53 protein-coding genes, 1 tRNA gene and 2 pseudogenes (1 of these 56 cut by a window edge) are annotated in these 55,617 nt (G+C 67.6%); 16 read left to right on the top strand and 40 right to left on the bottom strand.

The features are described from left to right. Positions 1-537, bottom strand: the beginning of a protein-coding gene (locus BLT27_RS08960) for a UDP-N-acetyl glucosamine 2-epimerase (RefSeq protein WP_089733032.1). The gene continues 855 nt to the left of window position 1, outside the view; only the first 537 of its 1,392 coding nucleotides appear in the window; it begins with the start codon at positions 535-537; its stop codon lies beyond the left edge, outside the window. Positions 538-663: 126 nt separating this feature from the next. Here BLT27_RS08960 and acs point away from each other — a divergent pair, with 126 nt between their 5' ends. After that, the gene (gene acs / locus BLT27_RS08955) at positions 664-2,643 is read left to right on the top strand and encodes an acetate--CoA ligase (RefSeq protein WP_089733030.1); all 1,980 of its coding nucleotides are present in this window, start codon (positions 664-666) and stop codon (positions 2,641-2,643) included. Here the strand turns inward: acs and BLT27_RS08950 are convergent. From BLT27_RS08950 to BLT27_RS08935, 4 genes are all read right to left on the bottom strand, one after another. Then, on the bottom strand, positions 2,640-2,927 hold the full coding sequence (locus tag BLT27_RS08950; protein WP_089733027.1) for a DUF7520 family protein: 288 nt from the start codon (positions 2,925-2,927) through the stop codon (positions 2,640-2,642). The two genes, acs and BLT27_RS08950, sit on opposite strands and share 4 nt — an antisense overlap. Before the next feature lie 186 nt (positions 2,928-3,113). Then, positions 3,114-4,946 (bottom strand): cbb3-type cytochrome c oxidase subunit I, encoded by a 1,833-nt coding sequence (locus BLT27_RS08945; RefSeq protein WP_089733025.1) that lies wholly within the window; start codon positions 4,944-4,946, stop codon positions 3,114-3,116. Positions 4,947-5,082: 136 nt separating this feature from the next. Continuing rightward, on the bottom strand, positions 5,083-5,472 hold the full coding sequence (locus BLT27_RS20170) for a DUF6684 family protein (protein ID WP_089733024.1): 390 nt from the start codon (positions 5,470-5,472) through the stop codon (positions 5,083-5,085). A gap of 93 nt (positions 5,473-5,565) precedes the next feature. Beyond that, entirely contained in the window at positions 5,566-5,982 is a 417-nt protein-coding gene (locus tag BLT27_RS08935; RefSeq protein ID WP_089733022.1) for a DUF7541 family protein, read from the bottom strand. Between the two features lie 151 nt (positions 5,983-6,133). Between BLT27_RS08935 and BLT27_RS08930 the strand changes: the two genes are divergently transcribed. Together BLT27_RS08930 and BLT27_RS08925 are read left to right on the top strand one after the other, a co-directional pair. Next, entirely contained in the window at positions 6,134-7,300 is a 1,167-nt protein-coding gene (locus BLT27_RS08930) for a thiolase domain-containing protein (RefSeq protein ID WP_089733020.1), read from the top strand. After that, positions 7,297-7,683 carry a Zn-ribbon domain-containing OB-fold protein gene (locus BLT27_RS08925; protein WP_089733018.1) on the top strand — a complete coding sequence of 129 codons (387 nt, stop codon included), beginning with the start codon at positions 7,297-7,299 and terminating at the stop codon, positions 7,681-7,683. Before BLT27_RS08930 ends, BLT27_RS08925 begins: the two co-directional genes overlap by 4 nt. 6 nt (positions 7,684-7,689) lie before the next feature. Here the strand turns inward: BLT27_RS08925 and BLT27_RS08920 are convergent, their stop codons facing one another. After that, entirely contained in the window at positions 7,690-8,769 is a 1,080-nt protein-coding gene (locus BLT27_RS08920; protein WP_089733016.1) for an alpha/beta fold hydrolase, read from the bottom strand. 107 nt (positions 8,770-8,876) lie between these two features. Here BLT27_RS08920 and BLT27_RS08915 point away from each other — a divergent pair, with 107 nt between their 5' ends. Then, positions 8,877-9,800, top strand: a complete 924-nt coding sequence (locus BLT27_RS08915) for an ABC transporter ATP-binding protein (protein WP_089733013.1) — start codon at positions 8,877-8,879, stop codon at positions 9,798-9,800. A 124-nt stretch (positions 9,801-9,924) separates the two neighbouring features. After that, on the top strand, positions 9,925-10,698 hold the full coding sequence (locus BLT27_RS08910) for an ABC transporter permease (protein WP_089733012.1): 774 nt from the start codon (positions 9,925-9,927) through the stop codon (positions 10,696-10,698). Here BLT27_RS08910 and nucS read toward each other — a convergent pair. From nucS to BLT27_RS08890, 4 genes are all read right to left on the bottom strand, one after another. Continuing rightward, the gene (gene nucS, locus BLT27_RS08905) at positions 10,695-11,453 is read right to left on the bottom strand and encodes an endonuclease NucS (RefSeq protein WP_089733009.1); all 759 of its coding nucleotides are present in this window, start codon (positions 11,451-11,453) and stop codon (positions 10,695-10,697) included. The genes BLT27_RS08910 and nucS overlap by 4 nt on opposite strands. Positions 11,454-11,536: 83 nt before the next feature. Next, a complete protein-coding gene (locus BLT27_RS08900) occupies positions 11,537-12,589 on the bottom strand; it encodes a PAS domain-containing sensor histidine kinase (protein WP_089733007.1) in 1,053 nt (350 codons plus the stop codon). Positions 12,590-12,635: 46 nt separating this feature from the next. After that, positions 12,636-13,436 (bottom strand): ABC transporter permease, encoded by an 801-nt coding sequence (locus BLT27_RS08895; RefSeq protein ID WP_245707690.1) that lies wholly within the window; start codon positions 13,434-13,436, stop codon positions 12,636-12,638. After that, on the bottom strand, positions 13,433-14,458 hold the full coding sequence (locus tag BLT27_RS08890; protein ID WP_089733004.1) for an ABC transporter ATP-binding protein: 1,026 nt from the start codon (positions 14,456-14,458) through the stop codon (positions 13,433-13,435). Before BLT27_RS08890 ends, BLT27_RS08895 begins: the two co-directional genes overlap by 4 nt. Before the next feature lie 110 nt (positions 14,459-14,568). On the opposite strand from BLT27_RS08890, the gene BLT27_RS08885 reads away from it, so the two are divergent. Then, positions 14,569-15,570 carry a DUF7351 domain-containing protein gene (locus BLT27_RS08885; RefSeq protein ID WP_089733001.1) on the top strand — a complete coding sequence of 334 codons (1,002 nt, stop codon included), beginning with the start codon at positions 14,569-14,571 and terminating at the stop codon, positions 15,568-15,570. Positions 15,571-15,576: 6 nt separating this feature from the next. Here BLT27_RS08885 and BLT27_RS08880 read toward each other — a convergent pair whose 3' ends face one another. Continuing rightward, positions 15,577-16,377 carry a CBS pair associated ParBc domain-containing protein gene (locus BLT27_RS08880; protein WP_089732999.1) on the bottom strand — a complete coding sequence of 267 codons (801 nt, stop codon included), beginning with the start codon at positions 16,375-16,377 and terminating at the stop codon, positions 15,577-15,579. 197 nt (positions 16,378-16,574) lie between these two features. Here BLT27_RS08880 and BLT27_RS08875 point away from each other — a divergent pair, with 197 nt between their 5' ends. Next, on the top strand, positions 16,575-16,961 hold the full coding sequence (locus BLT27_RS08875) for a hypothetical protein (RefSeq protein WP_089732997.1): 387 nt from the start codon (positions 16,575-16,577) through the stop codon (positions 16,959-16,961). Here the strand turns inward: BLT27_RS08875 and BLT27_RS08870 are convergent. The 15 genes and pseudogenes from BLT27_RS08870 to BLT27_RS08800 form a co-directional block, all read right to left on the bottom strand. Next, a complete protein-coding gene (locus BLT27_RS08870; RefSeq protein ID WP_089732995.1) occupies positions 16,946-18,406 on the bottom strand; it encodes a DHH family phosphoesterase in 1,461 nt (486 codons plus the stop codon). The genes BLT27_RS08875 and BLT27_RS08870 overlap by 16 nt on opposite strands. Before the next feature lie 58 nt (positions 18,407-18,464). Further along, the gene (locus BLT27_RS08865) at positions 18,465-20,147 is read right to left on the bottom strand and encodes an NADH-quinone oxidoreductase subunit N (protein WP_089732993.1); all 1,683 of its coding nucleotides are present in this window, start codon (positions 20,145-20,147) and stop codon (positions 18,465-18,467) included. Beyond that, positions 20,147-21,709, bottom strand: a complete 1,563-nt coding sequence (locus tag BLT27_RS08860) for a complex I subunit 4 family protein (RefSeq protein ID WP_390255051.1) — start codon at positions 21,707-21,709, stop codon at positions 20,147-20,149. The genes BLT27_RS08865 and BLT27_RS08860 overlap by 1 nt, the downstream gene beginning before the upstream one ends. After that, positions 21,709-23,787, bottom strand: a complete 2,079-nt coding sequence (gene nuoL / locus BLT27_RS08855; RefSeq protein ID WP_089732989.1) for an NADH-quinone oxidoreductase subunit L — start codon at positions 23,785-23,787, stop codon at positions 21,709-21,711. Before nuoL ends, BLT27_RS08860 begins: the two co-directional genes overlap by 1 nt. A gap of 2 nt (positions 23,788-23,789) precedes the next feature. Further along, positions 23,790-24,095, bottom strand: a complete 306-nt coding sequence (nuoK, locus tag BLT27_RS08850) for an NADH-quinone oxidoreductase subunit NuoK (RefSeq protein WP_089732987.1) — start codon at positions 24,093-24,095, stop codon at positions 23,790-23,792. A 480-nt stretch (positions 24,096-24,575) separates the two neighbouring features. Next, a pseudogene (locus tag BLT27_RS20580) lies at positions 24,576-24,707 on the bottom strand (proton-conducting membrane transporter); the annotation flags it as partial. Beyond that, a complete protein-coding gene (locus tag BLT27_RS08840) occupies positions 24,704-24,973 on the bottom strand; it encodes an NADH-quinone oxidoreductase subunit J (RefSeq protein ID WP_089732983.1) in 270 nt (89 codons plus the stop codon). The gene BLT27_RS08840 and the pseudogene BLT27_RS20580, both read right to left, overlap by 4 nt. Before the next feature lie 53 nt (positions 24,974-25,026). Next, positions 25,027-25,488: a NuoI/complex I 23 kDa subunit family protein gene (locus tag BLT27_RS08835; RefSeq protein WP_089732981.1), complete on the bottom strand. Its 462-nt coding sequence runs from the start codon at positions 25,486-25,488 to the stop codon at positions 25,027-25,029. After that, the gene (locus BLT27_RS08830) at positions 25,485-26,555 is read right to left on the bottom strand and encodes a complex I subunit 1/NuoH family protein (RefSeq protein ID WP_089732979.1); all 1,071 of its coding nucleotides are present in this window, start codon (positions 26,553-26,555) and stop codon (positions 25,485-25,487) included. The genes BLT27_RS08835 and BLT27_RS08830 overlap by 4 nt, the downstream gene beginning before the upstream one ends. Further along, a complete protein-coding gene (locus BLT27_RS08825) occupies positions 26,555-28,225 on the bottom strand; it encodes an NADH-quinone oxidoreductase subunit D (protein ID WP_089732977.1) in 1,671 nt (556 codons plus the stop codon). The genes BLT27_RS08830 and BLT27_RS08825 overlap by 1 nt, the downstream gene beginning before the upstream one ends. Beyond that, the gene (locus BLT27_RS08820; RefSeq protein ID WP_089732975.1) at positions 28,222-28,923 is read right to left on the bottom strand and encodes an NADH-quinone oxidoreductase subunit B; all 702 of its coding nucleotides are present in this window, start codon (positions 28,921-28,923) and stop codon (positions 28,222-28,224) included. The genes BLT27_RS08825 and BLT27_RS08820 overlap by 4 nt, the downstream gene beginning before the upstream one ends. Further along, positions 28,920-29,330: an NADH-quinone oxidoreductase subunit A gene (locus BLT27_RS08815; RefSeq protein ID WP_089732973.1), complete on the bottom strand. Its 411-nt coding sequence runs from the start codon at positions 29,328-29,330 to the stop codon at positions 28,920-28,922. The genes BLT27_RS08820 and BLT27_RS08815 overlap by 4 nt, the downstream gene beginning before the upstream one ends. A gap of 198 nt (positions 29,331-29,528) precedes the next feature. Continuing rightward, positions 29,529-30,170: an AIR carboxylase family protein gene (locus tag BLT27_RS08810; RefSeq protein WP_089732970.1), complete on the bottom strand. Its 642-nt coding sequence runs from the start codon at positions 30,168-30,170 to the stop codon at positions 29,529-29,531. A gap of 6 nt (positions 30,171-30,176) precedes the next feature. Then, positions 30,177-31,331, bottom strand: a complete 1,155-nt coding sequence (locus tag BLT27_RS08805; RefSeq protein WP_089732968.1) for a 5-(carboxyamino)imidazole ribonucleotide synthase — start codon at positions 31,329-31,331, stop codon at positions 30,177-30,179. Between the two features lie 27 nt (positions 31,332-31,358). Continuing rightward, the gene (locus BLT27_RS08800) at positions 31,359-33,437 is read right to left on the bottom strand and encodes a flippase activity-associated protein Agl23 (RefSeq protein ID WP_089732966.1); all 2,079 of its coding nucleotides are present in this window, start codon (positions 33,435-33,437) and stop codon (positions 31,359-31,361) included. Positions 33,438-33,679: 242 nt separating this feature from the next. On the opposite strand from BLT27_RS08800, the gene ribH reads away from it, so the two are divergent. After that, complete coding sequence (ribH, locus tag BLT27_RS08795) at positions 33,680-34,081, top strand: 6,7-dimethyl-8-ribityllumazine synthase (protein ID WP_089732964.1); 402 nt, start codon at positions 33,680-33,682, stop codon at positions 34,079-34,081. Further along, positions 34,078-35,226 (top strand): pyridoxal phosphate-dependent aminotransferase, encoded by a 1,149-nt coding sequence (locus tag BLT27_RS08790; RefSeq protein ID WP_089732962.1) that lies wholly within the window; start codon positions 34,078-34,080, stop codon positions 35,224-35,226. Before ribH ends, BLT27_RS08790 begins: the two co-directional genes overlap by 4 nt. A 36-nt stretch (positions 35,227-35,262) precedes the next feature. Here the strand turns inward: BLT27_RS08790 and BLT27_RS08785 are convergent, their stop codons facing one another. After that, positions 35,263-35,703 (bottom strand): FAD synthase family protein, encoded by a 441-nt coding sequence (locus BLT27_RS08785; protein WP_089732960.1) that lies wholly within the window; start codon positions 35,701-35,703, stop codon positions 35,263-35,265. Further along, complete coding sequence (locus tag BLT27_RS08780) at positions 35,700-36,203, bottom strand: Mov34/MPN/PAD-1 family protein (protein WP_089732958.1); 504 nt, start codon at positions 36,201-36,203, stop codon at positions 35,700-35,702. The genes BLT27_RS08785 and BLT27_RS08780 overlap by 4 nt, the downstream gene beginning before the upstream one ends. Before the next feature lie 114 nt (positions 36,204-36,317). Here BLT27_RS08780 and BLT27_RS08775 point away from each other — a divergent pair, with 114 nt between their 5' ends. Further along, entirely contained in the window at positions 36,318-38,222 is a 1,905-nt protein-coding gene (locus BLT27_RS08775; RefSeq protein ID WP_089732956.1) for a Hef-associated nuclease, read from the top strand. 24 nt (positions 38,223-38,246) lie between these two features. On the opposite strand, the gene BLT27_RS08770 is transcribed toward BLT27_RS08775, so the two are convergent. From BLT27_RS08770 to BLT27_RS08760, 3 genes are read right to left on the bottom strand one after another with little or no spacing between them, the layout of a single operon-like run. Then, positions 38,247-39,908: a phospholipase D-like domain-containing protein gene (locus BLT27_RS08770; protein WP_245707688.1), complete on the bottom strand. Its 1,662-nt coding sequence runs from the start codon at positions 39,906-39,908 to the stop codon at positions 38,247-38,249. 38 nt (positions 39,909-39,946) lie between these two features. Continuing rightward, entirely contained in the window at positions 39,947-41,179 is a 1,233-nt protein-coding gene (locus BLT27_RS08765; RefSeq protein WP_089732954.1) for a HEAT repeat domain-containing protein, read from the bottom strand. 54 nt (positions 41,180-41,233) lie between these two features. Further along, positions 41,234-41,953 (bottom strand): protein sorting system archaetidylserine synthase, encoded by a 720-nt coding sequence (locus BLT27_RS08760; RefSeq protein WP_089732952.1) that lies wholly within the window; start codon positions 41,951-41,953, stop codon positions 41,234-41,236. A 111-nt stretch (positions 41,954-42,064) separates the two neighbouring features. Between BLT27_RS08760 and BLT27_RS08755 the strand changes: the two genes are divergently transcribed. After that, positions 42,065-43,384 (top strand): NAD(P)/FAD-dependent oxidoreductase, encoded by a 1,320-nt coding sequence (locus BLT27_RS08755; protein WP_089732950.1) that lies wholly within the window; start codon positions 42,065-42,067, stop codon positions 43,382-43,384. 25 nt (positions 43,385-43,409) lie between these two features. Here the strand turns inward: BLT27_RS08755 and BLT27_RS08750 are convergent, their stop codons facing one another. Beyond that, complete coding sequence (locus tag BLT27_RS08750; RefSeq protein ID WP_089732948.1) at positions 43,410-45,128, bottom strand: Na+/H+ antiporter NhaC family protein; 1,719 nt, start codon at positions 45,126-45,128, stop codon at positions 43,410-43,412. 205 nt (positions 45,129-45,333) lie between these two features. Here BLT27_RS08750 and BLT27_RS08745 point away from each other — a divergent pair, with 205 nt between their 5' ends. The 5 genes from BLT27_RS08745 to BLT27_RS19075 all read left to right on the top strand — a co-directional run bounded on the left by BLT27_RS08745 (position 45,334) and on the right by BLT27_RS19075 (position 49,291). After that, complete coding sequence (locus BLT27_RS08745; RefSeq protein ID WP_089732946.1) at positions 45,334-46,353, top strand: nicotinate-nucleotide--dimethylbenzimidazole phosphoribosyltransferase; 1,020 nt, start codon at positions 45,334-45,336, stop codon at positions 46,351-46,353. Between the two features lie 527 nt (positions 46,354-46,880). Further along, positions 46,881-47,165: a translation initiation factor eIF-1A gene (locus tag BLT27_RS08740; protein ID WP_089732944.1), complete on the top strand. Its 285-nt coding sequence runs from the start codon at positions 46,881-46,883 to the stop codon at positions 47,163-47,165. Positions 47,166-47,291: 126 nt separating this feature from the next. Next, the gene (locus BLT27_RS08735) at positions 47,292-47,963 is read left to right on the top strand and encodes a hypothetical protein (RefSeq protein WP_089732942.1); all 672 of its coding nucleotides are present in this window, start codon (positions 47,292-47,294) and stop codon (positions 47,961-47,963) included. A 317-nt stretch (positions 47,964-48,280) separates the two neighbouring features. Beyond that, the gene (locus BLT27_RS08730) at positions 48,281-48,487 is read left to right on the top strand and encodes a hypothetical protein (RefSeq protein ID WP_089732939.1); all 207 of its coding nucleotides are present in this window, start codon (positions 48,281-48,283) and stop codon (positions 48,485-48,487) included. A 129-nt stretch (positions 48,488-48,616) separates the two neighbouring features. Continuing rightward, a complete protein-coding gene (locus tag BLT27_RS19075) occupies positions 48,617-49,291 on the top strand; it encodes a hypothetical protein (protein WP_139172284.1) in 675 nt (224 codons plus the stop codon). Positions 49,292-49,621: 330 nt separating this feature from the next. Here BLT27_RS19075 and BLT27_RS08725 read toward each other — a convergent pair. From BLT27_RS08725 to BLT27_RS20020, 8 genes and pseudogenes are all read right to left on the bottom strand, one after another. Then, positions 49,622-49,696, bottom strand: a tRNA-Arg gene (locus BLT27_RS08725). A gap of 61 nt (positions 49,697-49,757) precedes the next feature. Further along, entirely contained in the window at positions 49,758-50,504 is a 747-nt protein-coding gene (locus tag BLT27_RS08720) for a DUF7289 family protein (protein WP_089732938.1), read from the bottom strand. After that, positions 50,501-51,037 carry a DUF7266 family protein gene (locus BLT27_RS08715; RefSeq protein WP_089732936.1) on the bottom strand — a complete coding sequence of 179 codons (537 nt, stop codon included), beginning with the start codon at positions 51,035-51,037 and terminating at the stop codon, positions 50,501-50,503. Before BLT27_RS08715 ends, BLT27_RS08720 begins: the two co-directional genes overlap by 4 nt. Beyond that, positions 51,034-52,053, bottom strand: coding sequence for a DUF7261 family protein (locus BLT27_RS08710; protein WP_089732934.1), 1,020 nt, complete (start codon positions 52,051-52,053; stop codon positions 51,034-51,036). Before BLT27_RS08710 ends, BLT27_RS08715 begins: the two co-directional genes overlap by 4 nt. Next, positions 52,047-52,688: a DUF7288 family protein gene (locus tag BLT27_RS08705; RefSeq protein WP_089732932.1), complete on the bottom strand. Its 642-nt coding sequence runs from the start codon at positions 52,686-52,688 to the stop codon at positions 52,047-52,049. The genes BLT27_RS08710 and BLT27_RS08705 overlap by 7 nt, the downstream gene beginning before the upstream one ends. 4 nt (positions 52,689-52,692) lie before the next feature. Then, positions 52,693-53,208 (bottom strand): DUF7287 family protein, encoded by a 516-nt coding sequence (locus BLT27_RS08700; RefSeq protein ID WP_139172283.1) that lies wholly within the window; start codon positions 53,206-53,208, stop codon positions 52,693-52,695. 26 nt (positions 53,209-53,234) lie between these two features. Further along, positions 53,235-55,283 (bottom strand): type II secretion system F family protein, encoded by a 2,049-nt coding sequence (locus BLT27_RS08695; RefSeq protein WP_089732928.1) that lies wholly within the window; start codon positions 55,281-55,283, stop codon positions 53,235-53,237. Continuing rightward, positions 55,280-55,617, bottom strand: a pseudogene (locus BLT27_RS20020) (hypothetical protein); the annotation flags it as partial. The gene BLT27_RS08695 and the pseudogene BLT27_RS20020, both read right to left, overlap by 4 nt.

The raw sequence follows: 55,617 nt of genomic DNA, 5'->3' as shown, positions 1-55,617 counted from the left end.
GCCGTCCCACTGGGTGTCGATGAAGTCGTCGACCGCATCGTCGTCCCCAACTGCCAGCGCCTCGCGGTCGACCGAATCGTAGTCGGGGGCCATCCCGCGCAGGCCGGCCTCGTTGTGCGCGACCTTGTTCCCGGTGGCGAACGCCCAGGCTTGCGGAACGGTCGCGGCGGCGTGCGTGTCGCCGTGGACGAGCGGGACGACCGTCGTCTCCGGGTGGTGTTCGTCGAGGTAGTCGGTGAACCGGTCGACCCGTTCCGTCACCTCGGCGGTCTTCTGGGAGAGTCCGCCGCGGACGCCGAGGTCGACGCCGATGTGGTCCTCGACGCCGTACTCCGCCAGCCCGTGGCCGAGCAGGTCGTCGTAGTGCTGGCCGGTGTGGAGGATGAAGCAGGGGACGCCCAGCTCGTCGGCAGCGGTGACGACGGGGGCCTGCTTGTAGAAGTCGGGCTTGGTCGCCGTCACGACGGCGATGGCGAACTCGGCGTCGGCGAGGCGGGCGTCGAGGCGGTCATCGTGGACCGTGTACGCTGAACTCATCGGGTGCAGGTCGCCGACGGAGGACCGAGTAGCTGTCCATTTCCGACTCGTCTGCCAGACTGCTAACCGGCCACCGGCGTCGGGGGAACGCTTATCCCGGTTATCGCCGTCGGTCTACAACGAACTATGGCAGATGATACCGAGGACGGCGAGGTGGAACTGGAGGCCCGACTGGCAGAACAGGACACCTTCGAGCCCTCGGACGCGTTCGTCGAGCAGGCGAACGTGTCGGACGAGGGGATCTACGAGGAGTTCGAGGAGCCGGAGGCCTGGGAGCGGGCCGCGAACCTGCTCGACTGGGACGAGGAGTACGACCAGGTGCTCGACGACGGCGACGCCCCGTTCTACGAGTGGTTCACGGGCGGCGAGCTGAACGCCTCGTACAACTGCGTGGACCGCCACGTCGAGAACGGGCGGAAGAACCAGGCGGCAATCCGGTGGGAGGGCGAGCTCGGAGAGACACGCACCTACACGTACCTCGACCTCTACAACGAGGTGAACGAGTTCGCGGCGGCCCTGCGCGATATGGGCGTCGGCGAGGACGACGTGGTGACGCTGTACATGCCGATGGTGCCCGAACTCCCCATCGCGATGCTGGCGTGTGCCCGTATCGGCGCGCCGCACTCGGTCGTGTTCGCGGGGTTCTCGGCGGACGCGCTCGCGACGCGGATGAACGCGGCGGAGTCCGAGTACCTCGTGACCTGCGACGGCTACTACCGCCGCGGCGACGCGCTGAACCACAAGGAGAAGGCCGACGAGGGGCTGCGCGGCGTCGAGCACGACGTGGAGACGGTCGTCGTCGACCGCCTCGGCGACGAGCTGACGGTGTTCCTCGGCGACCACGCCCACGACTACGACGAACTGGTCGACGCCCACGCCGGCGAGCGGGTCGAGCCCGTCTCACGTGACGCCGAGGACATGCTGTTCCTGATGTACACCTCCGGCACGACCGGCGAGCCGAAGGGGGTGAAACACACCACCGGCGGCTACCTGAGCTACGTGTCGTGGACCAGCCACGCGGTGCTCGACATCGAGCCCGAGGACACGTACTGGTGTTCGGCGGACATCGGCTGGATCACCGGCCACTCCTACATCGTCTACGGCCCGCTCTCGCTGGGGACGACGACGCTCATGTACGAGGGCACGCCGGACTACCCGGAGCGCGACCGGGTCTGGGAGATGGTCGACCGCTACCAGGTCGACCAGTTCTACACCGCGCCGACGGCGATCCGTGCGTTCATGAAGTGGGGGAGTGAGTACCCCGCGGCGCACGACCTGTCGAGTCTGCGGCTGCTGGGCACGGTCGGCGAGCCGATCAACCCGCGCGCCTGGAAGTGGTACTACAAGCACATCGGCGACGAGGACTGTCCCGTCGTCGACACCTGGTGGCAGACCGAGACAGGCGGCATGATGGTGACGACGCTCCCCGGTGTCGGCGAGATGAAGCCCGGCTCGGCCGGCCCGCCACTCCCTGGTGTCTCCGCGGAGGTCGTCGACGTCTCCGGCGAACCGGTCGGCGCCGGCGAGGCGGGCTACCTCGTCGTCACCGACCCCTGGCCGGGGATGCTCCGCACGCTGTACGACAACGACGAGCGCTTCGTCTCCGAGTACTGGAGCGAGTACTCAGACCCGGACACCGACCGCTGGGTGTACTTCCCGGAGGACGGCGCGAAGATAGACGAGGACGGCTACATCACGGTGCTGGGGCGGGTCGACGACGTCCTCAACGTCTCCGGGCACCGGCTCGGGACGATGGAGATAGAGAGCGCCATCGTCGGCGTGCCCGGTGTGGCGGAGGCCGCCGTCGTCGGCGGGCACCACGACGTGAAGGGCGAGGCCGTCTACGCCTACGTCATCACCGAGGACGGCTCCGAGGGGGGCGAGGGGTTGCGGGCGGCGATCGTCGAGGGCGTCGAGGAGGCGATCGGTCCCATCGCCCGCCCCGAGGCCGTCGTCTTCACGCCCGAACTGCCGAAGACGCGCTCGGGCAAGATCATGCGCAGACTCCTGGAGGATATCGCGAACGGCGAGGCGCTCGGCGACACCTCCACCCTGCGGAATCCGGATATCGTCGACGACATCGCCTCGCGCGTCGAGGGCGACTAGCCCTCGTCGACCGACTCGTCGTCGAACCGCGAGACGAACCGGACCGCGAGGAGGAGGACGCCGAGGCTCACGCCGACCATCACGATGCCGTAGATGGCGAAGTTCAGCGGCGTCACCGCGAACTCGGCGCCCGCGAAGCTCGCCTGCTGGATGTCGCGCCCGGACTCGACGGGCAGCAGCACGCCGACGGATGCACCGAAGACACCTGCGAGTGCGACGACAGCCAGGTAGATGGCGACGACGATTCGTCTGCCCCGGAACCGGTCGCTGACGGTCTCTGTCACGTGCGAGACTGGGGGCTGGCCAACGATTAGCCTTTCCCTCTGTACGCCATAGGACGGGGTATGAGCGAGAAGGAACTGATCGGACTCGTCCTCGGCAGCATCGTCACGCTGATGTTCGTCACCGGCTTCGTGCTCGTCCTGAGCTAGCGCCGGCCGTCCGGAAGAATACGAAGGAGTATCGACCGCTCAGGCGTCCGTTTCTGCGTCCTCGGGCTCCCCGCCGTCGGTGAGCGCCGTGTCGAGACGGTCCTCGAACCAGTCCCACTCGCGGGAGTCGACGCCGTCCTCTTCGAGGTTCCACGGGTCGGGGCCGACGCGCGGTCCCTCCAGGTAGGACTGCACCATGTTCCAGAGCCAGATGATCTGGGCGACCAGCAGGATGAACGCCCCGACGGTCGCGAGGACGTGCAGCAGCTGGATGAAGTCGATGGGGCCGACCGTGATGAGGTTGTACGTCGCGTAGCGACGCGGCATGCCGGCGTAGCCCATCAGGATCATCGCGAAGAAGGTCAGGTTCGTCCCGACCATCGTGAGCCAGAAGTGGGCCTTGGCGAGCGTGACCTGGTACATCCGCCCGGTGACGAGCGGGAACCAGTAGTAGACGCCCGCGAAGACGGCGAACGCGATGGCGCCCATGATGACGTAGTGGAAGTGGCCGACGACGTAGTAGGTGTCGTGCAGGATGAGGTCGACGGGGATGGAGGCGAGGAAGACGCCCGTCACACCGCCGATGATGAAGTTCCCGACGAAGCCGATGCAGAACAGCATCGGGGTCGTCAGTCGGATCTTCCCGTTCCACATCGTCGTGATCCAGTTGAACGTCTTCACCGCACTCGGTATCGCGATGGCCAGTGAGACGGCCATGAACGAGGCGCGGATGCGCGGGTCGATGCCCGTCGAGAACATGTGGTGAGCCCACACGCCGAACGAGAGCACGCCGATGGCCAGCGTGGAGTAGACGACGAACTTGAAGCCGAACAGCTTCCGCCCGGAGAACCGCGGGAGGACGTAGCTGATGATTCCCATCGGGGGCAGGACGAGGATGTACACCTCGGGGTGGCCGAAGAACCAGAACAGGTGCTGGTAGAGGATCGTGCCACCGCCGTCGGTGGTGAAGAACGTCGTCGCGAAGTTACGGTCGAGCAGCAGCATGACCAGCGCGCTCCCGAGCAGCGGGAACGAGAACAGGATGAGCGCGGACTGCGTGAGGATGGTCCACGAGAAGATGTCGAGCTTGTCCCAGCCGACGTCGGGACCGCGCTCCGCGAAGATGGTCGCGATGAAGTTGATCGCACCCATCGTCGCCGAGACGCCGGTGAGATGCAGCCCGAGCAGCATCAGGTCGGTCCCGGCGTTGAGCTGGGAGATGGTCGACGCAGCCCCTCCCTGCGCGGTCTGGGCGGTGGACTGCGGCGGGTACATCGTCCAGGACGCCATCGACGGTGCGACGCTGTCGACGAACGGCGCGATGAAGAAGCCGGCCCAGATGAGCACCGCACCCGGCGGGAGCATCCAGAACGCGATGGCGTTGATGCGCGGGAACGCCATGTCGTCCGCGTCGATGAGCAGCGGGACGAGGTAGTTGGAGAAGGCGGCGAGGATGGGCGTCCCGAACAGGAACAGCATCGTGATGCCGTGGCTCGTGAGGAGGCCGTTGTAGAGGTTCTGCCCGTTGCTGACGCCCATGGAGGACGCGAGCGCCTGGGTCACGTCGATGCCGGGCGTGATGAGCTCCGCCCGCATGATGATGACGGCGATGCCGCCCCACGCGAACGCGAGTATGGCGTAGACGCCGTAGAGGATGCCGATGTCCTTGTGGTCGACGGTGGTGAGCCACCGGAATATCCCGGCCGGTTTCTCAGCGTGTCCGTACCCGCCCTCGCGACTGACGATGCCGGAGCCGGCACCAGCCAGCGGCGTGTACGTGCGCCAGTCCGCGGCCCGTGCCAGAAACAGCACGACCCCGAACAGGAACACCGCCATGAGGGCTGTCAGCACTATCTGTCCGCTAATATCCATGTGAGTCTCTGAGGATTACTCCCTAAAGAAAGGTTCGGGATGCTCGTCGGGTGTCGGTCTCTCGACGCAACCCGGCGTCGTGAGATGGCACTCTCGAATGGGGAGAGGGAGAAGACGCGAGCGGCGGTTGTGACGGCTACTCCTCGTCGTCTTCGGCAGCGGTCTCGTCAGCTGCGGTCTCGTCGCTCGTCGTCGAAGTCCCGACGGTTTCGGCCTCGTCGGACGCGGAGGCGTCGTCGACCTCGGTCTCCGGTTCGGCCGCTGCCTCGGCTGCCTCGCGGGCCTCCGTCTCGTTGGCGTCACCCTCGATGGCGACCGCGGAGAAGTACGTCAGAAGCGCCAGCAGCCCGAAGGGAACGAGGATGAGCCCGATCTGGAGCAGCGAGTACGTCGAGTCCCAGCCGAAGGGGCCGTACACCATCGGCAGGAACAGCACGAAGAAGAACGCCATGATGAACAGCGGGATCATGTTCACCGTCAGGTCGAGGAACGTGTCCTTGTCGAATATCGTCCGGTCTTGCTCCATCGTTGGGGGAGGCTTCGGACGGGCGACCAAATAGGTTGTCGTTTCCGGACCGGTCGAGCGTCGAACCGGGAGCTGCTGCTCCGTCGCGGTCGGTCAGCGGCCGGGCGTCGGCTGTATCTCCAGCCGGAGGCGGCCGTAGACCGAGAGCAGGAGGCCGAGGACGCCCGCGACGGCGATGGAGACCCCGCGGTACGCGACGCCGTTCGGGACCGCGATGAGGTCGCCGTTCTGCATGATGCCGCCGCCGTTGGCCGCGAACAGTGCGCCGCCGACCGCGACGAAGACGAGTGCGAGCCCGCCCAACGTGGGCCAGGGCTGGTCGACGTAGCCGGTCTCGGTGACGATGCCGGCGATGCCACCAACCAGGAGCAGGATGCCGAACACCGACAGCGGGAGGACGGCGAACAGCACGCCGACCTCGGAGATCGCCAGCCCGAACGCGATGAGCATCGGCCAGACGCTCGCCTTCGGGCGCGGCGGCGTCGCCGTCTCGCTGGACTCGTCTGCCATGGGCGTGCGTAAGGAATGGAGCTATAAACACGTCACGAACCCCGTTCGAGGCCGAGCGTTCGCGACCGTGTCGAGCCGACCGGGGTCGGTCGTGCGCGGGTTGACCCATTAACCACGACATATTAAACCGTGTGTCGACAATCACTGCCTGATGACCGACGTACGAATCGCCGGTGTTGGGCTGACCAAGTTCGGTGCGTCACCGGAACGGACCGGCCGGGACCTCTTCGCGGAGGCCGGGTTAGACGCGCTGGACGACGCCGGTGTCGATCAGGACGCGGTCGAGGCGTTGTTCTACGGGAACTTCATGGGGGAGCTCGCCGAGCATCAGGGCCACCAGGGGCCGCTCATGGCCGAGGCCGTCGGTGTCGACGCCCCGGCAACCCGATACGAGGCGGCGTGTGCCTCCTCGGGGGTGGCAGTGGCCGAGGCGGTGAAGAACATCCGCAACGGCGAGCGGGACGTGGTGCTCGTCGGCGGCGCCGAGCGGATGACCAACCTCGGGACTGCGGGCGCGACGGAGGCGCTCGCCATCGCGGCCGACGACCTCTGGGAGGTCAAGGCCGGGATGACGTTCCCCGGCGCGTACGCACTGATGGCGAACGCGTACTTCAGCGAGTACGGTGGCGACCAGGAGGACCTCGCCGCCATCGCGGTGAAGAACCACGAGAACGCCGTCCCGAACGAGAAGGCACAGTACCAGCGGGAGATATCGATCGCCGACGTCGTCGAGGCTCCGATGGTCGCGGAACCGCTCGGGCTGTACGACTCCTGTCCCATCTCGGACGGGGCGAGTGCGCTCGTGCTCACGTCCGAGGCCTTCGCCGAGGAGCACGACCTCGACGCGCCGGTCTCCATCACCGGGACCGGGCAGGGCGGTGACCTGATGGCGCTGCACGACCGCGACTACCTGGCTCGCTCGCCCGCGGCGGACGAGGCAGCGGCGGCGGCGTACGCGGACGCCGGTGTCTCGGCGGCCGACGTGGACGTCGCGGAGGTGCACGACTGCTTCACCATCGCGGAGGTGCTCGCCATGGAGTCGCTCGGCCTGTTCGAGGTCGGCGAGGGCATCTCGGCGGCGAGCGAGGGGAAGACGACGCGGGAGGGCGAGCTCCCCGTGAACCTCTCGGGCGGCCTGAAGGCGAAGGGCCACCCGGTCGGCGCGACCGGCGCGTCACAGCTCGCGGAGATGACCTCGCTGCTCCGGGGTGACCACCCCAACAGCGAGTACGTCGAGGGAGCGACGACCGGCGTCACCCACAACGCTGGTGGCACGGTCGCGAGTGCCGTGGTCCACGTGCTGGAGGTCGAACAATGAGCGACGACGAGACCTACGACGCAGGCTACGACGACTGGCTCGACGCCGTCGAGGAGGGCGAGGCGTACTACCTCGAAGGCCCCGAGGGCGACGGCTGGCTGCCGCCGCGGCGGGTCGACCCCGCCACGGGCTCGCGACAGCTGACCGAGAAGCGGCTGCCGGAGACGGGCGAGGTGGAGACGTTCACCGTCGTCCACGTACCGACGCCGGCGTTCGAGCAGGACGCACCGTTCGCCACGGCCATCGCGCGGTTCGGCCCGGCGCGGATCACCGGTATCGTCGAGGCCGACCCGTCCGACGTCGAGGTCGGGATGGCGGTCACCGTCGGCGTGATGGAGACGGAGACGACCGGCGACCGCGCGGTCGTCTTCAGGCCGCAGTAAGGGAGCTCAGTTCTCCGAGCCGGTGTCCTCGACGTCGATCTCGACGGTGTCGGCGTCGTGTTCGGACTCGACGGCGACGTCGGGGTCCGGTTCGTGCCCCTCGGCGCGCTCGCGTTCGAGGCTCTTGCGGCGTTCCTCCGCGAACACCCCGCTGCTTATCTCGGGCAGGTCGTCCTCGATGGCCTCGACGAACTTGTCGGGGTGTTCGTCGTGGGGGAGCAGTCGCGCGTAGTCGATGACGACCAGCCGTGCCCCGGTCGCGTCGGCCAGCTGTCGGCCCTCCGCGAGCGGCGTGATGTCGGTCTCGCGGCCCCAGACCAGCGTCACGGGGACGTCCAGCTCGGCCAGCGTGGACTCCAGGTCGGCCGAGGGGTCGAGGTAGCCGCTGATGAACGAGGCCGGCGCGAAGCGAGCACCCTCCTGGTGGGTGGTCTGCCACTGGTAGGACTGCTTCGAGCGGCTGTAGCCGGTCATGTCGTAGTAGCCGTGGTCGGCGCTGAAGTACTCGAGCGACGGGTTCGAGGCGATGCCGTTGAAGATGGTCTCGCCGAGGAGGGGCGACCGGACGGCCCGCTTGAGCAGGGGCTTCTTCCCGCCGGGCATCGAGGAGTCGGTCGGACAGACGAGCACGAGCCGCGAGACGTCGGTCCGGCTGGCGGCGGTGGCGGCGTACGCCCCCGACAGCGACGAGGCGAGTATCTCGGGCTCGTCGGTGACGTCCGCGACGAAGTCCGTCACGAAGTCCTCGTAGAGCTCGGCGGTGTAGTCGATGGGCGGTCGGTCGGAGCGGCCGAAGCCGGGGAGGTCCACGGCGACGACGTGGTAGGCCTTCGAGAGCGGCTCGAAGATCTCGTGCCACTCCTGGCTGGAGCCGGCGGCGTTGACGCCGTGGACGAACAGCAGGTCGGGGGCTTCGGGGTCGCCCGCCTCCGTGTACGCCACGTCCATCCCGCGCCAGCGGTACGTTCGCTGTTCGCCCTCGAGTGCGGGTGCCAGCGGCTCGGCGCGTCGCGACAGTAGCTCGTTCGTCGCTGCCACGGCACCGACCGCGATGCCTGCCGACGCGAGCGCCCTCTTGAGGTTCATACCTGAACTTCGGTGCGCTGTAACTTAATCTTGCCGACAGTTGGAATTTTCCGATGCCAGCACCGGAAGTCGGAGGGCCTTACCCGATGGCACCCGAACGAGGGGACATGACGGTACTCGCCACCGACGGTGTCCGGAAGACGTACGGTGAGACGACCGCGCTCGACGGCGTCTCGCTGTCGGTCGAGGCGGGCGAGGTGTTCGCGCTCATCGGCCCGAACGGCGCCGGGAAGACGACGCTCGTCCGCTCGCTGACCGGGACGGTCGACCCCGACGGGGGGACTGTCGAACTGCTCGGGACGGCACCGCGCGAGGCCGACGAGGACAGGCTGGGCGTGCTACCCCAGTCGTTCTCGCCGCCCGGCCGGCTCACCGCGCGGGAGGTCGTCGCGTACTACGCCGGGCTGTACGAGGACGCCCGTGACGTGGACGCGGTACTGGCTGAGGTCGGCGTCAGCGACGCCGCGGACACCTGGTACGAGAACTGCTCGGGCGGCCAGCAGCGACGGGTCTGTCTCGGGGCCACCTTGGTCAACGACCCCGACGTGCTCTTCCTCGACGAGCCGACGACAGGCATCGACCCCGCCGGACGGCGCACGCTCTGGGACCGCATCGAGGCGTTGGCAGCGGGCGGGACGACGGTGTTCCTCACGACCCACGACATGAACGAGGCCGAGCGCCTCGCCGACCGGGTCGGCCTGCTCGCGGACGGCGATCTCGTCGCCGTCGGGAGCCCGGGGGAGCTCGTCCGCGAGCACGGCGGCGACAGACGGCTCACCGTCACGGTCGACGGCGACCCGACCGCCGCGGCGGATGCCCTCGGACGCGAGGCGATGACCGACGGCGACCGCGTCGTCGCACGGGGCGTTGAACCGGCCGCCATCGGCGACATCGTCGACGCGCTCGACCGCGCCGGCGTCGAGTACACCGAGCTGTCCTGGGCCGAACCGTCGCTGGAGGACGTCTACCTGGCACTCGCGGGAGAACGGTTCGAGCCGAGAGCCGGGCGGCCGGTCGCGGGGGACGACTGAGTGCGGACGCGGGAGCCACCGCGACCGGTGAGAGTCGACCGCCTCGCGTGAGAGAAGGACACGGCTCCTGCTCGGCCGCGCCGAAACCGGTGGGCCTTAGCGCCCCCGGACCCCAGGCTCGCGCATGACGACGACGAGACGCGTCCAGTCGGAGTTCGTCGCGGCCTGGCACTCCTTCCTCCGTCGGCGAGTCGCGGTCTTCTTCACGTTCTTCTTCCCGGTCCTGCTCGTCGGTATCTTCGGCGCGCTGGTCCAGACCAACCCCGCCGGCGGCGGGCTGTTCGCGGAGGACCCCGCGTACTACGTCCCCGGCTACCTGGCGACCGTGGTGCTCCAGACGCCGCTCTCCCGGATGGGCTCGGAGGTCGCCCGGCACCGCGAGGGCAGCCGGTTCGAGAAGCTGGCGACGACGCCGCTCTCGCGGGCCGAGTGGCTGCTCGCCCACACGCTGGTCAACACGGTCATCATCGCCATCGCGGGCTTCGCGCTGCTCGTGCTGACGGTCGGACTGACGGGTGCGAGCATCACGTTCTCGCCGCTGCTCCTGCTGTACGTCCCCGTCGGGGTCGTCTGCTTCTGCGGCGTCGGTGCGCTGCTCGGTGCCCTCGCCGACTCCCAGGACGGCGCTATCACGGCCGCCAACGCCATCGGGCTCCCCCTGCTCTTCCTCTCCGAGACGTTCGTCCCGCCGTCGATGCTCCCCGACTGGTTCCACCCGCTCGTCGCGCTCTCGCCGCTGACGTACTTCGCGCACGGCCTCCGGCAGGCCATCTGGACCGGCACAGACGCGGGCACGGTGTTGCTGGGGCTGAACGCCGTCGAGTCGCTGGCGGTGCTCGCCGTGCTCGGCGTGGCCTTCTTCGCCCTCGGTGCACGGGCGATTCCGGTGACGGACTAGAGGAAATCCGAGAGGGTCTTCTCGCTCGACTCGCGCGTCTCGACCGCGAACTCCGACAGTTCGACGAACTCCAGGCCGTCGTCGCGCAGGGCGCGTTGCACCCGGTCGCTCGCCGACGGCGCGACGAGGATCCCCCTGACATCGGGGTTCGATTCCCTGTAGAGTCCCATGTACCGCTTCAGCTGGTCGACGTTGTTCAGCGTCGCCTGTCGGCGCTTGACCTCGACGACCACCGGCCGGCCCTCGGCGTCCTTCCCGAAGAAGTCGATGTAGCCGTAGACGCTCTCGCGCTCGTGCTCCACCACGCGGAAGCCGTCCTCGATGGCCGTCTCGGGGTTCTGCTCGATGTACTCGTGCATCTCCGCCTCGGTCCCGCGCTCCTGGTACGTGGCGGTGTCGTCCGCGTCGAACCGAGTCAGCAGGTGCGGCTCGTGGAGGTACACCCGCAGGTACTCGTTCGGGTTGGACCGGCGAGCGTACAGCAGCGCCGACCCGCCGTCCTCCTCGACCTTGATGGTCGCGCCGCCTGGCATCCAGTTCACCGGCTGGTGGCCCGAGGGCCGGTGGACCAGGAGGGTGCCATCGGGTTTGGCGACGACCAGCCGGTCGCCGGGCCCGAGGTAGCCGCCGCTTCGCCCGTCGTACTCCACCTCGCACGCCGCGAGGCAGGTGACTATCGCCCCGTCGAGCTGGCCCTCGCGGACCACGCGCTCGATCGTCTCCGGCGCCGGGTTCTCGTGCGTTTCCGTCGGCACTGCGGTTCGATACCGAGGTGGTCGTCAAAAGTCGGTCGGTTGGGCGTCGATTCGGGTCGCCCCGACGCCCCCGAGCCGCTCGGCTACTCCGCGGTCGCCAGCGGCAAGGTGACGACGAAGACCGCGCCGCGGGGCTCGTTGTCCTCGATAGCGACGGTGCCCCCGAAGCCGGTGACGAGGCTGTCGACGAGGAACAGCCCGATACCTGCGCCGGGGCTGTCGATGCCCTGTTCGCCACGCCCGAAGACGACCGTCTTCTGCGAGTCGGGGATGCCGGGACCGTCGTCGGCCACGCGGACGACCGCGGCCTCCTCCTCGACCGTGACGTCTACCGTGACGGTCGGGTGGTCGCCGTCGTGGTGGATGACGGCGTTGCTGAACAGGTTGTCGAACACCGAGGAGAGCATCTCGTTGCCGACGACCTCGACGGGCGGCAGCTCGCCGGTCAGCTCGAACGTCGCCGTCTCGAACTTCTTGCGGTTCTTGGCGAGTTGCTCGGAGAGCACGTCGGCGAGGGGCGTCGGCCGGGTCGGGAACGTCTCGCCGCGGGTGATCGCCTCGGCGAGGTCCCGGACTTCCCTCGTGAGCCCGACCGTGTGCTCGACGGCGTCGACGATGTTCTCGAACGGTTTGCGACCCTCCGGAGCGACGTGTGGGTCCAGCTCTTCGGCCCAGCCGAGGACGACGTTCATGTCGTTCCTGATGTCGTGGCGGAGCACCCGGTTGAGCACGTCCAGCTCCTCGGAGAGCTCGCTGAGACGCCGCTCGCGCTCCTTCTGCTCGGTGAGGTTCCGGACGAGGACGACCGTCTTGTTGTCGTAGCGGACGAAACGCCCGTCGACCGGGACCGACTCCTCGTCGGTCTCGAGGGTGAAGGTGAGCCGCTCGGCCTCCGAGTCCCCGCCCTCGATACGGTCGAAGGCGGCGGTGAGTCGCTCGCGGTCGGCGGGCGCGACGTACCGGGTCTGGAACTCCTCGAGCTGCCAGCCGACCAGTTCCTCGCGGGGGAGTCCGCTCACCTCCCCGACGCGTGCGTTGGCGTCGATGAGGACCCTGTCGTCGTCGAAGACGTAGAGCGCGTCCTGGAGGGCGTCGTAGAGCCCGTCGAGGACGGCGTGCTCGGTCCGGTCGGTCATACCCCTCGTACGTCGCTCCCGGTGTAAGAAGTGTCGGCCAGCGGTGTCAGTAGTGGCCCATCACGCCTGCGCGGCGGGCCCACCGCTGGCAGTAGGTGAACGCGGCGTAGCCGAGCCCGAGGTAGAGCACCGCGGTGAGGACGAGCACGCCGAGCTCGTTCGCGGGCAGCTCCCAGAGCGCCGTCCCGTCCTCCATCGCGCGCCGGAGGAGGTAGCTGCCCTGGGCCAGCGGGAGCCACCCCAGCAGGGGGTACTCCCCGACGGGGGCGGAGATGAGCCCGATGAACAGGAACTGCACGAGCTGGAACGCGTTCTCGATGCGCTTGAACCGGATGGCCAGCCCGCCGAAGACGAAGCCGACGCCGACGGCGGGCATGATGGCCAGCAGGCCGAGCGGGACCACCGTCAGCGGGTCGAGCGCGAGCGACTGGCCCGTGACCGCGAGCATGAACACCAGCGTCGCCGCGCCCCAGAGGAACGACTCGGCGAGGTTGACGACGGTCCTCCCGAGCATCACCCGGCCGAACCCGAACGGCGACATGAACAGCTGTTCGAGGGTGCCCCACTGCGCCTCGCGGGTCACGTTCCACGCGAGGCCGGAGTAGGCGGAGATGGACATGCTCCACAGGAGGTAGCCGACGACGAGCCCGCCGATGGTGTCCTCCATCGCCGCCGGCGCGAGGGCCTGTCCGCCGAAGAACAGCACGAGGAACACGAGGAAGATGGTTCCGAGCTGCGAGAGGGTGTTGACGGGGTAGCGCCACAGCAGGACGAGCTGCTTGCGGGCCGACTGCCGGAGGAAGCCGAGGTAGCCCCGCACGCCGGTGTCGACGGCCGCGGTGCTCACGCGTCCTCACCCCCCTCGGCTCGCCCGGTGACTTCGAGGAAGACCTCCTCCAGGTCCGGGTCGTGACCGTCGATGTCGGCGAGGCTCAGGCCCGCGTCGCGGAGCACGTCGAGCACGTCGTACAGCGCGTCGCCGTCCGCGAGCGTCACGTCGAACTGGGTGCGGTCGCCGGTCTCGGTCCACTCGCCGGCGTCGAACTCGACGTCGAGCAGTTCCCGCGTGGCACCGTCGACGGGTCCCTCGACGGTGATGCGGTAGGCCTGTGTCTCGAAGACACCGACGAGTTCGTCGACCGGGTCGTCGGCGATGACCGACCCCTCGGAGAGGATGACGACACGGTCGCAGATGTCCTCGACGACGTCCATGTCGTGGCTCGAGAGCACGATGGTGATGTCCTCCTCTTCGGCGAGGCGGCGGAGCTCTCGCCGGAGTTCGAGCGACGCCTCCACGTCGAGGCCGAGCGTCGGCTCGTCGAGGAAGACCACGTCGGTCCCGCGGGCGAGGGTGCAGGCCAGCGACACCTTCTGCTTCTGTCCCCGGGAGAGGTCGTTCACCGGCTCGTCGGCCTTCCCGGCGAGGTCGAAGGCGTCGAGCAGCCGGTCGTGTCGGTCCCTGGCCGCCGCGACCGACTGGCCGCCGAGGGCCGCGAAGAACTCGAGGTTCTCCCTGACGCTGAGCTTCCAGTAGACGTTCCGTGCCCCCTCGAGCATCGCCCCGACGTGGCGGTACACCGCGCGGGGCTGCTCGTGAGCGTCGATGCCGGCTATCTCGACCGTCCCGTCGTCGGGGAGGACCAACCCCAGGAGCGACTTGATCGTCGTCGTCTTCCCCGCACCGTTCGGGCCGAGGACGCCGACGGTCGTCCCCCGCTCGATGCTCAGGTCGACGTCGTCGACCGCACGCACAGCGTCCTGTCCCTCGCCGTAGACCTTCGTGAGCCCCTCGACCGAGATGGCGGGCACTTCCGCGGCCGCGTCGGCCGCCCCGTCCCGTTCTCGTTCGAGCGACGCGTTCGCACTCATGCTTTCCCGTTGTGTGACCCCACCATTAACGGTTTTCAGAACGGCTCTTCTGTATAGAACTTTATACTTTGGTCGAAACCCTTTCTACCCCCCGACACGGGGCCCGAACCATGGGAGATGGAGAGCGAACGGGAGACGGGTCGTCCGACGAATCCGTCCCACCGGACGAGCCGGTGCCGCCCGCCGACGCCTTCGAGGTCCTCGGCCACGAGATCCGCCTCGCGACCATCGAGGCACTCGCCGAGGAGCGTCGCGAGTCGTGGATTCCACGCGGGCTTCGCTTCTCGGAGCTCCGGAGCGCCGTCGGCGTCCGCGACACCGGGAAGTTCAACTACCACCTCGACAAGCTCCGGGGCTCCTTCGTGAACCAGTTCGGCGAGGAGTACGTGCTGACCAACGCCGGGTTCGAACTCGCGGGGGCGCTCCGGGCCGGAACGTTCGACCAGACGGACACGCGTGTCGAGCGCCGGACGGCACTCGACCGGACCTGCCCCATCTGCGAGGCGACACTCGAGGCGGTGTACGAGCACGGCTACCTTCGGGTACTCTGTCCCGAGCACGACCGGATTCTGACGACCACCCTCCCGCCAGCGGCGGTCCGCGGCCGGGAGATGGCGACGGTCGTCGACCTCGCGAACGCGCGGACGCGAGACCAGGTCGAACGCGTCCGTGCCGGGGGCTGTCCCCACTGCTGGGGGCGGAGCACGGTACGCGCGCCGGCGGAGCCGAGCGAAGCCTACCTCCGCGCGCTCTCGGCCCGGGGCGAAGGTGAGCCCGAGGACTGTGACGTCGAGTACGACTCCGAGGACGACGCCGTGCTCGCGGAATGTGCCTGTGAGGACTGCGGGATGACCTTCTGGCTCCCGGTGTCGGTCTGTGTGGCCCACCACCCCGCCGTCGTCGCCTACTACCACGACAACGGCGTCGAGATGGACGGCGACTACCTCGACATGGAGCACGCGACCGGCTCGAACGGCACGGTCGTCTCGGAGGCCCCGGTACGCATCGAGGTCGAAGTACTGGTCGGGGACGCCGACGAGGCGCTCGTCCTCACGCTCGACGAGGAGACGACCGTCGTCGGAACCGAGACCGCCCCGGCCGGCTCGCGGTAGCGCTGCTCACTGGAGCCGCTTCGTCGTCTCCACCAGCGGGTGCCGTGCGTAGTCCACGACCTGGACGTCCTCCAGCGAACGCAACCCCCCCTTGCGTGCGGTCTCGGCCATCCCGAGCTCCAGGGACTCGTCGACGACGATGATGTAGGCGTCCATCTCGGTCATGTCGAGTTGGTCGGCGGCCATCACGCGGTGGTGTCCGTCCGCCAGCAGCAGCGTCCCCGCGTTGTTGATGACGACCAGCGGCTCCGCGAGCCCGCGTTCCAGCTCGTATCGCCGGCCCTCCAGCTCGTCCGCGTACACCTTCTCCTGGGTGGGGATGAGCCGGTCGAGCTCGACCTGCCGGCGCTCCTGCTCCAGCTCCACGCCGTGGATGTTCTCGAGCGTGCGCCGGAGTTTCCCGACCTTCTCGGGCGTCGCGCGCTCGATCTGGCTGCGGATGACGTCGGCGTTCGAGATGATGCCGACGAGGTTGCCCGCGTCGTCCACCACCGGCAGCTTCTGGATGCCCGACCGGAGGATGACCCGGGCGGCGTCGGTCACCTTCATCTCCGGGTGGGCGACGATGAGGTCCGTCGTCATCACCTTGAATATCGGTTCTTTGTCGCCGGACAGCAGCAGGTCGCGGGCGCTCACGAACCCCTCGACTCGACGGCGGTCACACACCGGGAATCCGCTGTGCTCGTCGCTCTCGTCGATGCGCTCTGCGACCTCGCGTACGGTCGCGTCCGGCGACACCGTCACCACGTCCTGGGTCATGTAGTCCCGGACGCGGGGTTTCCCGTGGTCGCTCGGCTCCTCGTCCATAGCGGTCGGTTGCCCGCCCGTGGGCAAAAACCTGCGTTCTCGCCGCCGAGATTCGCGTCAATTCTCCGGAATGAACCTCTTTCGGATATTGAGACTAAATATTATAGTAAAATTTGATTGATAGTTATCCGACGCGGTGGTCGGGGCGACGGCGACACCTCCCGTGCCTCCTCGGCCCAGTCGCCCGCGTCCCGAGCGTGGTCCTCCTGCTGGGTGTCGCGATCGGGGTCGTTCCGCTCGGGACGGACCTGGTCGCGCCGGTGCTCGGGACCGTCGGCGGGCTGGCGGTCGCCCCGGCCGTCGCGCGGCGCTACCGCTGTGGGGTTCGTGACGGCGACGAGCGCTCGCCCACGCTCGCCGCGGCGGCGCTCGCGGTAACCGGAGCGGGGCTCTCGGCGTGTACGGGCTTCCAGCTCGTCCTCGTCGTCTCCGGTCTTGCCGACCTCTCTTTGCCCCCGCTCGGCTTCAGACTCCCATCGGTGGCCCTCCCCGTGCTCGCGATGGTGGGTCTCCCGGTCGCCGCTACCTTCCCCCTCGGGACGGGACTCCGCCACCACGACCCCCTGACTCACTCCCGGTCGTAGGGGAGGCCCGAGCTCCCACGGGGAGCCTTCACGATGTCGCTGTCGCGCGGCCGTTCGTACCACGCGTCGAAGAACCGGTCGGTGAGGACGTCGCGGATGGCCTCGTCGCGCTCCTCCTCGCCCGCGAACTCGCCGAACGCCTGCGTCACCGGTATCTGCGCCCCGGCCATGTCGGCGTGCCCGCCCGCGCTGCCGATCTGGTCGAAGGCGGCCCGGAGCGTCTCGCCGAGGTCCACGTCGGTCCCGCGAGCCCTGGCGGAGACGTACGTCGTGTCGTCGATGAAGCCGTACACCAGCGTGCAGGTGATGCCGGACATCGTCAGTAGTTTGTCCGCGGCCTGCGGGAGCGCGTCACGGTCCGAGACTGAGCCGACACCCGTGACGATGACCGAGCCACGCACCTCCCGGTTCTCGATGGCCCGGGAGAGCGTGTCGAGCGTCTCCCCGTCGACGCTCGGCGACTCGATACGGTCCAGCACCGCCTCGTCGACGTACGGGAGCAGTCGTGCCGCGGCCTCGAAGTCAAGCCGCGAGGCCTCCCGCCTGAACTCGTTCGTGTCGATCTGAATCCCGTACAGCAACGCCGTCGCGACCGACTCGTCGAGCCGTACGCCGAGCCGGTGACAGTGGTCCGTCAACAGCGTACTCGTCGAACCGACGTCCGTCCGGATGTCCTGATAGCGACCCTGGACCGGCCCACGTGGCGGGTGGTGGTCGACGACGACGTCGACGTGGAGCTCCTCCGGCAGCTGATTGTTGACGCTCGGCCGGGCGTGGTCGACCAGGGCGAAGCCGCCGAACTGGGCGAGGTCGTCCTCGGGGCCGAGCGTCCGCAGGTCCAGGTCGAGCAGGTTCACCATCGCCCGGTTCTCCTGATGCGATATCTCCCCGTAGTAGCAGGCCTCGGCGTCGGTCCCCGTCGCCTCGGCCAGCCGGCACATCGCGACCCCGCTCGCGATAGCGTCCGGGTCCGGGTTGTCGTGCATCACGACCGCGAGCGTGCCGTCGATCTCGGTGATCACCTGCTGCAGCCGGAGGGAGTCCTCCGCCGCCTCACCGGACACGTGGCTGGCTGCCGCCGTCGCGACCACGGCCGTCGGGTCCACGACTCGGTCGGCGACCGACCGGATCGCCGCAGTGTCAGCGTCGTGCCCTGCGTACGCCAGCAGGAAGGCGTCGGGAAAGCAGCGACGGGCGACCGCAGCGACGCGCTGGTTCTTGTCGGCGTCGTCGCTCGCGACGACGACCACTCCCACGTCCTCGAACGCCGCCAGGCTCTCGCGCTCGCTCGGGTCGCCGACCGTCGCGTCGACACCCTCCTCGCGCAGCGTCTTGACGCGGCTCTCGCTCGTGCAGACGGCGCGTGTCTTCCCGGTCCACCCCTCGGTGGCCTCCAGCAGTTGCTGGCCGACGGCCCCACAGCCGAGGAAGAGCCGGGTTACCATACTCCGGTGGTTCCACTCCGCGGGCTAAAACGTATCGACACGAAAGAGAACCGCCGGCCTACAGCAGCGCCGCAGCGGCCTCGACGGCCGCGTCGGACACCGGACCGAACACGCCGTACATCGCGGTCGTGACGACCGCGGCGAAGATGACGGCGGCGTACAGGCCGGTCGGACGGCTCGATATCTCGAGCGGCTTCTTGTCGTCCGGCCGCTCGTCGAACCACAGCGCCTTGACGAGCTTCGAGTAGTAGTAGAGGCTCACGGCGCTGTTGACGATGGCGACGGCGGCAAGCCAGACGAACCCGCTGTTGACGGTCGCGCCGAACAGCAGGTACTTGCTCAGGAAGCCACCGAACGGCGGCAGTCCGGCCAGCGAGAACATGAACACCGTCATCGCCACGGAGGCGACGGGTGCCTGCCGGCCGAGGCCGGTGAAGTCCTCGAAGGTGCGGCCGACGTCCCAGTACTCCGCCAGCGCGATGAACAGGAACGCCCCGGTGTTCATGAACCCGTAGACGAACAGGTGCATCATCCCGCCGGCGAGGACGAACTGGCCGGCCTCGATCTTCGCGGTGGCGGTCGCGCCGCCACCGGAGAGCGCCGCCAGCGACATCAGGACGTAGCCCGCGTGCCCCACGGAGGAGTACGCGAGCATCCGCTTGACCTTGTCCTGGGTGACTGCGGCGAGGTTGCCGAGCGTCATCGTGACGACCGCGAGGATCTGGAAGACGAGCACCCAGTCGGCACCGAGGACGAGGAACTCACCTGCGGACTCGGAGACCTGCAGGAACGCCTCGGTGAACACGCGGAAGGCGATGACGAAGCCGGCCGCCTTCGACGCCGACGAGAGGAACGCGCTGATAGGTGCGGGCGCGCCCTCGTACGCCTCCGGCGCCCAGAAGTGGAACGGGACGGAGGCGGTCTTGAACGCGATGCCGCCGACGACCATCACGACGCCCATCCCGAGCATGCCGGTGAACTCGCCGGTGACGGCGTTCTGCACCGCCGTCAACTGGAGCGAGCCAGTCGCGCCGTACACCAGGCTGACGCCGTAGGCGAACACGGCACTCGACAGCGCGCCGACGAGGAAGTACTTCAGCCCCGCCTCGACGCTGCCCTTGTTCTCCTTCAGGAACGCGACGAGCGCGTACGACGGCAGCGACGCGAGTTCGAGCGCGACGAACACCGTCACGAGCGAGTTCGCCGACGCCATCAGGGTCATACCGGTCGCCGCGAGCAGCACCAGCGCGTAGTACTCCGCCTGGTAGCTGTGCTCGGCGATGTAGTTGTAGCTCGCGACGGTCACCATCGCCGTGACGCTGGCGACGATGACCGCGAAGAACAGGCTCATGCCGTCGACGACGAGCGCGTCGCCGAACGGGTTGACCGGCTCACCGTCGAAGGTGAACAGGAACGCGGCGGCGACGCCGAGTGCGCCGACCGCGCCCGCCGTCGAGAGGCCCGCGATGAGCCGCCGGTTCTGTGACCCCGGCTCGACGAACAGCGCGAGCGCGAACATCGCCAGCAGCGTGACGCTGACGAACGACCAGCCGGCGGGACCCAGCCCGAGCACGTCGGGCAGTGCGATGGCCACGCCCGCCACGCCGAGCGAGCCGAGCAGCGACAGCACGGCAATGGGGCCCTTCGTCGAGTGACCGATGCTGTCGACGTACAGCACGAGCAGGCCCGTCAGGCCCAGCAGGAACGCCGGTGCCAGCGTGAGCCACGTCGTGTCCGCCATCAGGCACCACCTCCGACGAGGTCCGCGACCGGTCCACTCGCCTCACGGATCATCTCGAAGAAGATCTCCGGCTGCGAGCCGAGCGCGATGATCAGCACGAGCAGCACCGCGAGCGGTGCGATGTCGTGCAGCGGTGCGCGACCGACCTCGTAGTCGGTCTCGAGGCTGAACTCGCCGAACAGCGTGCGCTGCATCGCAAACAGCAGGTAGCCGGCGACGATGACGATACCGAACATCGCCACCGCGGTGAAGGCCGGCATGAGGTTGTAGTTCGCCACGTCGAACGCGCCGGCCTGGAACGCGCCGAGGAACACGTAGAACTCGGCGGCGAACCCGGACATGAGGGGCAGTCCCATGTAGCCGAACGCGCCGGCGATGAGGATGCCGACCGTGTACGGCATCTTCGAAGCCATACCGGACATGTCGGTCACCATGCGCGTGTGGGTCGTGTTGTAGATGACGCCGACTGCCATGAACATCAGGCCCGAGATGAGCCCGTGGGAGATCATCTGGAACGTCGCGCCGCCGACGCCGTACAGCGTGTAGGCGGCGAGTCCGAGGATGACGTACCCCATCGACGAGACGGACGAGTACGCGACGATGCGCTTGAGGTCCGTCTGTGCCAGCGCGAGCATCGCGCCGTAGATGATGGAGATGACCGCGAACGCGGCGATGATGGGCATGTTCGCCCGGGCCACGTCCGGCAGCATCGTGAAGTTGAAGCGCAGCAGCGCGTAGGTCCCCATCTTCAGCAGGACACCCGCCAGGAGCACCGACACGGGCGTCGGTGCCTCGACGTGGGCGTCCGGCAGCCAGGTGTGGACCGGGACGACCGGGACCTTCACCGCGAAGCCAGCGAACATGGCCGCGAACGCGGCGACCTTCAGCGTCTCAGCGCCGACGAACGCCAGCGCGTCGGGCTGGACGTTCTCGACGACGAGCGCCTCCGCGGTCTCGGGCATCGCGAACGTCGAGACGGCGTCACCGAGCCCGAAGACGAGCGCGGTGTATCCGACGAACATCACCAGCGAGGCGATGTTCGTGTAGACGAACATCTTGATGGCCGCGTACTTCCGGCGCGGGCCACCCCAGACACCGATGAGGAAGTACATCGGGACGAGGACGGCCTCCCAGAAGACGAACCAGACGAAGAAGTCGAGCGCCGTGAAGACGCCGAGCAGTCCGGCCTCGAGGAACAGCACGAGGCCGTAGAACTGGGACTGACGCTCGTCGATGGGCGTCCACGCGCTCACGAGAGCGAGCGTGACGAGCACGGTCGTCAGGACGACGAGCGGCATGCTGATGCCGTCGATGCCGACGAACCACTCGATGTCCGGCAGCGGGCCGAGCCCGAGCCAGGTCTCCCGGCTCGTGAACGCGGTCTCGCCGCCGAGCAGCGCGTTGCCTGTTGCGTCGTACGTGGCCCACATGCCCAGACTCCCGACGAGGGGAATCAGGCTCCAGGCCGTCGCCAGCTTCGCCGCGTAGCGGTCGGAGCCAGCCATGACGACGAGCGATCCGACCAGTGTGACTGCGATGAGCGCCTCTATCGTTCCATCCATCATGCGAACCACCCTCCTGTGACGCCGACGATGAGAAGCAGGGCGACGAGGCCCAGCGCGAGCAGCGCGGCGTAGTTGGTGACGATACCGGTCTGTATCCGCTTGACGTACGAGCCACCGGTGAGGCTCGTGCGACCGACGCCGTTGACGACGCCGTCGATGATGCCCTGGTCGAACCGGTCGGCGACCTTCGCGAGGGGCAGCGTCAGCCCCGAGGCCAGCCAGACCTGGTACTCGTCCTGGTAGTAGTTGTTGTACCAGAGCGTCTTGAGACCGCCGAGCTTGTCGGTGTGCTCCTCCGGGGTCGGGGAACGCCCGTAGAGGGCGTACGCGAGGCCGACCCCAGCGAGGGCCAGCCCCAGCGAGAGGCCGGCCGAGACCAGCACGGTCACCGACTCGCTACCGAACGCCGTCGCGTCGGCGGTGTAGCCAGAGACGTCGTGGAGCACCTCGCCGTAGTGGTGTGCGGTCAGGTTCGTCACCAGCTCCGACTCGGGGTCGAGGAACTGGTGGAGGTAGTCGATGCCCTTGATCCCCAGCACCTTCTCGACGGGGACCATGTTGACGACACCGGCGACGGTCGCCAGCGCCCCCAGGACGACGAGGGGGACCTTGACGTTCCACCGGACCGGTTCGGGGTCCCGTGCCGTCTCCGTGCGGGGCTCACCGTGGAAGGTGAGGAACACCATCCGGAAGGTGTAGAACCCCGTGAACAGCACGGCGACGAGCCCCATCGCGTACGCGGCCAGCAGCATCGTGCCGGTCGTGCCGGCGCTGCCGAGACCGTGGACGAGCACCTCGTAGAGGACCTCGTCCTTCGACCAGAAGCCCGCGAACGGAACGATGCCCGCGAGCGCGAGCGACCCGGCGAGGAACGTGTAGTAGGTGACGGGCATCCTGTTCTTCAGCCCGCCCATGTCCCACATGTCCTCGTTGTGGTGCATCGCGATGATGACCGAGCCCGCACCGAGGAACAGCAGCGCCTTGAAGAAGGCGTGGGTCATCAGGTGGAAGGTCGCTGCGACGTAGCCACCGCCGCCCAGCGCGAGCATCATATACCCGTACTGGGAGATGGTGGAGTACGCCAGCACCTGCTTGATCTCCCGCTTGACGACGCCCATCGTCGCCGCGAAGAGCGCGGTGAACCCGCCCGTGAGCGCGATGATGGCGAGCACGGTGGGCAGCAGCGCGTAGAAGCCGTACATCCGGGCGACGAGGTAGACGCCGGCCGCGACCATCGTCGCAGCGTGGATGAGCGCGGAGACGGGCGTCGGACCCTCCATCGCGTCGGGCAGCCACGTGTGCAGCGGGAACTGCGCGGACTTGCCGATGACGCCGCCGAGAACGAGCAGGCCGAGGATGCTGAACCACGCCTCGGGACCGAACCCGAGGAAGGTCGTCACACCGTGGCCACCCTCGACGAGCGCCTCTTCAGCCAGCACCGGGAACGCGGTCTGGCCATCCGTGCTGACGAACCGGGCGGTGCCGAACGTCGCGACGATGCCGACGACGCCGATGAGGAAGAAGTAGTCACCGAAGCGGGTGACCAGGAACGCCTTCTTCGCCGCCGACGGCGGGCCGTCCTGGCGGAACCAGAAGCCGATGAGCAGGTACGAGCAGAGCCCGACCAGCTCGAAGAACATGAACGCCATCAGCAGGTTGTCCGCCATGACGAACGCGAGCATCGAGAACGTGAACAGCCCGAGTTCGGAGTAGTAACGGGGCAGTCCCGTCTCGCCCTCGTCGTTCATGTAGCCCAGGCTGAACACGTGGACGAGCAGCGCGATGAGCGAGACGATGACGAGCATCATCGCCGAGAGCGGGTCGATGAAGATACCGAAGTGCAGCGGCACCTCCTCGGCCGCGGACCACGTGAACAGGTCCTGCTGGTACGTGCTCCCACCCGCGACCGTCACGAGTGCGAACAGCGAGAGCACGAGCGAGCCGGCCGTCGCGGCGATGCCCGCCGACGCGCCCTTCTTCGGCATGTAGTTACCGAGCGCGAGTGCGACGAGGAACGACGCGAACGGGAGCGCCACGATAGCGGGCGCGATGTCGAATGCGAGTTCTCCTGCCATCGTTACCACCTCATTGTTGCGGCGTCAGCCACGTCGACATCTTCGAAGTTGCGATACAGGACGAGGATGATGCCGATACCGACGGCGACCTCCGCGGCGGCGAGTGCCATCGTGAACAGGGCGAACACCTGGCCGGTGAGGTTCCCGTAGTACTGGCTGAACGCGACGAGGTTGATGTTCGCCGCGTTGAGCATCAGCTCGACCGACATCAGGAACAACAGGGCGTTCCGCCTGGTCAGGATACCGAACAGGCCGGTACAGAACACCGCCGCCGAGAGGATGAGATAGTAGGTCGTGTCGACTGCCATTCAGTTGTCACCTCCGTCTTCCGTGCCGCCGTCGGCGGCGACCTGCCCAGCGCTGGTGCCGGCCGGCTCGTCCGAGCTGTGCAGGCCGAGTGCCGTGACGACCTCGCCGTCTTCGTCGCGGCGAGCGAGGACGACCGCGCCGACCAGTGCGCCGACGAGCACCAGGTCGATGATCTCGAACGCGACGAGGAACGTCTCGCCGGGTGCCGAGCGCTGGTCGCTCTCGATGGCGAACATCAGGTAGCCGATGTTCTCGGTGATGCTCGTCCGGGAGATCGCGTAGACGGTGTCGCTCTGGCCGTCACCGGTCGTGTCGGCCTCCCTGAAGTCCACCCCGACACCGGGGTCGTTCGCGACAGAGACGTTGGCCGCCTCCTCGCTGCCGTTGTATGCGACCGCGTACGTCTGCCCGTTCGCCGAGACGGTGCCGTAGTCGCCGGTCGGCGACTCGGACTGCAACGTCTCGTTCTGGATAGCCGTCGCTTCGTCGAAGCCGACGGGGTCACCGAGCGGTGCGCCGACGAACACGACCGCCATGATGACGAACAGGGCGACCGCGATGATTCCCGGGGCCAGATGGCCGCCGAGCCGTAGTTTCGGGCGTGTTGTCATGCCTCTACCACCTCCGTATTGTCGTCTTCACGAACCAGCATCACGGCGAACGTGATCAGGATGAGTACCCCGCCGACGTAGACCAGAATCTGCATCGCGGCGAGGAACTCTGCCTGTTGCATCACGTAGTGTACCGCGACGCTGAGTAGCGCGACGCCCAGGAAGAGTGCGGAGTGCCACACGTCTTCCACGAGGACGACGCCGACGCTACTTGCCACCGTGACGATGGCGAAGAGCGCGAAGGCGACGAGTTCTGCGAGTGCCATTGTTTGGGTTCTCCTATCGCTGTATGTTGAAGATTTCGAGACGGCCGTACCGTCTACTGGTAATCGACCTCGCCGTCGCCCTCGCCGATCCACGCGCCGCGGTCCGGTTCGCGGGACTCGAGGGGGTCGATGTCCTTGTACCAGGGGACGCTCTTGAGCTGTTCTTTGTTGTAGACGAGGTCGTCCTTCGTGTCGCCGGTGAACTCGAAGTTCTGCGTCAGCAGGATGGCGTCCACCGGGCAGACCTCCTCACAGAGCCGGCAGTAGATGCACTGCCCGATGTGAAGGTTGTACTGCTCGCCGTTGCGCTGTGCGTCGGTCACGATGTGGATGGTGTCGTTCGGACACACGTTCTCGCACTGGCGGCACCAGATACACCGCTCCTGGCTGAACTTGTGGACGCCGCGGAACCGCGGCGAGACCTCGGGCGGTGTCTCCGGGTACTCGACGGTGAACGTCTCGCCGTCCAGCGCGTGCTTCATCGTGGTCGCCATGGATTTGAGTATGCCGATCATGCAATCACCCCGACAAGGAGTGCGGTCAGCAGCAGGTTCGCGAAGGAGAGCACGAGCATCCCCTTCCAGCCGATCTCGATGAGCTGGTCGATGCGAACGCGCGGGACCGCAGAGCGTGCCCACTGGGTAAAGAGGAACACACCCCAGATCTTCGCCGTGAACCAGAGGAACCCGATGGACTCCGGACCCGGGCCGGCAGCGCCGCCCAGGAACAGCGTGGCGATGATGGCGCCGCCGAGGAAGATGTGCAGGAACTCGCCCAGATAGATGAGGACGAAGTAGACCGAGGAGTACTCGGTCTGGTAGCCTGCGACGATCTCGGTCGGCGCCTCCGGGATGTCGAACGGGTTACGGCCGACCTCGGCGAGGTTCGCGATCATGAACAGCGCGAACGCGAACGGGTTCACGAACGCGAACCACGAGGGAATCGAGAACCCGGCGACGGTCACCAGGGTCTGCTGCTGGACGGCGACGATCTCGCTCATCTGGAGCGACTGCGTGAACAGCACGACGGACGCGCCCGTGAGGACGAGCGGGATCTCGTACGCGACGTTCTGTGCGATGGCGCGCAGCGCGCCGAGCATCGAGTACTTGTTCGAGGACGCGTAGCCGGCCATCGTCAGGCCGAGCGTCGCGATCGATGCCACCGCGAAGACGTACACCAGCCCAGACTCGGGGTCGGCCAGCTGGATGTTCAGCGGGCCGAGTCCGCCCATCGGGATGACGGCGAAGCCGAGCATCGCCGAGCCGGCGACGACGACCGGTGCGAGGTCGTACGCCGGGCGGTCGGCGTTCTCGGGGATGATGAGCTCCTTCGCGAGGAGCCGAACCGCGTCGGCCACGATGATGAGCAGACCGAACGGTCCGATGCGGTCGACCGCGATGCGGTCGGTGAACGCGGCGGTAATCTTCCGCTTCGCCCACGGGCCAGCGACGCCCGTGTAGGCGAGCATCACGTTCCCGACGAGGAACGCGGCGATGAACGCCGCGATCGCCTGCCCGAGCACCGAGTCGGGCAACCCGATCATCGTCCGGAGTGTCTCCGGGAGCATCTGCTCCGTCGCCATCAGCGGTCCACCTCGCCGAGCACGATGTCGAGGCTACCGAGCGAGGCGATGAGGTCCGGGATGTACTCACCCTCGGACATCTCGCCCAGCGTCTGCAGGTTCGAGAAGCACGGACTCCGGATCTTGAACCGACCGGGCTTGTCCGTGCCGTCCGAGCGGATGTAGATGCCGAGTTCCCCCTTCGCGGCCTCGACGGCGCGGTAGGTCTCGGTGTCTGCCTCGGGCTTGAGCGTCCGGGGGACGTTGGACTGGATGGTCCGGTCGTCCTCGGGCCACTCCTCGAGCAGGTCGATGCACTGCTCGATGATCTTCGCGGACTCCTCGACCTCCTGCATGCGCACGAGGACGCGCGAGAAGTTGTCGCAGCCGTCCTCGGTGATGACGTCCCAGTCGAGCTCGTCGTAGTAGCCGTACGGGTCGTCGCGGCGCAGGTCGTAGTCGATGCCGGAGGCGCGGGCGACCGGACCGGTCGCGCCGTAGCTCTTGGCGACCTCGGGCTCGAGGATGCCCGTGTCGACACAGCGGAGCTGGAAGATCTCGTTGCCCGTGATGAGGTCGTGGTACTCCTCCAGCTTCGCCGGCAGCTCCTCGAGGAAGTCCCGCGTCTTCTCGAAGAACTCCTCGCGGGGCTCGGGCAGGTCCCAGGCGACCCCGCCGAGGCGGAAGTAGTTGAACATCATCCGCTGGCCGGTGAGGTCCTCCAGGATGTTCTGGATGACCTCGCGGTCGCGGAAGGAGTACTGGAAGATGGCCGTGAAGTCGCCGAAGACGTCGAGCGCGAACGTCCCGAGGGCGAGCATGTGCGCGGCGATGCGGCACAGCTCTGCGGACATCGTCCGGATGACCTGTGCGTACTCCGGCACCTCGATGTCCGCGAGGTCCTCCGCGGCGCGAGCGTACGCCCACTCGTTGAGGATGCCGGCCGAGACGTAGTCCCAGCGGTCGGGGTACGGCATGATCTGGTGTCGGTAGGTCCCCTGCTGGCACATCTGCTCCTCGCAGCGGTGGAGGTAGCCGATGTCCGGGTCCACGTCCGCGACGGTCTCGCCGTCGAGCACCGTCTTGACGTGCAACACGCCGTGGGTCGCCGGGTGGTGCGGGCCGATGTTGAGGAACATCGTGTCCGCCTCGTTGTCCACGTGGTCGTCACGGAGGGGGTTGTCCCACTCGCCCAGCGTGACGATCTGCGGGCTGTCCTGGTCGTAGTCGTGGCCGAGCGGGTGGCCCTGCCACGTCTCCGGGAGCAGGATGCGCCGCGGGTCCGGGTGGTCCTCGTAGTTGATGCCGACGAGGTCGTACGCCTCGCGCTCGTGCCAGTCGGCGGTCCGGAACACCGGCTCCGCGGACTGGCTGATCGGCTCGTCCTTCGAGGCCGGGACGACGACGCTGACCTCCTGGGTCGGGTCGTCGTACTGCTTCATGTGGTAGATGGACTCGTAGCGGTCCTCGTACTCCTGGGCGGTGACACACGAGAGGTGGTCGTAGCCCATCTCGTCCCGCAGTGCGAACAGCGTGTCCTGCACCTGATCCGGACGGACGACCACGGAGGCGTCCGCGTTGAGGTGCTCCTCGGTGTCCTGGGCGGTGTCGCCGAGCGTCTCGAGCACCTCGTCCTCGACCGTGACGCCGGCCTCGATCTCCGGTGTCTCCTCGGTCTCCTCGACGCTCATGGCGAATCAGCCCAGTTGTACCGCATTGCGAGGGTATCTTCGTCGATCTGGTCGGCGAGCTTGTCGACGACCTCGTCGCTCTCCATGTCGCCGAACTGCTCGAGCTCGTACGGCTTGACCACGACGGGCGAGGACTCGCCGTTGGCGATACGCTCCTGCAGCTTGGCGACGCCGTAGACCAGTGCCTCGGGGCGGGGCGGGCAGCCCGGGACGTGGATGTCAACCGGGATGACCTCCTCGGCACCCTTGATGACGTTGTACCCCTCCTGGAACGGGCCACCGGAGATGGTACACGAGCCCATCCCGACGACGAACTTCGGCTCGGGCATCTGGTCGTAGACGCGCTTCATGCGCGGGGCGAACTTGGAGACGATGGTCCCCGGCACGATGATCACGTCGGCCTGTCGCGGCGACGCACGCGGGATGCCCGCCCCGAAGCGGTCGAGGTCGTGCTTGATCGCGTACGTGTGTATCATCTCGATGCTGCAGCAGGCGATCCCGAACTGCAGCATGAACATCGACGACCCCCGGACCCAGTTCATGAACTTGTCGAACTTGGTGAGGATGAACGGGGACGAGCCGAACGCCTCACGGAGCCGCGAGTTGAAGCGGTCGTCCAGCCCTTCGCCCATCCGGGCGTCTCGTGTGTCTGTCAGCATGTCTGTACTCCCGCCGTCGATAGGGTTGTCGCTACTCATCGTTTTGCCTGTACCTGCGATTCCGAACGCGCGCTCTTGGCCCACTTCACCGCGCCGTTGTGCCAGGCCCATGCCAGACCAGCGACGAGCACGGTGATGAACACCAGCATCGGGACCAGTACGGGGCCGAGTGCTACCCCACCTTCGAGTGCAGAGCCGTAGATGACCGTCCACGGGAAGATCAGGACGGTCTCGATGTCGAAGATGGTGAACAGCAGTGCGACCATGTAGTACTGGATGTTGAAACGGATGCGAGTCCCACCAGTCGGGACCTCACCACTCTCGTAGGTGGCGCGCTTGCTGTCTTCAGGAACGCTCGGCCTGAGCAGTGCCGAGACCGACATCATGCCGACCGGAATCAGCACGCCGACGAGCGCGAGCGCCCCAATGGCTATCCATGGATTCATGCCGTATTCTCCGTAACATCCGGGGCTTTGAAGCGCACCCATATAAGGGTTGATTCTTGCGATTTCCCGAGGTTTGCCCCGGTTCCGGTCCGGGAAACGTTCACGGCCGCGTGGGTGCGGGCATTTTTAAGCAAACCAGGGCGGCTCGGCGCCAGCGAGGGCGTACCGGGGGGTAATCGGGGCCCGGAGGTGGCTTGGTCAGCCCCGCCGGTCCTTGAACCCGGGCGTCCCGAGCTCGTGGAGGTCCCGCGAGACGCGCGCCACGTCGCCCTTGAGCCCCTCGTGGTAGTCGACGAGGCGGTCGCGCAGCTCGTCGTGCTCACGTGCGAGAATCTGCGCCGCCGACAGCGCGGCGTTGAACGACTTGCCGGCGTCGACGGCGGTCAGCGGCGCACCCTGGGGCATCCCGATGACCGAGTCGACGCTCTTCTCCTGGACCGGGACGCCGACGACCGGGACCGGATAGGCGATGGACGCTGTCATGTTCGGCAGGTCGGCGGACTTCCCGCCCGCCCCGGCGATGATGACGTCGATGCCGCGGTCCTCGGCGGTCTCGGCGTAGGCGTACATGAGCTCGGGCGTGCGATGGGCCGAGACGACGTACGTCTCGAACGTGAACCGCTCCTCGGGTGGGTCGTCGTAGTCGGTCACCTCTGCGAAGCCGAGCTCGTCCACCAGGGCGTCGTAGGCGCCACCACGCCCGGTCTCCGAGCCCATCATCACGTCGAGGTCGGAGTCCGAGCCCATGACGATGCCCACGTCAGGGGTGTCCGCGTCGGGTCGGTCGCGCTGTGCCTCCGCGTGCAGGTCGTCGATGAGGTCGTCGAGTTCGTCTGTCATGGGTTGCTACTCGAAGCTGAGGCCGTCCACCAGCGAGCGGGCGCTGGCGAGCAGTTCCGCCCGCGATTCGTCGTCCGTCGCGACCTGGGTGACGTGGCCCATCTTCCGGAGCGGTCGGGCCTCGCGCTTGCCGTACCAGTGCAGGTTGGCGCCCGGGGTCGCGAGCGGCTCCTCGACGCCGTCGACCCGGGCCGGACGCGACCCGTCGCCGTCGGCGAGGACGTTCTTCGTCACGGTCGGGGCACGGAGGTCGGTCGCACCGAGCGGCCAGCCGACGACCGCGCGCAGGTGTTGCTCGAACTGCGAGGTGTGTGCGCCCTCGATGGACCAGTGCCCGGAGTTGTGCGGCCGGGGAGCGATCTCGTTGACGAGGATGCGGCCGTCGGCCGCCTCGAACAGCTCGATGGCGAAGACGCCGCGGCCGTCGAGCAGGTCGAGCACGTCCCGGCCCACCTGCTCGGCTTCCTCGAGCACCGCCTCCGGGGAGTGCGACGGGACGACCATCTCGCGGAGTATCTCTTCCTCGTGGATGTTCTCCCCGACCGGGAAGGTGGACACCTCGCCGTCGCCCTGTGCGGCGACCACCGATATCTCGCGCTCGTAGTCGACGAACGCCTCGACCATCGCCGGGCCGCCGACGGCGTCCATCGCCGACTCGGCGTCGTCGACGGATTCGACCGGGACGTTCCCCCGGCCGTCGTAGCCGCCCGTCCGGGCCTTCAGCATCGCCGGTGTGCCGAGCTCGTCCAGCGCCGCCCGGAGGTCGTCGGCGTCGTCGACGCGGCGGAACGGCGGCACCGGGATTCCGGCCTCGGCGAGGGCCGCTTTCTGGTGGAGCTTGTCGTGAATGAGCGCCAGCGTCGCCGGGTCCGGGTGACAGGGCACGCCGGTCGCCTCGCTGACCTCGTCGAGGCGCTCCTGGTCGGCGAGTTCGATCTCGAAGGTGAGGAAGTCCGACCGTTCGGCGAGGTCGCGGATGGCGTCGGCGTCGTCGAAGTCGGCGACGAGCTGGTCCGTCGCGACCTGGGCCGCCGGTGCGTCCGGCGTCGGGTCGAGGACGACGAGTTCGATACCCAGGGGGGCCGCCGCCTCCCCGAGCATGCGTCCGAGCTGGCCACCGCCGACCACGCCGACTGTCGGGCCTGGTAGGCTCGCGGGCATGTGGTCGGGGGTTCCGAAGGAGCGCGCTTAACGCTTGCTCTCTCGGCCGGTCGACGCGTTGACGAAGACGACGGTGTCGGTCCCGTTCACCGTCAGCTGCAGCTCGTACTGCTCGTAGCCGCCGCCGAGCTCGCGGGCGACGGTGTCCCGGTGGACTGCCCGCGTCACGATGACGGGCGGCGGGGATGCCAGCGCGGCACGGAGTGCGGTCGCGTTCCGGACGCTCTCCGTCTCCAGTCCCTGCTGTTCGAAGTACCAGGGCAGCGGGAGCCGGTCGTACCACGCCTCGTTGCGGGCGAGCTGGCGGTAGCTGTCGTTCCGCCAGCCGTACTCGTCGGTCACGGGAAGCCTGTCGGCGGCACTCTCGTCGTCCATCGCGAAGGACGCGCCGTAGTAGAGCACCTCCGGGCCGTCGTCGTGGCCGTCGGTGGCGGCCGAGACCTGCGCGAGCACCGGGTCGAGGTCCGTGCCGGGCTGGCCGGTCTGGACGAGCCCGTTGTCGGGCGACGTCGGCCCGAGGTAGGCGGTCGTCACAGCTGCCCCGACAGCCGTGCCCGCGGCACCGGTGAGAACGAGGACCGCGAGCGCGGCTGGGACTGCCCGGCGGTCCGTGACGGCGTCGCGGCCCCAGCGGTAGACCTGCGAGAGAGCGACCGCGGCCGGCACCGCGAGCGGGACCGCGACGTGGACCGCGTGCCAGGGGCCCGTCCCGTACATGACGATGGGGTAGACGAGCACGCTGACGAGCCCCCAGTAGCCACAGAAGGCGACGAGGTCGCGCGACCCGCCGTCGCGGTAGCGGTCGAGCAGAAAACCCGCGACGCCGAACACGCAGGTCACGGCTGCGCCGGCGAGCAGCGTCCGCAGGAAGAACGTGGTGTACGGGAGGATGGACTGGTCCTGCACCGCGCCGAACCAGAGCTCGCTGGCGGCGGTCCAGCTTCCGAACAAGGCCTGCTCGACGAGGTCCGCCAGCAGCAGCGGGTCGCCGGCGACCGCATCGAGCCCCTGCCCGCGTGGGAGGTACAGCCCGGCGACGAGGACGGTGAACACGACGCCCGAGAGGAACACCGGCCCGCGCCACAGGCTGAGCGTCCGCCCCGCGTCGGAGCCCCGGAGGAGCACGCCGAGCACGTACGCCCCGGCGACGAGCCACGCCACCGCGTACGTCGCCAGGACGGCGTCGCCGACGAACACCAGCACCGAGAGCGCGGCGACCCCGACGCCCACGATGACCGGGAACGCCTCCCCCTCGTCGGGCACGACCCAGAGCGCACAGCGCAGCGCGACCAGCAGCAGCACGATGGCGACGACCCGCCCGACGCCGGGGAGCAGTGCGACCACGACCGGGTTGAGCACGGCGAACAGGAGGACGGCCTCGTCGACGCGGTCGCGGAACCACGCCGGCGCGGCGAGTCGCCGGTCGCCGTCGCCGACCAGCGACCAGCGCTTCCAGAACAGTCGATGGTCGACGAGCAGCGCGCCGGCCCCGAGCCAGCACGCGAGGTACACCAGCGCGTTCTCCTTCGAGGTGACGGCGAGGGCGAACGAGACGCTCGCGGCGTACAGGTAGCCCGGGTCGCGCGTATCGAGCAGCCGGACGAGCAGCCCGACCGTGACGAACGCGAAGGTCGCCACGAGCAGGTCCGAGCGGGCGAACCGCGAGTAGTAGAGCAGCGCGGGGGTCACCGCGAACAGGGCGGCGAGTGCGACGACCTCGCTCCGGCGGAGACGCTCCCGGAACAGCCACGCCGCCAGTGGGAGCAGGCCACCGAGGAGCGCCGGAAGGAGACGGGAAGCGGCGTCGCTCGCGCCGAGGACGTAGAACAGCAGTTCGTTCGCGTGCGCGAGCAGCGGTCCGTGCAGGATGGGCCGGTACTCCCAGACGCCGGTCGCGCCGTACCGGAGGACCGCGTATCCGTGGCGGCCCTCGTCCCAGTGCGCCGTCCGTGCGCCGAGGTCGAGCAGCCTGAGGGCGGTCGCGAGGAGCGAGAGGCCGACGACCGTCCCCAGGAGGGGCCGGTCGGCCGACTCGGACTCCGTGCCGGTCCCGCCGTCGGTTCCGTGGCCGTCGTCGCCAGCCGATGCTGCCGCCGCATCTGCCATTGCTGTCGAACTGTCCACCCCTCCGGCATACGCTTTCCGTTCCCGTCTAGCTTGTGTGTCGATCGGGGACGCCGAGACACCACCTCGTTCGGCACGCTCGCCAGCCGCGCGCCATCCGGTTTGGTAGATAACACCGCCGACCCGGGGTTCGGAGCCAGCGTCGGCCACTCTCGAGCCCCTCGCTACCGCCCCGCATTGTCCATAACGGTAGACCTTTGGCGGACGGTTCCGACCACTCTCGCATGACCTCGCTCGGACTGGTGGTCGCGGAGTTCAACGCCTCGGTCACCGAGGAGATGGAGTCGGTCGCGCGAGATGCGGCGGCCGAGGCGGACGCGACGGTCGCGGAGACCGTCCACGTCCCGGGGGTGTACGACGCCCCGCTGGCCGCCGACCGGCTGGCGCGCCGGGACGACGTCGACGCGGTCGCCGTGCTCGGTGCCATCGTCACCGGCGACACGGACCACGACCAGGTCATCGGGCACGCGACCGCCCAGAAGCTCACCGACGTGAGCCTCGACCGGGACCTGCCGGTCACACTCGGCGTCACCGGTCCCGGCATGAGCGGGGCCGAAGCGCGAGAGCGCGTCGAGAACGCCGCCAAGGCCGTCGAGGGTGCTGTCAAACTGGTAGAACGACTATGAGCATGGATTTCGCCGCACGAGTCGAGAGAGTCGAACCGTCCGCGACGCTCGCCATCTCCGACGCCGCCTCCGAGCTGGAGGCCGAGGGCGTCGACGTGGTGGACCTGAGCGTCGGCGAACCGGACTTCCCCACCCCGGAGAACGTCGTACAGGCCGCGAAGGACGCGATGGACGCCGGCCACACCGGCTACGCGCCGTCGAACGGCATCCCCGAGCTGAAGGCGGCCATCGCCGAGAAGCTGGCCGACGATGGGCTCGACTACGACCCCGACCAGGTCATCGTCACGCCCGGCGGGAAGCAGGGGCTGTACGAGATCATCAACGCGCTCGTCGACGACGGTGACGAGGTCGCCCTGCTCGACCCGGCGTGGGTCTCCTACGAGGCGATGGTGAAGCTCTCGGGCGGCTCGCTCACCCGCGTCGACACCGCCGCACACGACTTCGCGCTCGAGCCCGCGCTGGACGACCTCGCCGACGCAGTGTCCGACGAGACGGAGCTGCTCGTCGTCAACTCGCCGGGCAACCCCCACGGTGCGGTGTACTCCCGCGAGGCGCTGGAGGGCGTGCGCGACCTCGCCGTCGAGCACGACATCCTCGTCATCTCCGACGAGATATACAAGGAGATCACCTACGGCGCGGAGGCCATCTCGCTGGGCACGCTCGACGGGATGGGCGACCGCACCATCACCCTCAACGGCTTCTCGAAGGCGTACTCGATGACCGGCTGGCGGCTCGGCTACTTCGCCGGGCCCGAGGAGCTCGTCTCCCAGGCCGGGAAGATACACAGTCACTCGGTGTCCTCGGCCGTGAACTTCGTCCAGCACGCCGGCGTCGAGGCGCTGGAGAACTGCGACGAGGCCGTCGCGGAGATGACCGAGGCGTTCGAGGCCCGCCGCGACATGCTGGTCGACCTGTTCGCCGACCACGGCGTCGACGTCGCCGTTCCCGAGGGTGCGTTCTACATGATGCTCCCCGTGGACGACGACGACGCCGCCTGGTGCCAGGGCGCCATCGACGAGGCCCACGTCGCCACGGTGCCGGGCAGTGCGTTCGGCACGCCCGGCTACGCCCGGCTCTCCTACGCGGCCAGCGAGGAGCGGCTCCGCGAGGGCGTCGAGCGTCTCGCCGAGCACGGCTACCTGTAGGGCCGTCTCGGACTCGCTTTTACGTCCCGAGGGCCCTCAGCCCCGGAGCTCCAGAATCCGGTCGACGATGTGACCCGTCGAGAGCAGCTCGCCGTCGTACCTCGGCTCCCGGGCGCTCGCCCGGCGCACCTCGCAGTCGATGCCGCGGCCCGCCAGCGCGTCGGCGATGGCGGCCTCGTCGTGGTGCTGGTCGTGGCCGAGGACGATGCAGTCCGGGTCGATGCGTTCGATGGGGACGAAGATGTCCTCGGTGTGGCCGAGATGCGCCTCGTCGACCATCTCGAGCGCCGCGACCATGTCGCGTCGCTGGCGGTCGGGGAGGACGGGTTTCTCCTTGTGGGTGACGTTCTCCCGCCGTGCGATGATGACGTGGAGCTCGTCGCCCAGCGAGGCGGCCTCCGAGAAGTAGTGGAGGTGTCCCGGGTGGAGGATGTCGAACGTTCCCTGTGCGATGATGGTCGTCGGATTTGCAGTCATTTGTCTCGTCGCAGTTCCGCGTCGATGTCTGCCTGTGTGAAATCGAAGAACTCCTCGTGGTCCTCCAGGTCGACGTCGAGCACCGGGAGGTCCCGGTACTCGCCGTGCTGATCGAACGCCCGCCAGTCGTTGCGGCCGTACGGGGCGCCCATGATGACGTGGACGGTGCCCGAGGTGAACGTCCCGAGGTCCTCGTCGCTCGGCCGGAGGACGCCGTTCGGGTGCGAGTGGATGCTGCCGAGCGAGCGCATGTCGTTCGGAATCATGTTCGAGTCGACCGTCGCGCTCACCGGGTTCGACCGGGTCCCGGGGATGACGAGGATGTCGGTGATGACGTAGCCCCGCTGGTCCATCCCGAGGTGCTTCGCGGGCGTCCCGCGGAGCATCCCCATGTACTCGTTGGGGTGGGTGTCGTCGGCGGACTCCAGCGCGAAGTCGATGGTGTCGCGGGCGATACCGACGACACCCTGGCGCTGGAAGAGCCGGTCGAACAATCCCATGTCCTCCACTCACGCCTCGCCGGTGCTAAACGTTCCGAAAGCAGCGGTCGGCGGTCGGCGCGCGCGTTCGTCTTGACAAGGGTTATACGCGGTCGTTTCGAACTCTTGCCCAACATGACAACCGACTCCGTCGGCGACGACGCTGGCGACGGGGACGTGCCGGTCGTCTACGACCTCGCGCCCGACTGCACGGTCGAAGACATCGAATCCGACACGCCCTACCTCGCCACCGTCAACGGCATCGTCGAGTACGGTATCTTCGTCGACCTCTCCGACTCTGTCTCGGGTCTCGTGCACGAATCGACCCTCGACGGCACGTACGCCGTCGACGACGAACTCGTCGTCGAGGTCGACAACGTCCGCGACGACGGCGACATCTCCTTCGAACCCGTCGAACTCGAGGACTACCGCGTCGAGGCCGTCGACCACGACTACCGTCCGACCGCGACGACCGCGCTCGACACCAACCTCGGCGAGCAGGTCCACGTCGAGGGCATCGTCACGCAGATAAAGCAGACCGGTGGCCCGACCATCTTCCAGGTCCGCGACGAGCACGGGGTCGTCCCCGCGGCCGCGTTCGAGGCCGCGGGCGTCCGTGCCTACCCCGAGGTCGCCGTCGACGACGTGGTCCGCGTGACCGGCGTCGTCGAGAGCCGCGAGGACGCGGTCCAACTCGAGGTCGGTTCCCTCACCGCACTCGAGGGTGACGACGCGTCCGAGGTCCGCGACCGCATCGACGACGCCACCGAGGAGTGGGCCGAACCACACGACGTCGAGCCGCTCGTCGAGTGGGACGCCTTCGAGAAGCTCCGGGAGGACATCCGCGAGGTCGCCCGCATGCTCCGCAAGACGGTCATCGAGGGCCGCCCCATCCGCGTCCGGCACCACGCCGACGGCGACGGGATGTGCGCTTCGGTGCCGGTCCAGCGGGCGCTCGAAGGCTTCATCGCCGAGGTCCACCAGGACCCGAGCGCGCCGCGACACCTGTTCAAGCGCCTCCCCAGCAAGGCGCCGTTCTACGAGATGGAGGACGCGACGCGCGACCTCAACTTCGCGCTCGAGGACCGCGCGAAACACGGTCAGAAGCTCCCGCTCGTCCTGATGCTCGACAACGGGTCGACCGAGGAGGACGTCCCCGCCTACCGGACGCTGGCGCACTACGACATCCCCATCGTCGCGCTCGACCACCACCACCCCGACCCGGAGGCGGTCGACCCGCTGCTCGACGCCCACGTCAACCCCTACCTCTACGACGAGGACTACCGCATCACGACCGGCATGATGTGCGTCGAGCTCGCTCGGATGATCTACCCGGACCTCACCAACGACCTGCGGCACGTCCCCGCCGTCGCCGGGCTCTCGGACCGCTCGAAGGCCGAGGCCATGGACGACTACCTCGAACTCGCCGCCGCCGAGGGCTACGACGAGGACGACCTGCAGGACATCAGCGAGGCGCTCGACTACGGCGCGCACTGGCTCCGCTACGACTCGGGTCGGCACCTCATCGACGACGTGCTCAACATCGGCGTCGACGACGAGTCCCGGCACCGCCGGCTCGTCGACGTGCTCTCGACCCGGGCCGAGGAGGCCGTCGACGAACAGCTCGACGCCGCGATGTCACACGTCGAGCACGACCCGCTCGACAACGGCGCACACCTCTACACCATCGACGTCGAGAACCACGCGCACCGGTTCACCTACCCCGCACCGGGCAAGACCACCGGAGAGATACACGACCGGAAGGTCGAGGAGACGGGCGACCCCGTCATCACCATCGGGTACGGTCCCGACTTCGCCGTCCTCCGCTCCGACGGCGTCCGGCTGGACATCCCGCAGATGGTGACGGAGCTCGACGAGGAGATCGTCGGCGGCGGCGTCTCCGGCGGCGGCCACCTCGTCGTCGGCTCCATCAAGTTCGTGAAGGGTCGTCGTGAGGAGGTCATCGACTCGCTGGTCGAGAAGATGGCCGAGGCCGACCTCGACGAAGACCTCAGCAGCACCTCGCCGCTGACGGAGTAACAGCTCCCTTCTCGCGGCCGATTCTCACCCCCGTAGCTCGCCCTCGTACTCGAACTGCACCCGTCGCCAGCAGACCAGAACCGCGACCGCGGCAGCGGCGATAGCGGCCACCCAGAGGAGCCGCGGTCGGCGGTCGCCGCTCCCGCCGCACCAGTCCGCGTCGAATGCGTCGGCGTAGTACCGTCCGACCTCGCCACCCGTCAGGACGACCGCGACCTCGCGGTTCTCCCGGAGCGAGTTCGTGTTCCAGTTCACGCTGCCGAGGACGACGTGGCGCTCGTCCACGACGACCCCCTTCGCGTGGAGCTTCTCGAACCGACCACCGGGGTCGACCAGTCTGGCTTTTAGGTCCAGCCCCTCGCGCTCCGCGATTGCGTTCAGGCGGTCGACGACGCGTCCGTTCTCCTCCTCGGCGTACCACGCGCTGCTCAGCAGGAAGCGGACCCGCGTGCCGTTCCGGGCCGCGGCGAGAGCAGCCTGCACGAGCGGCGTATCGACGCCACCGACGCTCATCTGCTCGACGCGGACGGAGGACTCCGCGCCGGAGACCAGCGAGACAAGTGACGCCTCGGCGTTGTCCGGCGCGACGATGACTGTCGTCGATTCCACCGGGACCGTGCTGGACTCGATGCGGCTCGGGTACGAGCTCGTCGCGGGTTCGCGAAGCACCGGGTCGACAGCCTCGCGTCGGTCGAGCCAGGGCGCGGCGTCGTGTGCCGTCCAGTCGGCGTGGAACGTCCGATTGAGGGTACCGACCGGCTCGGAGCCGTTCAGGACGACGCCCCAGCCGCGGTTCGCGTGCCCGCCGGTGCCGGAGGGCTTCCAGTTCTCGGTGAGCACGAGCGCCCGGTCGTCGGCGACGAGGTACTTGGCGTGGTGGAAGTCGTAGCGGGCGGCCTCGCCGCCGAGGAGTCGCACGGAGACGCCACCGGCCCGCAGTCTGTCGAGTGCGGCGACCTCGCGTGCGGAGAGCCCGCCGACGGGCGCGTCGTCGACCATGACCCGCACCGTGACCCCACGCTCGGCCGCGGCGAGCAGCGCGTCGGTCACCCGGTCGGAGGTGAAGGTGTAGCCAGCTAGGAGGACGCGGTCGTCCGCGGTCGCGATGGCGTCCAGCGGGACCGCCGTGTCGGGCGTCACGAACGCCCGGACCTGCCCCGGGCCGCCGCGCGCCGGCTCGAAGTCGGTCGCACCGCGCGGGACCCAGCTGTCCCCCGTCCAGCGTTCGGCCGCCGGCGCGTCCTCGTAGGCCAGCGTGTCCACCCGGGAGCCGTTCCGTGCGAGTGCGACCCGTTCGCCCCCGTTGGCGAGCCGCGGGAAGTCCTCGACGGCGACGACACGCGCCACCGACTCGTTCACGCCCGGAGGGAGGGCAGCCGGCTGTCCGGTGAACGCGACCCGTCCCGAGACGGTGACGTTCGGGAGCGCCGCGGTGCCGTCGTCGTCGCCGACGCTCCAGCCGTCGAGGGGGGTCGGCTCGGGTAACGACGCGACGGCGTACTCGCCTGCGTCGCCGTCCGCGACGGGGTTCGGGAGCACCGCGACGAGTTCAGGGTCGTCGCTGCCGGTCCCGTTCGGCGGGCTGTCGACATCATCGGTGGGGACATCGCTGCCGGTCGCGACCGCACCAGCGGTCGCCAGCAGACAGAGGAGCACGACCGTAGCGAGTGTTCTCGAACCGGACACGCGGGGTCTGGCCCCGCCTTCCTACAAGAAGGGTGCGTTCAGACCGCCTTCTTCGCCTCTTCCTGGACGAGGAAGGAGCGGTCGTCGGTGTACTCGGCGACGGCGTCGAGCGCAGCCTCGGTGCCGATGCGGTTCAGCGCCCACGCGGCGCTGGAGCGGACCGTGTCGTCCTCGTCGTTCTCGAGGACATCCGCGAGCGGTTCGACGGCGCGGGTGTCGCCGATGAGGCCGAGCGACCGGGCGGCCCGCGAGCGGGTCATCGCGTCCTCGGCGACGAGCTTGTCCGCGATTGCCTGGGTCGCCTCCTCGCTGCCGATCTCGCCGAGCGCGCGGAAGGTCACCTTCTGGAGCTCCTTGTCGGAGTCGGCGTCGACGTACTCGACGAGCGTCTCGACGGGCTCGTCGCTGCCGATCTTGCCGAGGATGCTGATGGCCTTCTTGTCGCGGCGCTGGGCGCGCTGCAGCATGGGGTCGAGCGCCTCCTCGGGCCCGAAGTTCTCCAGGGACTCGAGGCAGTGGCGCTCCATGAAGTCGGACTCGAACATGTCGAGCCCGATGAGGATCTTCTCGGCGTCCATGTCGCGCTCGAAGGTCTTGATGGCGTTCCACTCCGGCGGGAAGTCCTTGCGGTGGTCGACGACGTCGTAGAAGCCGTGGTAGTCGAGCATCTCCCTCTGGGAGAGGTCGTCCCACTCCTCGGCGTCCTCGAGCCCGGCGAGCAGCGTCTCGCTGGCCTCCAGCAGGCTCGCGATGTCCTCGGCGTCGTCGTCGGCGTCGAGCGCCATCGCCTCGACGGTGGCGGCGGCGTCCTCGAGGAACGTCTCGGCGTCCTCGATGCTGTCCGCGCCCCCGCTGACATCGAGCAGGTCCATGCCGAGGAAGTCGTTCACGGCGTCGAGGACGTCGGGCTCGCCGTCCTCCGTCCAGCGCGTGTCCGCGACCGTGGACCGTGCCTCCTCGACGTTCGCGACGATGTCCTCGCCGTAGGGGCCGCGCTGCTCTTCGAGGTCGTCACGCGCCTCGGAGAGGTCGCTCTCGAGTGCCTCGGCGGGGTCCTCCTCGTCCTCGTCGTCCGGCTCGGGGAGTTCGGCGGCCTCGAGGTCCTCCTCGAGGGCCTCGATGTCTGCCTCGACCTCGTCGAGCTCCGGCTCGGTCTCGGCTGCGTCCAGGGCCTCGCTGATGGCGTCGAGGCGCTCGCGCAGGGACTCGACGTCCGCGACAGCGACCTCCTCGCTGCTCTCGTCGCCGGCGTCGCCCTCGTCCTCGCTCATAGGGTACCACCCGTTACCGTCACGTTCATGCGCGAGTGTCGGGCCAGCGTCTCCCTAAGCGTTTCCATACAATTTCGTGACGGCCCACCCGCCACGCCAGTAGAACAGAGGCCCTGCGACGAGGTACGCGAGGCCCAGGGTGAGCAACGCCCACGGGAAGGTGCGTCCGAACTGGTACGGGACGAGCACGGCGAGGGCGTGGACGACGCCCATGATGAGGGCATCGCGGGCGAGCAGGTCCGGGTAGCGGATGGTCGAGACCATCAGATAGACGAAGGCGGCGGTGCCGACGAGCAGCAGCGTCGGGTCGTGGACGCCACAGAGCACCGTCGAGCCGATGATGGTCGCGGCGAGCGTCGTCGGCACGCCCTCGGTGTACTCGTCGGCGGCGTCGTAGGCCGTGTACATCCCGAGCCTGACGACGCCCATGGCGACGAACAGCGCCGGCAGTACCGCCGTCGCGGCGGTCCTGGCGGTGAGCGGGTCGAAGGAGACCACCCACGCGGCGTCGACCGTCGCGTAGACGAGCACCGCCGGCGCGACACAGAACGTCGCCACGTCCGCCAGCGAATCGAGGTACGGGCCGACCTGCGAGCCGCCGGCGTAGCGCGCGACGACGCCGTCCAGCCCGTCGGCGATGGCCCCGAGCAGCACGAGCCGCGCGGCGAGTTCGACGTCGCTGAACGCGACGACGACGGCCACGAACCCGAGTGCGGCGTTGGCGGTCGTCACCGCGTCGGCGGGGCCGAGCCGACCGACGAACCGGGGGAGCATACCCACCGGTTCGCCGTCCCCGTTTTACGCTCTTTCGGTCTCGACGGGCGGTCGGACACGGACGGTTCACCGACCCGGCTGGCTAAGGAGTCCCAGACCCAAGGGTGAGCCATGCGAGTCGCCGTACTCGGTGCCGGTTACGCCGGTGTCACACTCACGAAGCAGCTCGAGAAGCGGCTCCCGGAGGACGTGGAGCTGGTCCTCGTCGACGATACGGGGGTCCACCTCGTCCAGCACGAGCTCCATCGGCTCGTCCGCCGTCCCTCCCTCGCCGACGTCATCACCATCCCGCTGACCGACCTCGTGGACCGTGCCGAGGTGCGCGAGCGTCGCGTCACCGAGGTCGACCGCGGGGACCGCGTCGTCCGTTTCGCGGACGGGACGACCCTGTCCTACGACGTGGCCGCGGTCTGTCTCGGTGCGGAGACCGCGTTCTACGACCTTCCGGGTGTCGAGGAGCACGCGACGCCCCTGAAGCGCCTCGAACACGCCACCCACATCCGCGAGGAGTTCGACGCGGTGCGCGAGCGCGACGGCCACGTCGTCGTCGGTGGCGCGGGCCTCTCCGGCGTACAGGTCGCCGGCGAGCTGGCACAGGTCGCCGCGGACGACCGCGAGGCGACGGCGCAGGCGGAGGCGGCCGAACAGGAGGAGGTCCGCATCTCGCTCGACGAGGCCGACGCCGAGTCCGAGACCGACGAGGCCGTCGACGCGGTCGGGCCGACGGACGACGAGTTCGACCAGGGGTTCGAGGACTTCGGCGAGGTCGACACGCTGCCCGAGGAGGGCGTGACCGTGACGCTGCTCGAACAGTTCGACAGCGTCGCGCCGAACTTCCCCGAGCGCTTCCAGCGCGCGGTCCACGACGAACTCGTCGAGCGCGGCGTCGACGTGCAGACGGGCGCGACGGTCGAGCGCGCGACCGCGGACGCGGTCCACCTCGCGGACGGCACGACCATCGAGTACGACCAGTTCATCTGGACCGGCGGCATCCGCGGGCCGGACGCGATGGCGGGCGACCGACCGGTCGTCCGGAGCACGCTCTCGCTCGACCGGACGACGTTCGTGGTCGGCGACGCCGCCCGGATGGTCGACGACGACGGCGAGGCCGTCCCGGCGAGCTCCCAGTCGGCCATCCGCGCCGCCCGTGTCGCCGCGGAGAACATCGACCGGATGGTCGACCACCTGCGCGACGGCGACCCGGGCGACTTCGACCCGCGGCTCGACCGGTTCGACTTCGATTCACCGGGCTGGCTCGTCTCGGTCGGCGACGGCGCGGTCGCACAGGTCGGGCCGACTGTGTTCACGGGAACGGCCGCGCTGGCGCTGAAGGCGACCGTCGGCGGCGGCTACCTCTCGTCGGTCGGAGCCGTGCGGAACGCGGTCGACCTCGTGAACAGCGAGCTCGGTATCGACCCCGGCGACGACTGAGTATCGAACCGCGGTTGCTCCCGGCTCAGTAGGGGATGACCCGGAAGCTCTCGGGGAGAACGAGCCCGAGCACGAGGAACAGCAGTGCGGCCACCCCGGCGCTGATGAGCGCGTAGGGGATCTGCGACCGGACGTGGACCATGTGGTCGCTGCCGGAGGTCGAGGACGCCAGCACCGTCGTGTCGCTGATGGGCGACGTGTGGTCACCGAAGATACCGCCGCTGAACACGGCCCCGAGCACGAGCGGCAGGTTCGCACCCGTGGCGAACGCGAGCGGGATGGCGATGGGGAACATGATACCGTAGGTCGACCAGGACGAGCCGTCGGAGAAGCTGACGAAGCTGGTCGTCGCGAACACCGCGACTGGGACGATGAACGCGGGGATGTCGCCGAACGTCTCGGTGATGAACGCACCGATGCCGAGCAGGGAGACGGCGTTCTGGATGGAGCTCGCGAACATCAGGATGACCGCCGCGAGCAGGATGCCCTTGAACCCGACGAGCGTCGCGTCGGTGCCGTCCTTCAGCGAGGGGACGTTCCCCTGCAGCCGGTACATGATGAACGCCAGGGCGAGCGCCGAGATGGAGGCGACGCCGAGCCGGACCCCGCCGATGTTGAACGACCACGGTCCCGTGGGCGGGAGGATGAGCTGCCAGCTCCCGAGCGCGAGCAGTTCGGTCCCGCTCTTGCCGACGACGTAGACGACGGGACTCGCCCGCCAGAACATCGCCCCGAGCCCGACGACGATCATCGTCAGGATGGGGACGGCGAAGTTCACCCAGTTCGGGTTCGCACCCTCGTACACCTGGTAGCTGTCCATCTCCTCGGAGATCATCGGGTCGGCGTCCTCGCCGATGACGCCCTCGCCGGCACGGGCACGGGACTCCTCTTCGCCCATCTCGAGGAAGTTGGGCGCGATCTGCCAGGCGACCAGCGCCGCGAGCCCGAGGGCGACCCACGAGTAGAAGCCGGTGAACAGCGTGTTGAAGAAGAGCGGCCAGATAGCACCGGTGACCGCCTCACCGTCCACGACGAACTCGCTCATGCCCGCGGGGAGCGAGCCGCGAGAGGCCGCGTTCTCGAGTCCACCGCCGATGAAGCCGACCATCGCCGCGCCCCACGTCGAGTAGAACGCGAGCCGAGCGGCGGGCGAGCCCGCGGAGTCGACGTAGTAGGCGAGCTTCGCCCGCGAGACGTTGAACCGGTCGGTCAGCGGACGCATCATCGAGCCGACCACCAGGCAGTTGAAGTAGTCGTCGATGTGGACGGCGATACCCGCGAGGAACGCCGCCTTCTCGGCGTCAGCGGCGTCGTCGACCCGCTCGCTCAGTGCCTCGAGGACGCCCTGGATGGCACCCGAGCGGATCATCAGGCCGATCATGCCGCCGATAGCGAAGATTGCCAGCAGGACGTTCTCGACGTACCAGGGCCCGAACAGCGGTGCCGTGGCGATTATCTCGGGGACCGCCTTCAGACCGAACACGAATCCGAGCAGCACTCCACCCAGCCCGACGGACCACGGATCGCCGTCGCCTTGCGGTGCGACCTCCAGTATCTCCGGGCCAGCGGTTATCAGGTCCGCCGGAACCCCGACGGAGGCCGGGTTCAGTGCGCCGTACACCATCCCGGCGACCACCACCCCGATAAACAGGCCGATCTGTGCATCACGCGTGCTCCAGGCCAGGCTGATGGCCACGAGTGCCGGAACGACCGACATCCAGCCCGCCTCGATTCCGGATACCATGGCCCATAAACCCCGAGTCACGTTTAAAGAGTTTTCCCGTCCATGCCCGGCACCCCGCCGGGGTGGTCGCCCTCCTGGCCGCGAAGCGACCGCCGACGACCGACTAATTAAAGTGAAGTTGTGCTAGATACGGCGTAGTGATGTTTCGAGCGAGCCGGGACCGGGTCTTGGGCGATGACGACCCGACGCGGTGGGTGAGGACGCCATGAGGCTCGTCGTGGTCGCGGGGTCGACGCGGACGGCGGCCATCGACGGTATCAGCGCCGCCGGTGCCGACGCGGACGCCCTCCGCCACACCCCGAGTGCGGACCTGGAGATACTGGACTACGGCGAGCCGGTCCAGTCGCCGGTCGTCCCGGTCAGCCCGACGGGCTGTCCCACGCCGGCGGTCGTCACCCGCGCGGTGCGCGAGCACGTCGGCTTCGACGTGACCGCCATCGACGCCGGGCTGGCGCGGCCGACTGCCGCACCGACCGTGGACATCGGAGACGGCCCGGGCGCCGATATCAGGGACGTCGACCCGGTGCCGGACGCGGAGCGGCTGTTCGAGCGAGCGCGGTCGTTCGCCGCCGGCCTCCCCGACGACGAAATCGCAGTCGCGGAGTCCATCCCCGGGGGCACGACCACGGCGCTCGGCGTGCTGACTGCGCTGGGCGAGCGGCCCGCCGTCTCCTCGTCGCTCCCGGAGAACCCGCTGCCGCGGAAGCGACGTGTCGTCGACGCGGCGCTCGCGACGAGCGACCTCGCGCCCGGTGGAGCGGCCGGCGAACCCGTCCGGGCCGTGCGGCGCGTCGGGGACCCCGTCCTCGCGGTCGTCGCCGGGGTCGTCGTCGGTGCGAGCGAGGCGGGTACCACGGTCAGGCTCGCCGGGGGAACCCAGCTCGCCGCCGCTGCAGCGCTCGCCCGTCACGCCGGCGTCGACGAACCGCTGTCACTCGAGACCACGTCGTTCGTGGCCGACGACGACAGCGCGGCGGTCCACGGCCTCGCAGACGACCTGGGCCTGACGCTCCGTGCGACTGATCCCGGTTTCACGGCGCTGGACCACCCGGCGACGAACGCCTACGTCGCCGGCGAGGCGAAGGAGGGCGTCGGGATGGGTGGCGCACTCGCGATGGCCGCGCGCGACGACCTCCCGATGGCGACGGTCCGGGAGACGGTGGTCGACCTCGTCGACGACCTGCTGGCCGCCCGGACCGCGGGAGAGCGTCGTCAGGTTCCGTGACTCCTCGACCAGGTCGACGTGGACGTAGCGCTCCCCAGCGTCCACCGGCGGGGTGACGTACAGCGCGACCCAGCGGTCCGCCGCCGCCGAGTGACAGGAGTACTCGAACCGGTGGACGCTGTCGTCGCGTTCGAGAACCGTCAGGAGGGCGTCGTTGAGCTTCTCGGTGCCCGTTTCCTCCGGCCCCTCACGCAGGATGTCGAGGTAGTTCTCGCCGAGGTCGTTCAGCCACGAGGCCGTTCTCGAGGTCGAACGGCCGCCAGTGCTCGTTCGTAGACGGTGGGTCCGGACGCGTTCAGTATCGCGATCTCCATCGGCACCGTCTCGACCACCTCGCGAAGTCCCTGGTCTTGGACGCCATTTCTCAAAGGAAAGCGCTTCGGTGCGAGAAGACAGACGCCCGGTTTCGGGACTCAGATACACGTGCTGCCGTGGTTCTCGATTCCGGTAGCGCCGGGCGGTCGACCAGGGATGGGTGGTGGACTCTCTCTCGGAGGATTTAACCGTCGTTCCGACGTATTGAGAGTGTGAGTGAAAACGAAGAGCGGCGAAACCTGCGGATGCCCAACGACGACGAGCTGTTCGCGACAGTGACAGAGCACCTCGGTGGGAACCACGTGCGCGTCCACTGTCAGGACGGCGAGACGCGACTCGGCCGAATCCCCGGCCGGATGAAGTACCGGAACTGGATCGAAGTAGACGACGTGGTGCTCGTCGAGCCGTGGTCCTGGCAGGACGAGAAGGCCAACATCGAGTGGCGCTACACCAGCCAGGACGCCGACCAGCTCCGCGCCGAAGGGCACATCCAGTAGACCCGCCGCCGCGCGTCGACCGAGGGACCGACTTCTCACCGAAGCTGACGAGAGAGCGACGGCACCGCAGCCGGTTCGTGTCTCCCAGTCGATACCGTTATCAGCAGGGGGTGAGCGCTGGCTGTCATGACAACTGGTTCAACTACATCTCGGCGACGGGTCCTCGCTGCGCTGGCTGCCACGGGTCTCGCCGGTTGCCTCGGCGACAGCGACGGAGCATCGGACGACGCGCCGGCCGGAGCCACCGACGCCACGGACACGCCTGCTCCCGGAACGACGACCGACGGCCTCCCGACGCAGTCGGAGGACCCGGCCGGAGACACCAGCCCTTCCGGCAGCTGTGCCGTCGCCTTCGGCGACACCGACCGGCGATACGAGCCGGGCGACCGGGAGCTCGACCACACGTTCCTCTACCCGCTCGGCGGCGAAGTCGTCGTCACGGACGACGACGATATCGGTGGCCGGCTGACCCGCTTTGGCTACCCAGCGTCCGACGACGCACAGTACGAGCAGTACCTGAGCGTCCGCGAGCGAATCGTAGACGACGGGCGCGACGCCGGCGCTGCGTACGCCGAGTCCGACTCCTGGTCCGCCACGACCGTCACCTACGAGGGCCGGGAACGGACCGCCGCAGTCAACCGCGTGACGGACACTCAGGATATCTGGATCTTCAGCGCCCCCGACGACGACGCCACGTACGAGTTCGAGGTCTTCGCAGAGCAGGGCATCGGTGACGCCTGCCCGGATGCCTACCACGACATCTGCCACCGTGTCGCGAACTCGTTCGAGCCACGGTAACCTCCCGACTGCGCGGCGATGACCCGAGGGAACGAGCGGACATACCTGCTTTCGGCACGCCCCCGACTGGTGAGCCGTGACCACGTAGTACTCCGACGCGGCCAGCTACCCGGAGAACCGCGGCCGCCCCTCGAGCCACCTCAGCCAGCACCGCAGTCGCGACATCGCGTTCCGGTCCTCCAGAACTGCATCCTCAGTTCTCGACCTGGTCCATTCGTGGCCGTTCGAACGCCCGACGGCCCGCTTCGTCGGGGTCGGGCGCGCCAGGCTCGCGTGCAACGTCGACCCCGGCGAACGTCTCCACGCTACTGCTGGCGGTGGCGGAAGACGAGACGGCCGTCGCCCCCGAGGCGGAGTTCCAGGCACTCATCGACGAGATGGAGCACGAAGCCGAAGATCTCCCCGACGCTTCCGCGCCCGACCAAGAGAGACAGTGGCTTCGAGAGGCGAAGGGGGACCTCGGCCAGCCCGCTGACCATGACCAGATGACCGACGCTGTCACCGGCGGTGGTGAGGAACCGTGAGCCGCGACGAAAGCGGCTCCGGCGAGTGGGCGAGCAGTGAGGCGAAGGACTGGAAGGTCAGTACTGGGGTGCGGCAGTAAAACACCAGACTAGAAAAAGTTAATTAAATCAGATATTAGATATAGTATCATGGTCTCTGGATCAAGTGTCAAACAAGTTTCTCGACGACGTCTATTTGGTATTTTGGGTACTACAACTATTGGCACTGGAACGGGCTGTCTTTCGGGCAGACCAGATCTTGATAGAGATATTTCCTTGGCGTTTGTTCGGCTAGTCAACCAATCTAGAGAGTATGAGCGTGAATTTAGTATCGAACTCACATACGATGGCGGGACTGTTCTCGATAGAAAGTACGGAGAGATACCACCAGCTAGAGCCCCGATGAATATTTTAACAACAACTGGCGGAAGTATTCATTACGGTGTCCTTCCTGGCGGCACTGGTGTCGATACTGATCGATGGCACGAACAACTTATTGAAGCACATACGATAACGATCGAAGACAGAAACAGAATTGATAGTTATGCACTTGAGGCCCATCTCTCTCCGCCAGAAGTGGTCGGTGAGTTCAGTCTGTGGGACGAAATAAATAGAGCTGAGAACAATCGACGCCAGATTAACGATAACTCGCTCGTCGGTATTTCCATTGGTATGACATCTAGTTCACTCTCCACTGACTATCATGTATTTGAATCAGCAGAAGAGAAAGCATTACTCGACGAGTTCGTTGAGGCAGAACAGCTACGACAGGGGTCTCGGGACGAATACGGCGAAGATACAGTCGATGATTCAGCATATACCTGACTGCTCATCTTTCAGTAGCTAAGGCCAACACCCACCACTTCGTGCAGCGCACGCCGCACTCGTCACAGCGGAACTCCCGCGAGGTGGTCGGCTCCGGCTTCGCCTGTTCCAGGTAGCGCAACTCGTCGGCGGTGATGCCGAGGTTGTCTGCGCTCCTGGGCGACACCCCCGTTTTGCAGAGAGAACCGCTCGACTGCGAGGGGGTGCGTTTGAAACAGCTTGAGACCCGATTTCGGGCCACTATCGAAGAACTCGAATCCTCTCAAAAACAGGCGTCCAGATCCCTCTAACGAGTATTCTGGTTTTGCAACGGAACGAGTAGTTTTCGCATGGGCGCTGCAGGATTTGAACCCGCGGCAGCTTGGTCCGAAGCCAAGTACTCTGTCCAGGCTGAGCTAAGCGCCCGTACCTACTGGTAAGAGGACAGTCCCTTTTAACTCCCGCGATTCGAGAGCGGGGGAGGGCGTCACCGTGGGGCTGGAATCTCGACGTTGATGACCGTCACTCTGATGACGACGACGTCGGCCGAACAGCTGTACTCGCCGGAGTCGTAGCTCCAGCCGTTGTCCTCGAGGTAGCGTCCCCAGGCGTCCCCGAACTCGCTGTCCGTGACCGAGAGGTTGACGCTCTCGGCGTTCGCGCTACCCCGCTGTGCGCTGTACAGCACCGTGGACCGGTTGGCGCGGGCCTTGATCTGGACGTTCCCGTCACCGCTCTGGGCGGTGACGTCGTCGGCTCTGAGCACGACCAGCGAGACGACCGCGCGGTCGCCATCGCAGAGGAAGGAGGGCTCGTTGATCATCGCCGAGGCGTCGCCGTCCTGGCGGAACGCGCCGCCGTTCTCGTAGCCGATGGTGGTGCCGTCGACCGTGTACAGGAGCGAGCCCGTGGTGTTGGTCCCGCTCCAGATGGGGTCTCCGGTCGAGTTCTCCACCCTGATGTCGAACTCGCTCTCCCGACTCACCTCGATGGTGCCACCGCTGAGCCTGAGTTCCCCGTTGCGGGCGACAGCGCGGCCCTCCTCCACGTCGTCGAACACCGACGAGAACGCGTCGAACGCGCGGGCGGCGTTGGTCTTCTGTTCGGACTCCTGGAAGTCGTTCAGGCTGCTGAACCCGATGCTGTAGACGAGTCCGACCGACGTGATGATGATGGAGAAGACGAGGACGAACGCGAGCACGTCGCTCACCGAGCGGTCGTCGCGAACGTTCATCCGCCCACCTCCGAGACCTGCGGGACCGACGGCGGGGCCACTGCGGGCGACCGCTGCCCGCTGATGCTGATCGTCGAGCCGTCGTAGACGACGAAGAAGTCACCGCCGCTGACACTGCTCTCCGTGATGGGCGTCGTGCTCCGGAACGGGACGATGATCTGCACGTTGGCCTGTGGCGATTCCATGACGAGACAGGCGACGTCCGAATCGCTCTCGTACGTTCCGCACTCCGGAGCGGACGTCCCGTACAGTGAGACGCTGTACCCGGACCCCGACACCTGTGCGGGGTGGTTGGTCTGCAGGACGATGGTCCCGCTCGTACCGTCGGCTTCGTGGCCGACGTTCGCGACGTCCTCGGCCATCCGGTTCCCCAGCGTCCGGAGCTCGGTCTGTGCGGCTCCGGTCTTGCGCTCCTCGAGCAGGCCACTCGCACCGAGGAGCAGGCCTGCGACGAGGATCGTCGTGATGCCGATAGTCAGGACGTGCGTCAGTGCGATGGAGACACCACGGTCGTCGGTCGGTTGTCGTATCATCGTGTGCTGTTGTAGACGGGGACTGTGACTGTACGCGTGTACGATGCGGTCGGCGAGTCGTACTCGACGACGACACTCGCTTCCCAGACGATGTGGCTGTAGTACGGTGCTGGACCACCCGTGACGGGCGAACCGATGGTGAACGCCGTCTGGCTCAGATGTGCGTCGTACTGACCGGTCGCGTTGTCGCCGTTAACGAACTGCACCGCGTAGCCGTTCTCGCCGGGGACGTACGAGAGGTCGTCGGTGAACTCGAACGAGCAGGACGTCCCGTCGATGGAGCCGTTCACCATGTCGACCTCGATATCCGTGCCGACGCTAACGTCGTTGCAGACCTGGGAGCCCGTCTGGTTCTCCCAACCGCTGGGTGCTGTCGGGTCGGACCCCGATGCGACGTAGACGTCCAGTCTCGACGAATCGTTGACGAACCAGACGACACGCCAGGCCTCGTTGCCCGTGCCATCGCCACCGAGTGCGGCGAGATGGAAGGCGCCAGTCCGTGTCGTGTCGAGCGAACCCCGGTCCAGCGTCACGTCGAACTCCCCGACGTCGGAGTATGTCGGGGACGCACCCGACGGCGTCAAGTTCCAGTTCTCCTGCCCAGCGTCCGCGCGGGCCCGGAAGTCGTCGTCCGTTGACTGGAACACCCGGACACCGTACTCCGAGTTCGACCCGTCGAGCGAGGCGTTTACGGCGGACGGCTGGGACTGTGCGTAGAGCGACTGCCAGACGGCGCTGAAGTTACTCGTGTTCCTATTTACTGCGGCAGCAACAGTACTGTTCGAATCAAACTCTCCCTGGTTCACCCGGTATGCGACGCCGGCGACGCTGTCACCGCCGGCGTGTCGCACCTGTTCGGCCTGGTTCACCGAGGAGACGGTCCCTGTCGAGTCGACGTTCTCGGCGTACAGACTCGTGTTGAACACGACGACGATGCCGAGCACGATGAACGCGATGGCGAGCGCTCCCACGAGAACGATCTGTCCGCGCGAGGGGTCGTCGTCGATGCCTACCATATGACCACCCGGACGACGACGACGTTGTAGATCGGGCTATCCTCGAACTCGTCTGCCTCTGGAATCGGGAAGTAGACGTTGCTGTCGGCGTACGCGGCTGGGAGCGTCGGACACTGTGCACCACCGCAATCACCGAGAATGCGCTGGTCGTCGTACAGCGTAACCGTGTAGGTCGTCGAGACCGCCGGCGCGTTGGGCGAGCCACGGCTGACCATCGTCACCGCCTCCGTGGAACTGTTGTTCCGGTAGGAGACGATGATGTTGTACTCCTGCTCCTGTTCGCCGAACGTCTCGTTCAGCATCGCGCCGAACTGCGTCCCGTCGGCGTCACACGTGGTGACGTTCGGCGGTGGGTTCACGCCGTACCCGCGGTCCTTCGACTGTCCCTCCGCGAAGTACGGCTCCGACGATTCGTTCCAGTACCGCACCTGACAGGAGAGCCCACCGTCGTCCCCGCTGATTATCATGACGTCGTTCGCGGACGTCCGGAGTTGTTCCTGGATGTCGAGACTCACCGATCCCGACGTCGTGGGGAGGATGACGACCGACTGGAACGCGAAGAGGATGGCCGTCAGTAGCAGTATCGACCCGATGAACCCTTCCAACGTGTACGCCTGTGACCTGTCGTCGTTCATCGTATCACCACACTCGGACCACCAGCACGCACTGGACGTCGCAGTGGCCACCCGAGACGAGGACGACCCTCGTCGTCGACGCGGCCGGTGTCTGTGAGCGGTAGTCGTCGCCTGCCGTCATCCGCGTGAGCGTCGGTGGCTGGAGCACAGGCCTGTTACCGCCCTCCTGGACGTTCATCACTGTGACATTGATATCTGCGGACGCACGCAACCCGAAGTACTCCCGAAGATCGTCTTCGTCGTTTCGGAGTGCCGTCCCGTCTCCATCGATGTCTGTATTGAGCCATGCATCGAGTTCGGTCGCGTTCAGCGTCCGCGGCTCGCCGTCGACGGCGAAATCGTTGATCATCGTCCCGGCGACGCGGTCGGACTTGGCCGTGATGTCGTCCCCGACCGGCGACCCGAACGGACTCAACAGCGTCGGCAGGAAGCCGAAGGTGAACCCGACCGTCAGCAGGAAGACGCTGATTCCCACCGCGAAGTCCTGCGTGGTCTGCGCTCGGTCCGAGTCGCGCTGCATGGTATTTCCCGTCGTCTTCATCGTTCTCATGCCACCGCCGCCCACACGACGAGTGCGATGGTCATCAGCACGAGGACGAACTTCATCCCGCTCATGATGTCGGCATCGCGGATGTAGCCCGCGATGAGCCCGGACAGGAGCGCCTGCATCGTCACCGCGTGGAAGAACAGCAGCGAGAGCCGGCCGGTGTTCACCGCACCGCCGAGGCTGGGGCCTCCGGAAGCCCCGCCGCCCCCGCCGCCGCTGGCGTCGTTCAGCCCGGTCAGGACGTCGAGGAACTGCGTCTTCAGGATGGCCATGACCGCGAGCAGCGTCAGGTACGTCATCAGGATGATGACCACCTGCATCCGGGTGCGGGACTTGCGCTCGCGCTCGATGTCGTCCTGGTTCTCCGACGCCTGTGCCGCGGTGGTCAGCACGTCCGTAATCTGACTGGAGGCCTCCTGTGCCTTCGAGATGAGCTTGACCGTCCGCGCCATGCGCGGGATGTGGTACTTGTTGTTGAACTCGACGAGCGCGTGTTTCAGGCTCATCCCGTAGTTGACCTTCGCGTGCATCGTCTCGAACTCCGTCGCCATCTTCCCGCTCGTCGTCTCGGAGACCGTCCGGAGCGACTCCAGCAGCGTCTGGCCGGTGTCGTTCGCGCTCGACAGCTTCCGTAGGTTGTCGGAGATGCTGTTCGTGATGACGCTACGCGACCGGACGTTCCACTCGCGGAACACCGCGAGCGGCAAGACGACGATGTACGTCGGCATGTAGACGTACATGAACGTGCCCCAGACCGGCTGGTCGATCATCCCGTCCCAGGACGTCGGGACCGCACCCGACACCATCGCGACGACCGTGATCACGAGCACCAGCGGCACCGTCAGGGCCAGCGTGTACAGCGGGTTGTCCCGGAAGAAGAGGTGCGGTGCCTTGAGCACCTGCATCGTCTCGTAGGTCCCCTCCTTGTTCTTGATGCGGTCGAACATCGAGAACTCGCCCGTGTACTCCTCGACGAGACCGAGGTTCAGCAGCCCCGACCCCTTCTGGACGGACAGCCGGTCGTCGGCGTCCGCTGGGTTGAGGTAGCCGTCGCCGGGCTCGTCCTGCTTGACCGTCGAGACGAGCACGAGGAAGCCGGCACCGGTCATCGGAATGAGTCCGTACACCGTCGCGTACAGCATCATCGCGTCCGCCTCGCCCAGCATCCGCATGATGACCAGGATGATGATGAGCAACAGCGGGAACAGTGACAGCGTCATGTACATCTCGCCGAACAGCTCCAGCGTCTCCAGGGTCATCTCCTGTTGCTGCTTGGCGGTCCGCATGTGCTTGTCCTTCTTGTCCTTCAGGAAGTTCTCCATGTCTCCGCCGGAGTTGACGATGGAGAGCATGTCCGTGAGGAACTGCGCGACCTCGTCGCTCGGGGTCTCCATCGCCTGATTGCGGATCGCCGTCCGGTAGTCCGTGTCGAAGTACTCGGTCTCCTGGACGATGGACTGGAACTCCTTCGCCACCTCGCCGTAGGTGTCCTCTGCCTTCGCCATCGCCTCCAGGATCTCGAGCTGGTTCAGGCCGCCGACGGACAGCGCGTACATGAACGACACCGCGTCCGTCAGGAGCATGTTGATCTCGCGCTTGCGCGCCGAGGCACGCGAGTACGGGACCGCGACGAGCGCACCGAAGCCCATCGCGAACCCGATGGACCCGAGGAACAGGCCGGTCACGACGACCAGTGCAGGCACCTTGACCGCGTTGACCAGGTCGACGAGCGCCTGATTCGGTATCGTCGCGCCGAGGATGTTGTCCGTCGGCACGATGCCCGTCATGAACAGCAGGTAGCCGATGACGGTCCCGAGAGCCCACAACGCACCGCCCGAGAGCACGCCGATGCCCAGCGAGCGGGAGAGGTACATCTCGACGGTGTCTGCCATCCGCGCCTGCGCGAGCTTCGTCTCCACGTCGGCGACGAAGTCGGAGTTCTCGTCGAACAGCCGCTCGTACAGCGGGTAGAACATGTCACCGAGCGAGTCGGTGGACGCGTCGAACCCGCTGCTCTCACCGGCGTCGGTCCGCGTCTGGAGGCTCATTCTGCATCACCGGTGCCGCCTTCCTCGTCCTCGCCGCCGAAGACGCTGTCCTCTCCGTCGTCCCCGTCGTCCTCGCCGCCGAAGACGCTGTCCTCTCCGTCGTCCCCGTCGTCCGAGGCACCGAAGACGCTGTCCTCGTCCCCGTCGGTGTCGTCGAACACCCCGTCGTCTTCCCCTGTGGCGTCCTCGACGCTGGAGCCGAACATCCCGCTATCGTCCTCGTCGGCTTCGGCGTCGTCACTACCGCTGAAGATGCCGCCGCTCTCGTCACCGAAGATGGAGCCGACCTCGTCGTCGTCCTCCTCGAAGAACTGCTCGTCCTCGCCGCCGAAGA

Origin of the sequence: Haloarchaeobius iranensis (genome assembly GCF_900103505.1) — an archaeon.
GTDB lineage: Archaea > Halobacteriota > Halobacteria > Halobacteriales > Natrialbaceae > Haloarchaeobius > Haloarchaeobius iranensis.
Note: the sequence above shows the minus strand (reverse complement) of the source record. Positions and strands in the feature narration are given on the sequence as shown.

Coding starts and splice junctions, on each gene's coding strand:
- BLT27_RS08790 (WP_089732962.1), top strand. CDS start 34,078: ATGAGCATGGATTTCGCCGCACGAGTCGAGAGAGTCGAACCGTCCGCG.
- BLT27_RS08810 (WP_089732970.1), bottom strand. CDS start 30,170: ATGACAGACGAACTCGACGACCTCATCGACGACCTGCACGCGGAGGCA.
- nuoK (WP_089732987.1), bottom strand. CDS start 24,095: ATGGCAGTCGACACGACCTACTATCTCATCCTCTCGGCGGCGGTGTTC.
- BLT27_RS08750 (WP_089732948.1), bottom strand. CDS start 45,128: ATGGTATCCGGAATCGAGGCGGGCTGGATGTCGGTCGTTCCGGCACTC.
- BLT27_RS08910 (WP_089733012.1), top strand. CDS start 9,925: ATGACGACGACGAGACGCGTCCAGTCGGAGTTCGTCGCGGCCTGGCAC.
- BLT27_RS08930 (WP_089733020.1), top strand. CDS start 6,134: ATGACCGACGTACGAATCGCCGGTGTTGGGCTGACCAAGTTCGGTGCG.
- BLT27_RS08720 (WP_089732938.1), bottom strand. CDS start 50,504: ATGAACGTTCGCGACGACCGCTCGGTGAGCGACGTGCTCGCGTTCGTC.
- BLT27_RS08885 (WP_089733001.1), top strand. CDS start 14,569: ATGGGAGATGGAGAGCGAACGGGAGACGGGTCGTCCGACGAATCCGTC.
- BLT27_RS08925 (WP_089733018.1), top strand. CDS start 7,297: ATGAGCGACGACGAGACCTACGACGCAGGCTACGACGACTGGCTCGAC.
- BLT27_RS08920 (WP_089733016.1), bottom strand. CDS start 8,769: ATGAACCTCAAGAGGGCGCTCGCGTCGGCAGGCATCGCGGTCGGTGCC.
- BLT27_RS08755 (WP_089732950.1), top strand. CDS start 42,065: ATGCGAGTCGCCGTACTCGGTGCCGGTTACGCCGGTGTCACACTCACG.
- BLT27_RS08870 (WP_089732995.1), bottom strand. CDS start 18,406: ATGGTAACCCGGCTCTTCCTCGGCTGTGGGGCCGTCGGCCAGCAACTG.
- BLT27_RS08800 (WP_089732966.1), bottom strand. CDS start 33,437: ATGGCAGATGCGGCGGCAGCATCGGCTGGCGACGACGGCCACGGAACC.
- BLT27_RS08715 (WP_089732936.1), bottom strand. CDS start 51,037: ATGATACGACAACCGACCGACGACCGTGGTGTCTCCATCGCACTGACG.
- BLT27_RS08710 (WP_089732934.1), bottom strand. CDS start 52,053: ATGGTAGGCATCGACGACGACCCCTCGCGCGGACAGATCGTTCTCGTG.
- BLT27_RS08695 (WP_089732928.1), bottom strand. CDS start 55,283: ATGAGCCTCCAGACGCGGACCGACGCCGGTGAGAGCAGCGGGTTCGAC.
- BLT27_RS08915 (WP_089733013.1), top strand. CDS start 8,877: ATGACGGTACTCGCCACCGACGGTGTCCGGAAGACGTACGGTGAGACG.
- BLT27_RS08900 (WP_089733007.1), bottom strand. CDS start 12,589: ATGACCGACCGGACCGAGCACGCCGTCCTCGACGGGCTCTACGACGCC.
- BLT27_RS08860 (WP_390255051.1), bottom strand. CDS start 21,709: ATGGATGGAACGATAGAGGCGCTCATCGCAGTCACACTGGTCGGATCG.
- BLT27_RS08735 (WP_089732942.1), top strand. CDS start 47,292: ATGACAACTGGTTCAACTACATCTCGGCGACGGGTCCTCGCTGCGCTG.
- BLT27_RS08765 (WP_089732954.1), bottom strand. CDS start 41,179: ATGAGCGAGGACGAGGGCGACGCCGGCGACGAGAGCAGCGAGGAGGTC.
- BLT27_RS08830 (WP_089732979.1), bottom strand. CDS start 26,555: ATGGCGACGGAGCAGATGCTCCCGGAGACACTCCGGACGATGATCGGG.
- BLT27_RS08805 (WP_089732968.1), bottom strand. CDS start 31,331: ATGCCCGCGAGCCTACCAGGCCCGACAGTCGGCGTGGTCGGCGGTGGC.
- BLT27_RS08890 (WP_089733004.1), bottom strand. CDS start 14,458: ATGAGTGCGAACGCGTCGCTCGAACGAGAACGGGACGGGGCGGCCGAC.
- BLT27_RS08935 (WP_089733022.1), bottom strand. CDS start 5,982: ATGGCAGACGAGTCCAGCGAGACGGCGACGCCGCCGCGCCCGAAGGCG.
- BLT27_RS08840 (WP_089732983.1), bottom strand. CDS start 24,973: ATGGCACTCGCAGAACTCGTCGCCTTCGCGCTCTTCGCCATCGTCACG.
- BLT27_RS20170 (WP_089733024.1), bottom strand. CDS start 5,472: ATGGAGCAAGACCGGACGATATTCGACAAGGACACGTTCCTCGACCTG.
- BLT27_RS08760 (WP_089732952.1), bottom strand. CDS start 41,953: ATGCTCCCCCGGTTCGTCGGTCGGCTCGGCCCCGCCGACGCGGTGACG.
- BLT27_RS08785 (WP_089732960.1), bottom strand. CDS start 35,703: ATGACTGCAAATCCGACGACCATCATCGCACAGGGAACGTTCGACATC.
- BLT27_RS08705 (WP_089732932.1), bottom strand. CDS start 52,688: ATGAACGACGACAGGTCACAGGCGTACACGTTGGAAGGGTTCATCGGG.
- BLT27_RS08815 (WP_089732973.1), bottom strand. CDS start 29,330: ATGAATCCATGGATAGCCATTGGGGCGCTCGCGCTCGTCGGCGTGCTG.
- BLT27_RS08745 (WP_089732946.1), top strand. CDS start 45,334: ATGAGGCTCGTCGTGGTCGCGGGGTCGACGCGGACGGCGGCCATCGAC.
- BLT27_RS19075 (WP_139172284.1), top strand. CDS start 48,617: ATGGTCTCTGGATCAAGTGTCAAACAAGTTTCTCGACGACGTCTATTT.
- BLT27_RS08780 (WP_089732958.1), bottom strand. CDS start 36,203: ATGGGATTGTTCGACCGGCTCTTCCAGCGCCAGGGTGTCGTCGGTATC.
- BLT27_RS08945 (WP_089733025.1), bottom strand. CDS start 4,946: ATGGATATTAGCGGACAGATAGTGCTGACAGCCCTCATGGCGGTGTTC.
- BLT27_RS08865 (WP_089732993.1), bottom strand. CDS start 20,147: ATGGCGGACACGACGTGGCTCACGCTGGCACCGGCGTTCCTGCTGGGC.
- nuoL (WP_089732989.1), bottom strand. CDS start 23,787: ATGGCAGGAGAACTCGCATTCGACATCGCGCCCGCTATCGTGGCGCTC.
- BLT27_RS08825 (WP_089732977.1), bottom strand. CDS start 28,225: ATGAGCGTCGAGGAGACCGAGGAGACACCGGAGATCGAGGCCGGCGTC.
- BLT27_RS08835 (WP_089732981.1), bottom strand. CDS start 25,488: ATGATCGGCATACTCAAATCCATGGCGACCACGATGAAGCACGCGCTG.
- ribH (WP_089732964.1), top strand. CDS start 33,680: ATGACCTCGCTCGGACTGGTGGTCGCGGAGTTCAACGCCTCGGTCACC.
- BLT27_RS08700 (WP_139172283.1), bottom strand. CDS start 53,208: ATGCAGCGCGACTCGGACCGAGCGCAGACCACGCAGGACTTCGCGGTG.
- BLT27_RS08820 (WP_089732975.1), bottom strand. CDS start 28,923: ATGAGTAGCGACAACCCTATCGACGGCGGGAGTACAGACATGCTGACA.
- BLT27_RS08880 (WP_089732999.1), bottom strand. CDS start 16,377: ATGGACGAGGAGCCGAGCGACCACGGGAAACCCCGCGTCCGGGACTAC.
- BLT27_RS08775 (WP_089732956.1), top strand. CDS start 36,318: ATGACAACCGACTCCGTCGGCGACGACGCTGGCGACGGGGACGTGCCG.
- acs (WP_089733030.1), top strand. CDS start 664: ATGGCAGATGATACCGAGGACGGCGAGGTGGAACTGGAGGCCCGACTG.